This is a genomic window from Micromonospora sp. NPDC048835, from assembly GCF_040649995.1.
Lineage (GTDB): Bacteria > Actinomycetota > Actinomycetes > Mycobacteriales > Micromonosporaceae > Micromonospora.
The window spans coordinates 1-55,982 of record NZ_JBEZGM010000009.1 but is presented as its reverse complement, the minus strand read 5'-3'; the positions used below and the strand labels follow the sequence as shown (position 1 = coordinate 55,982).

Sequence of the window (55,982 nt, the reverse complement as noted above, 5' to 3'; positions counted from 1 at the left end):
TGGCCCACCGGGAAGCGCACGCCGGTGAGGTCCTCCGACACCGCCCAGAGACGTTGCTGCACGCTCACGTCGTAGGAGTCGGCGCTGGAGGTGACAAGCCTCGGGGAGCCGCGCAGCTCGCCGAGGCCGTCGGGGCCGTAGTACTGACCGCCGAGGACGGCCGGGTCGGTGGCGGCCCGCAGGGTGGGCAGCGCCCCCGCCGTCGCGGACTGGGTGATCAACGGGGCGAGCCAAGTGACCGGTTGGCGGACGAGCGCCGGGGAGTTGCGGACCAGTTCGGTGTTGGAGACGCCGGGGTGTGCGGCCACCGCGACGGTGGTGCCGTGCGCGGCGAGGCGGCGCTGCAACTCGTAGGTGAACATCAGGTTGGCGAGCTTGGACTGGCCGTAGGCGGCGACCCGGCTGTAGGAGCGCTGCCACTGCAGGTCGTCGAAGTGGATCGCGGCGCGGATGCGGTGGCCGGCGCTGCTGACCGTGACCACGCGTGAGCCGGACACCGGCAGCAGCAGGTCGAGCAGCAGGCCGGTGAGCGCGAAGTGGCCCAGGTGGTTGGTGCCGAACTGCATCTCGAAGCCGTCGCGGGTGGTCTGCCTCGGGGTGTACATCACGCCGGCGTTGTTGATCAGCAGGTCGATCTGCGGGTGCGCGGCGCGCAGGCCGGCCGCGGCGGCGCGCACCGATTCCAGCGAGGTCAGATCCAGTTCCTGTACGGAGACGTCGCCGCCGATCCGGGCGGCGGCCAGCTTGCCCTTCGCCGTGTCGCGTACGGCCAGCACCACCGACGCTCCGCGCTCGGCGAGCCGCCGGGCGGTCTCGAAGCCCAGCCCGGTGTTGGCGCCGGTGACCACGGCCACCCGGCCGTCCTGGCGCGGAATCTGCTGCTCGGTCCACTTCATCTCAGGCTCTCCCCTATGTACCGCCGGTAACTTATGCTCGAAACGGTAATGTACCGCCGGTACGCTGTCAAGGGACCGGCGGTACCTAAGCTAGGGTGGGCCTCATGACGTTCCAGCGGGCACGCAGCGAGGAGCAGCGTGCGGTCCGGCGCCAGGCCATCCTGGAGACGACCTCGGCGATGCTCGACGAGATGCCGGTGGCCGAGGTGACACTCAACGAGCTGAGCCGGCGCGTCGGCTTGGCCAAGACGGCCGTGCTGCGTTACTTCGAGTCCCGCGAGGCGGTGCTGCTCGACCTTCTGGACGACCGGACGGCAACCTGGCTGACCGGGCTGGAACAGGAGTTGGCCCAGGGTGTCGACCCGGGCCGGTCCGCGCTGGAGCGGGCGGAGCAGGTGGCCGACGTGATCAGCCTGTCGCTCTCCGCCCAGACGGTGCTCTGTGATCTCTTCGGCGCGCAGGGCGGGGTGCTGGAACACAACGTCTCGGTCGAGGTGGCCCGCCGCCACAAGCGGGCCGCACTGGCCAACCTCGCGGTGATGGCCGACCTCGTCCGGCGGCACCTGCCCGAGGTCGGCGACCAGGGCGAGCTGTTCTGCCTCCAGGTCCTGCTCATCAGCGGCTCGTTGTCCGCCTACAGCACACCGCCACCCAGCCTGCTCGCCGTCTACGAGTCCGAACCGGCGCTCGCGGTCTACCACATCGACCTGCGGACCGCCCTACGCATCGCAATCACCACGTCACTGGTGGGCATGCTGCCGCGCTCCTGAGTCGCCGCGCGGAATTTCGCTGGCCCTGACGCTGCTCGCGGTCTAGCGTGGCCTGCCGTGCTCTCACACGAACAGATAGTCGGACGGGCCCTGGATCGGATCGGGGCAGGCTACGTCTTTCCCGAGAAGGTCGCGGACATCGACGCCGCGATCCGGCGTCGTCTCGCGGCGGGCGAGTACGACGGCCTGCACGGGCCGGCGCTCTGCGAGACGGTCACCGCCCACCTTCAGCAGGTGTGCCCGGACAGGCACCTGCGGCTGTTGTGGTCGGACCAGCCGCAGTCGCTGGATCCAGCGGACGAGGACGGCGGGCGGGCCGCGTTCCTCGCGCTGCTCAGGGCGGAGAACCAGGGGATCCGCCGGGTCGAGCACCTGGACGGCAACGTCGGGTTCATCGACGTGCGCCGCATCGCGTACGCCGACGAGGGTGCCGCCGCGATCGGCGCGGCCCTGCAACTGGTCGCCCTCAGCTCCGCGCTCGTCCTGGACCTGCGCGCCTGCTCCGGCGGCACACCGGAGGGAGCCGCGATGTGGTGCAGCTACTTCTTCCGCGACGACCAGGTGCACCTCAACGACTTCTACGAGCGGTCCACCGGCGCGACCCGCCAGTTCTGGACGACCGCGCACCTTCCCGCGCCGCGTTACGCCGACCGTCCGGTGTACGTGCTGACCAGCGCGACGACGTTCTCCGGGGGCGAGGACGTGGCGTACACCCTGCAGGCGCACGGCCGGGCCGTCGTCGTCGGGGAGACGACGCGCGGCGGCGCGCATCCAACGGCCCGCTACCCGGTCACCGAACACATCCTCGTGACCGTGCCGACCGCCCGGACCATCAACAGCGTCACCGGCACCAACTGGGAAGGTGTCGGAGTGGTGCCCGACGTGCCCGTCCCGGCGGAGCAAGCACTCGACAGAGCGCTCAAGGCCATCTCAGCCGCATAGGCGCGACAGGCAGCTAACCAATGTCGACCGTTTCACGCTGCCGTACGGCGGCGCGTTGCCGCCGGACGGACCGTAGACCCACGTAGGCGACCGCGCCGGAGGCCAGGTACAGCAGGGCCTGCACGTTGAGCACGAGTACGACGCTGAGCACGTCGCCGAGCAGGCCGGCGGCCGCCATGCCCAACCCCTGCGACGCGTTGAAGATCGCGTAGTAGACGCCGAAGGCCCGACCCAACTCGGTGTCGGGCACGCTCTGTTGGATCTGCGCGAAAGCTCCGCTGGCGTACGCGATGCCCGGCGCGCCGACCAGGATGAACAACCCGATGTACCACTGCGGTTGACGGGTGACCGTCGGCCCGTTCCAGATGACCAGGCTGATCAGTGCGAAGGTGGTTGCTCCCAGGCTCATCAGCAGACGCGGACTGAACCGGGCGCCGAGCATGGCGACGACAAGCCCACCCGCCACCCCGCCGATCGCCTGGACGCCGCGCAGCACACCGGTGAGGGTGCCGTCGGCGTGCAGGGCGCGGCTGACGAAGACCACGAAGAGAACCACGAACAGGCCCTGCGCGATGCCACCCAGCGCCACACTGACGATCGTCACCCGCACGGCGCGGTTGCGCAGCACCGCCGTGAGGCCGTGTCGCCACGCGGTGAGGAACGATGACGTCCGGTCCAGGGTCGCCGGCTCCGCAGCGGCGTGGTGGGCGGCCCGGCGGGCGGCGGCGATCAGCGCTCCCGCGATCACGAAGGTCGCGGCGGCGCCGACGGCCAGGTAGCGGGTGCCGTCGCTGGTGATCGCGAACCCGCCCAGCGAACCTCCGACGAGACGTCCCACGCTGATGTTGAGCGCCACCACGCTGTTGGCCCGCACCAGGTGCGCGGGCTCGATGAGGCGTGGCAGCGCGGCGTTGCGGGCGGAGTCGAACGTCTGGGTCAGCACCGCCTGGCCGCCGGCCACCACCGAGATGATCCACAGATGGTGGCGGTCGGGTTGACCGAGCAGGGGGATCACCACCGCTGCCTGCAACACGGCGACGCAGCTCATCAACCGGAACCTGTCGAAACGATCGGCGAGAGCACCGGCGAACGATCCCAGCGTGATGCCGCACAGCAGCTCGACGAGGAAGACGGCGGAGGTGGTGAGCGCCGAGCCGGTCACCCCGAACACGTAGATCGGCAGCCCGGTGAGCAGCAGCCAGCTGGCCACGCTGGAGAACAGCCCGGCAACCCAGACGAGGGCGAAGCCGCGGTGTCGCAGCAGCGCCGCCATCTCAGATCAACTCCGGCGTGGGGTACGCCTGCAGGTTGAGACTGACCGGCCGGGCGCCGCTGGGGGGCGTGGTGCGCAACGGGCGCAGGTACGGCCGGATGACGGCGTCCAGCGTCAGCGTGAGGTGCCGCAGCTCCTCCGGGGTGAGCGCGAGCGTGTAGTTGTGGAAGGTGGCGCTCTCCTGCCACTCGTCGGTCAGCTTGTGTCGTTGCTGCTGGTAACGCTGCAACGACTGGAACATCTCGTCGACCCCCAGGGCGGTCAGCGCGTCGTTGATCTGCTGCCCCTCGGCATCGTCGGGGTCCGGGAGAAACTCGAACCCGGTCGCGGCTGCGCGCCACGGTCGGTCACGCTGGTTGGTCCCCTCGGCGGGAACTCGCTCGATGAGGCCGTGCCGGGCCAGTTGACGCAGGTGGTAGCTGCAGTTCGCGCCGGTGTCGTCCAGGGCCTCGGCGCACTGCGCGGCGGTTCTCGGGCCGGCGGCCAGTAGGTAGCGCAGCAGCCGCACGCGCAGCGGGTGCGCGAGCGCGCGCAGCTTGGTCGCGTCCTGGATGCGCACCCGGCGCTCCGGCTCGTTCGGCCCCATCAGCACTCCCTATCGAAAGACTCCTTTCGTTTATATCTCCCCTCAGTCATTTTCCGCAACAAGTCTTTCGGGTTTGCCCAGTCGCAAAGCAGCTCGGGGTTGGTCACCTGCCCCGCCGTGAGCGACACCCTGTGGCCGCGGCGGGACCGTGCCGGGTCCCGCCGCGGTGTCGTGCTCCCGCCCGCCGGGAACACCGCGTCAGGCAGTCGCCATCCCCCGGGTGGCCAGCTCACTGAGGGACGCGACGCCGTTGTCGCCGAGCGCCTTGCGCGCCACGGCGGGCTCGGCCAGCTCGAACACCTCGACGAGGAGGGTCGGCGATCCGGACCGGCGGCGAATCCCGTCGATCTCCTGCCGGTCCGGGTTGAACGGGAGCGCCGGCCACTGGCCCGCGGTCGCCTGCCAGTCGGACGAGACTGCCACGACCAGGCCGTCGAGCAGGGACGCGTAATCCTCCGAGCTGATCGCCCGACCCAGCCCGTACCGCTCCCGCAGGGCGAGAATCTCGGCCGGGACCTTCGCTCCGGAGTAGGTGTCGTTGATGCCGAGCCACCAGTGGGCAAAGTAGGTGCCCTGGTAGCCCTGGGCCAGGTAGCGCGACCCGTCGTGGTGCACCTCGATGACGAAGTTGTGCACCTGCGGGAACTGGCAGTCGAGCAGCAGGACGGTAGCGGCGCTGGCGGGCTCGGCGAGCAGCGCCTTCTTGAGCGCGTCGCCGCCGCCGGCCCCGTAGCTGTCGTGCGACAGTCGGACGGGCCTGCCGCCTGCGGCGCTCAACTGCTCACGGATCTGGAACGCCGCCAGTCCGCAGTTGGCCCACCTGCGGCTCTCGTCGCGCAACGCGATCTGCGGGTCACCGGTCTTGCCCGTGCTCCCCAGCGCCTCGTTGAGCTTCAGCAGGTCAGCGCCGTCAACGGCCTGGTCGCGATGCCGCTGGCTGTTGTCGATGGCAAGCGCGGCGTCGCGCTTCGCGTACCCGGTCGCGGCGGTGACGGCCTCGGCCCACGTGCCGAAGCTCTGATCGGGCTTGAGCGCGCTCTCCGACCAGTTGATCAACGCACCAACGACCTCGTCCCGCAGGCCGCTGGGCATGAGCGGTTCGATCCTGGTCAGGATGTCGACGCACGCCTTCTCGTCGGTCTCCAGGTTGGGAATCTGACCGTTCGGTGGGTAGGCGTCCTTCTCCTCCGCGATGATCAGCATCCGAACCTCCACAGTCCACTGTGTACCGGCCGCCCCCACGGCGAGCCGGCTTTCAGGTTGGACCCTGGATGAGGGAGTGGACACGCAACGTCGGACTTCCGTCCCGGGCCGCGGTGCGTAGCGCGAGGTCGGCACCACACGTGTCGGAGGTTTGACCGAAGCGAACGTCGACCCCCGGCCCGCCGCCTCTACCGGGCGGCCTTGCCAGAGAGGGATCGCGGGTACCGGAAGGCGCCCAGCAGGGCGGTGACCACGCCAGCCAGCAGCAGGATCCGCACCCCGTGGAACACCACGGCGTCACCCGTGGAATCCGGCGGGAAGACGTCCTTGACGAGCAGGCCGCCGCCCACTCCCAGCCCCAGGCAGACATGCATCGCGGCCCGCAGGCGTGGAAGGAACTGCGGGCGGCCGAAGATCCGGGGCGCGGCCACGCCCCCACGGCTCCGGACGAGCAACACGGCGGCCATGGCCAGGTTGGCCGCGGCGCACACGACGGCCAGGACCACGTCCGCGGGTTCCATGAGGCCAGACGCTAGCGCACCCAGGCCCGCGCCAACGGCCGCCAGCGCCGAGGCCGACCAACGGCGAGAGTTCGACTCAGGCTTCATGACGTCGGGGTGTCGACGGCGTCGGAACAGACCGACTTCCGTGAAGGCGAGTAGATCGTGCCCGTCGCGAGGGGCAAAGCATGCCTTCGCAACCCGGGACATTAACAAAATCAAGATCGCCCTCTTGAAAGTTAAGGAATTTCGGGCTTAAGCTTCAAGTATGACAGAGCAGGCGATGGACTGGCAGGAACTCACCAGCCTGACGCGGGGGCAGCCGTTCGTCGTCGAGCGGGTGCGCCTGGCGAGCAACGGCGTGGCGATCGAGGGCGAGTTCGGGTTACCGCAACTGGCTCAGCTCAACGTCGAGGACCAGGTCTTCGTGACGGCGTTCGTGCGCTGCCACGGCTCGATCAAGGAGATGGAACGCATCTTCGGGGTGAGCTACCCGACGATCAAGTCGCGGCTCAACCGGATCACGCAGATGCTCGACTTCGTCGAGACCGACCCCGCACCGTCACGGGCCGACATCATCGACCGGCTGCGTCGCGGTGAGATCACCGCACAGCAGGCGTTGGCCGAGTTGGACGGCCGATCGTGATGCCGCAGTTGGTGACCGTCAAGGTCGACCGCCCGGATCGCCGGCCCCTCCGCTTCTGGGTTCCGGTGCTCCCCGTGGCGCTCGTACTCCTGCCGGTCGTGGTTCTGGTCGTCCTCGCGGCGATCGTGGCCTGCCTCGTGTTCCGCATCCGTGTGGTGCGGGCTCTCGGCGCCGGTTGGCGCGTCATTTCCGCGCTGCCCGGCGCCCGCTTCGACATCGGCAGGGCCGCCTGGCCGTGCTCGTGGCCATCAGTTAGGAGAGGTTCGCATGACCGAACAACGCAGGGACATCCTCGACATGCTTGCCGCTGGCAAGATCACCGCGGATGAGGCGGAGCAGCTCATCGCCGCCCTCGAACGGGGCCAGGCGCCGGCGGTCGCAGGTCACGACCTCCGGCCGAAGGGCACGGTGAAGTATTTGCGGGTGATGGTGGACGCCACCGACAACCTCGAACCGTCACGGGTCAACGTGCGGGTGCCACTGCAACTGCTGCGGGCCGGCGTACGGCTGGCGGCCCTGGTGCCGCCGCAGGCCCTGGTCAAGGCCAACGCCTCGCTCAGCGAGTCGGGCGTGCCGATCGACCTGACGCAGCTCAAGCCCGAACAGTTGGAGGCGCTCGTGGAGCACCTCGACGACGTGACGGTGGAGGTGGACTCCCCCGATGCCACCGTGCGTGTCTTCTGCGAGTAGGTGCCGTCCGACGAAGACGGCCCCTCGAGAGGGTGCTGGAACACCCTCCCGAGGCTGCGCCCGCCGCAGCAGAGCACAGGTGAACTGCCAACCTGGAGTCTAGCCACGCCGGTACGTCAGCGGAGGGACCACTCGGACGGGTGGTCCCTCCGCTGCGTCCCGCCGACCGGTCCGCATCTCCTCACCGCCCGCGTCGTTCGCCTACCCCGGCGGCGAGTCGGTGCTCGACCGAGGGGACGCCCCCGTTCGTCACCCGCCGGAGCGCCCACTCCGCCGGCCCGTACCGGTGATGACGCAGCCACCACGCGCTCACCGCGAGCTGCGCCGCGAAGATCAGCAATGCCAGCCCGGTCGTCCCGACCGGCGACACGCTCCCGGCCAGGCCGAGCCCGATCCCGCTGAAGATGAGCAGCCCCAGCAGCGACTGCCCCAGATAGTTGGTGAGGGCGATCCGGCCCGCCGGCGCCAGGGCCGACCGCACGAACCCGAACCGCGGGCTGTGCATCATCCGCAGCAGCGTGGCCACGTACGCGGCCGTCAGCAGCGGGGCGGTCGCCGCGCTCACACCCACGGCCAGTGACTCGCCGTTGCCGCCGCCGAGCGCGTACGCCACGCCGCCCGCGACACCCACGGGGAAGCCGATGAGCTGGATCCGCCGCAGCACCGGCTCGTGACCGCTGACGCCGGCGAGGAGCCGCCGTCGGCCGGCGACCATGCCGAGCAGGAACATCGCCAGTGCCGTCGGCCCCTGGAACGTCGTGGACTGGAGCACCAGCAGGGGGAGCCCGGAGAGGTGGTGACCGATGACGTCGCCCCATCCGCCGAGCATCGCAGCGGTCGCCTTCTCGGCGTTTGCCAGCGCCTCGGCGTGGGTCGGCAGGAACGCGGACGAGTCCACGAAGAGCCCGCTGGCCAGCAGGCTCAGCAGCACGAGCCCATAGAGCACGCCGGCGACGCGCAGCGCCGTGCGGTCGCGGACCCGGCGCATCGCGAGCAGGGCCAGGCAGACCACCGCGTACGTCATCAGGATGTCGCCGCCGTACAGAAGCACGGTGTGTAGGGCGCCGAGGACGAAGAGGCCGGCGATCCGGCGCAGCATCCGCGGCGCGAACGCGGCACCCGCGCGCCCCGCCGCCTCCATTTGCAGGGTGAAGCTGTATCCGAACAGGAAGGAGAAGAGGATGTAGAACTTCATGTCGACGAACACCGCGGACAGGAACCGCGCCGCGTCGTCGAGGACCGACGAGAACGCCGGGTCCGTGATCAGGTTGCCCGGGTAACCGGAGGCCATGAAGGTGATGTTCACGACGAAGATCCCGAGCAGCGCGAAGCCCCGCAGCGCGTCGAGGTCGTGCAGGCGTTGCGCGGCGCTCGACCGGCTCGTCGTGGCGCCGATCGCGCCCGCTGACACGTCCATATGCTTCTTCTCCCCGTTCGGCCCGACGACAGCTTTAATTTACAGGAGATACTATCCATGGGACACAATGTGCCGTCAATGGCCGATGACGTGCCCGCGGACCTGGCGCGGCTCTGGCGACTGCCGACCTCCGCACGGCGCGGCCGGCCCGCCGAACTCGACGTCGAACGGGTCGTCGGCGCTGCGGTGGACCTGGCGGACCACGAAGGGCTGGACGGGGTGACCCTGCAGAAGGTCGCGCAGACACTCGGCTTCACCAAGATGTCGCTGTATCGGCACGTGGGCTCGAAGGAGGAACTCGTCGAGCTGATGACCGACCACGCCACCGGGCCCGCCCCCCGGCTGGACGCGGACGTGTGGCGTGACGGCGTGCAGCGCTGGGCAGCCGCGATCCGCGCCCGGTACGCCGAACACCCGTGGCTCGTGGAAGTTCCAATCGCCGGCCCACCCCGAGGACCGAATGCCGTCGGCTGGATGGACGCGTTCCTGCGGGCCCTGCACGACACCGGCCTGGACCCGAGGACGAAGGCAGGCGTACTCGTCGTCGTCAGCGGTTACGTGCGCAACGCGATCCTGCAGGGCCGGCAGATGGCGGCGGGCCGCAGCGGCACCGGGCTCAGCCAGGCCGACGTCGAGCAGAACTACGGCCGCGCCCTCGCCGCGCTCGTGCACCCGGAGCGCTTCCCCGAGGCCGCGCCGCTGTTCGCGGCGGGCGCATTCGAGAGCGAACCGGGCGAGGACCCGGAGGACCAGGATTTCACCTTCGGCCTCAACCTGATCCTCGACGGCGTCGAGGCCGCCATCGCGCGGCGCACCCGCTGAGGGGCGTCCCGCTGACGAGGATCCTTCAGCCGGGCCAGCACTGGCTGAGGCGATAGCCGATCCCGTGGCTCGTCAACGCCCCACCCATGTAACCGGCGAACAGTGGCTGGACCTGGGCGGGGACGATCGCATGCGTGGTCAGCAGCGCCTTGATCCGCTCGGCCGCGCCCTGCGCCGCCACCCCGGAGTCGATCTGCGCCTCCCGCCAGGTCACCGGCGTGCCATCGCGAAGACGCAGGGGCACCCCGATGGTCACGCCGACGACGATCTCGATCGGCGGCCCGAAGGACGAACCACCGTGGCGGAAGACCACCGCCCGCACACAGCCGGTCTCCTGCCAGTTCTCCCCGGTGGGACGAAAGATGAAGACGCTGGGATCGACCACGTCGGTGGTGGGCGTCTCCTCTTCCGATTCCTGGGGTTGCGGGTGGCTCACCGGCTCGGGACGTTTCTCCGGGACGGTCTGCTGCGGAATGGACACGTTCACGGGAACAGTCGCCGGCACGAACGGAACGATCTCCGGGTGATAGGTGCGATACACCGTCATCGTCTCCTCCTGGTCCGTCTCCAGGATGCCGGTCTCGGGGTTGTGGTGTGCGGTCCCGACGACCTCCCCGGCCGAGTTGACCAGCCACACCGTGTCGTGGGTGGGTGCCCCACCACCACCTGCGCCGCCGCCTCCGCCGCCTCCGCCAACGTGCCGGAGCCAACGCAGATCGTCGAAGATGGAACCACCGGATCGCTCGGGATTGGCCCGAGCCGTGACGGGATCGTTTCCGTGCTCACCATCGGCCATGTCTCACATTAGAAGCGGCGCGAGGCGAAATTCCATCGGACGGACGCCAAGGTGACACCGGTACGCGCCTGACGCCGCCGCCGATCAGGATTCGCGCTTGGCCTTGGTGCGACGGGTCCGCCGACGCGGGGTGTCGTCGCCGCCGGCCAGCCGGGTGAAGGTGAGCATGTTCGCCAGCGCCACGGCGACGATCGCGAGGCCGACCTGGATCGCGAGCACGACCCAGTCCCAGCGCAGCACCCAGACCTTCACGCCGGCGTCGTCGTCGATGTGCAACGCCCTGGCGACGACGGTGCCCAGCACCGCCGAGCCGACGCCGAGAACGAACGTGGCGAAGACGCCGATCCGCTGCCTCCCCGGCAGGATGAGTCGTCCGAGCAGGCCGACGAGTGCGCCGATGAGCACCGCGCCGAGATAACCGGTTACCAGCATTGCCGTCTCTCCCCTCCAGCAGTACCGGGATACATGCCCGGATCTCACGTTCCCGGAAACCCCATCTCGATCATGGCCCGGGAGATGTCACCCTGATCCACTAGCCTGGCGAGGCTTTCACCCCTGGACAAAGGACACTCATGGCCCGCCCCTACACACCCGGCCCGAAGCAGTTCGTCTTCGCTGCCGGCGACGGCAACGATCACCACGTCTCGGTGGGCGACCCGCAGGAGGCGTACGTGGCGTTCTCCGCGTTCTTCCGGGGCCGGGAGTCCGACACGTACACCATCACCGACCAGCCGGCGAAGCAGCGTCTGGTGCTCATGCCCCGCCTCGGGGTGATCTCCCGGGTCGCTGACGGGGACCAACCCCGGTCGGAGCACCTGAAGATCGACAGGCCCAACCGCTACCTGCCGAGCGCGATGCTGTTCTTCGAGAACGGATACTCCGGCCTCGACCACTTCGGCCAGTGGTTCGCCGACCTCGCCGACCTCGACGCGTCACCGGAGGCTCGGGGCGCCGCTCGCGCCGCGACGGTCACGACGGAGGCGGCGGCGATCGACGAGGTGGGCCGGATCTGGGCGGATTCCGGCTACGTCGACCCGACCGACAGCTACTACATCTTCTTCGACTCGAAGGACATCGACGACGACCGGGCCGACCGCGCCGAACTGCTCCAGTTGATCGATTTCCTCGGCCTGGAACGGGTCGACGCCCCGGCCGAGGCCGCCGGTGGCGAAGTCTGGGTGCGCTCCGACCCACGCCTCGACGCCGAATGCGAACAGTGGTCGTGACGGGCCATCTGCGCCCTTCTCTTTCACGGCCGGTTCGGGCACCGTGGGCGGGTGAGTGAGTACACCGCGGCGGACATCACCGTCCTGGAGTTCGACGAGTCGGTGCGCCGCCGACCAGGCATGTACTTCGGGGCCGACCCGCACCTGGCCACAAGCGTCCTGACCGCCGTCGTCATCGCGTCCCTCCACCCCGGCCCGAAGGTCGCACCCAGCGGCCCGCCCGAGGTCACCGTGGAGATCCTCGACGACCTCGCGTTCTCGACAACCGACAACTGGCCGACCGGTCCGGGCGGTTCGACCGACGGCTACCACGGGTCCGTGCTGACCTCCTACCGCTGGGTCCACGCCGCGGCGGCCGCGGTGAGCACCCAGACCACGATCGAGACCTGGCACGCGGGTCACGCCCTGCGTCAGCAACTCGCCGGCCTACGCCCCGCCGGACCTCCCCACCACGTCGACGCACCAGGTGGCACCGGCACCACACTGACGTTCCGGCTCGACCCGGCCCACTTCACCGCGTCCGCCCTCGACGCCCCCACCCGCGACCTGCACGCCGAGGGCTGCTGCGACATTCCCGGACGGTTCCGCCTCCGCGACGGTCGCCCGGGGTGAGGCTTACGACCCGGGCAGGGTGGCGCGTTCCGCTAGCGTCACCAGTTGTTGCGCGCTGGCTGGCACCACCGGCTACGGGTCCGACTCGGCCATCGCCTGGAAGGAGACATAGAGCGATGATGAGCGTGCTCTTCGACGGAGGTGGAGAGTGGTACATCAGGGGTGCCACGTTCGATCTCATTGTTGAGTCGGTGCCAGCCGGGATGATCACTGACGACGATCTGAACCTGCATCTACTTCCTGCCAGCGCGATGGGATATCTCAACATCGGCACCTTGGGGTCAGAACACGGCGGCAGAATACGCGCCGCCCTGTACGCCGGCGCAGAGCGGTGCATGAGTCAGGTCGGCAAGGATCGCCCCGACCTCATCACGTTCTACGAAGGGTTGCTGACGTCTGCCTCCGGGCCGAACAGTCCTCGGTAGCCCTCCGGTCCATCGCGGCCCGCCCGGGACCGATCCGGCGTGGTGATGAATTCCATCGTCGCGCCCCACGGCGACTGAGTCTCACCGGGTAAGGCCGACAAGCGTCGCCAGTCGCGCCACGCCGGCCGGCGCCGGCTGCGCGCGGGCGACATCGGCGATGAGGGTACGCGCCAGAGGCCGGCACCGAACCTCGGCCGGCGCGACACTGTCCGCGTCGACAAGCGCCCTCGCCGCCCCGCGCACGTCACCCACCTGGAGGTACGCCCGCGCGACATCGACCAGGTACGCACCCCGATACTCGGCCGGCAACCGCCCGCCGTACCACGCCTGAGTGTCAGCCGGCTTCCGAGCCTCGATCGGCAATGATGGGCGGCACCGCTCGGCAGATGAGATCGAGGACGTGCAACAACCCATCTGGAGAGGCAATGTGACTCAGCGCTCGCAGCACCAGAAGGGCCAGTGTCCCGTCTGTAAACGCACCGTGGCCCTCACCGCTGACGGAAGAGTTGCACGGCACAACGGCACCATTCGTGCCTACGCCCCGCCCGAGGAGTGCCCCGGAGGTGGACAGCGCGCGAAGGCCACCGGGTCATGAGCCCGGTCCTGGAGTTCCACGCGGGGGTCCGCCGCTGGCCGAGCCTGCCGGTAGATGGCGGCCTGCGGCTGGGCGACCATCCCGCCGATGTCATGTCCGTACACGGCGTTAGCCCTCCGTGACGGCGTTGATCTTTATGCCATTCACCGGCACCAGTTGCTGGGTGAACCCCTTCAAATGTTGGCGTTCGAACAGAGTTCGCGGCCAACGCTCAGGGCTGGTCGAAATCGGTGGCGATCGTGATGTCGCGCCAGGCGTCGATATCGCTGCTGTCGCCGCCACGAACCGTCAGTTCGGCCATGGTTGAGCGGTTCGATCGGCAGACTTACCCGAGAGGGCGAGTGCCTGGCCGTGGCTGACGGCGTAGCCGGCGAGCTGGTCGGCGTGGTTGACAAGGAGTTCCGACGTTGAGTGACACGGATCTTGGCGCCCGCAGCGACCGGGGCAGTGAGTACGCCGACCTTTCCCGCCTGGTCCGAAACGCGGGCCTCCTCGACCGACGACCCCGCCGCTACGCGGCGCGGGTGACGGCGGTGCTGGGTGGTCTCGTACTGCTGGGCGTGCTGTTCGTGCGGCTCGGGTCGTCGTGGTGGCAGACGGTCACTGCAGCCGGCGTCGCGGTGCTCCTCGCGCAGCTGGCGTTTCTCGGTCACGACGCCGGGCATCGGCAGATTTTCCGCTCTCGCCGGGCGAACGACGTGGTCGGCCTGGTGTGCGCCAACCTGGTGACCGGGATCAGTTTCGGCTGGTGGGTCGACAAGCACAACCGCCACCATGCACATCCGAACACCGAAGGCCGCGACCCCGACCTCATGGTGGCTCCGCTGTCCTTCACAGCGGGTCAGGCGGCGGCGCAGCGCGGCCTACGGGCGCTGTTCGTCCGGCACCAGGCGACGCTGTTCTTCCCTCTGCTGCTGGCGGAGGGTCTGCATCTGCACGGCGCCAGCATCCGGGCGGTCGTCCGTCGCGGCGGACTCAGGCGTCGACGAACCGAGGCCGGCCTGCTCGTCGTGCATTTCGCCGGCTACCTCGGGGCGGTGTTCCTGGTCCTGAGCGGGCCGCAGGCGATCGTGTTCATCCTGGTCAACCAGGCCGTGTTCGGCCTCTACCTGGGCAGCTCCTTCGCCCCGAACCACAAGGGCATGCCCATCCTGACCGAGGCCGACAACCTCGACTACCTACGCCGGCAGGTCCTCACCTCCCGCAACGTGCGCGGCGGCCCGCTCATCGACGCACTACTCGGTGGGCTCAACTACCAGATCGAACACCACCTCTTCCCCAGCATGCCCCGCCCCAACCTCCACCACGCTCAGCCGCTGATCCGTCAGTTCTGCGCGAAACACGACATCACCTATTGCGAAACGACCCTCATTCAGTCCTGGGCTCAAGGGCTGGCACACCTACGGGCAATGGGCGCCGGAGCGACCCGAGCGGGCAACCACTGAGACTGGTTGGCTACCGATCGTTGTGCTTGATCTTGCCGGGCCTGCTTAGCAGCGGGTCATCTGCCACGTCACCTTCGTCACGTTGACCGGTATATACAGGTCGCCCCCGGCCCCGCCAGCAGGAGCACAGGTCTTGAAGGGAATCGACGAGCCAAAAGCGAACCCGGATATCACGGCGTCGCGGCCTGTGCCGTTGTAGAAGTTGAATCCCTGGATGCTGCCGGTCCACTCGCTGTTGGTCGTCAGAGACGGCGTCTCCACGGGACCCTGCGGCGGGTGATTCCAGTTGGGCCAGATACAGAGCATGCCCTGCGGGCAGTTCCCGGACCCCCAGCTTTGTATCGACACTCCGGGCGCTGCCGCCGAGGCGGCGGGGGCGGGGGCAGCGGCCAGCATGCCTGCGACGGACGCGGCTATGGCGATGGATTTCAACAGCACGGTTTACCTACTTCATATCGATGCTCGTCTTTGTAGATTTAAACTACCTGCGGAAATTTGACAGGTCAAGCGACTGAACGAGATGCCGATCAAGGAGAGCCAGGCCGGCGTCGCTCTCACCCACAGGCCGGTCGGCGGGTCAGGCCGACCAACGTGGCCAGTCGCGCCACGCCGGCCGGCGCCGGGTTCGCGCGGGCGATCTCGGCGATCACCGTACGCACCAACGGCCGGCACCGAACCTCGGTTGGCGCGACGCTGTCCGCGTCATATGCACGATCCCGGGTCTTCGGCCGAGCCGATGATGACGTAGAGGGCCCGCCGCAGCCGTGCGACCTCGGCCGCCGGGATGGACCGGACCGCATCGGCCTCACGAGCTTCGGTGCCAGCAGCGATAGCCGCCCGCGCCTTGTCGCCCTTCGGGGTGATGGCGACGATGCGGACCCGCCGGTCTCGCGGGTTTATGCGCCGTGAGACGAGTTCCATGCGCTCGAGCCGGTCGATCTCCGCTGTCACAGTCGTCTTGTCCATGCCGAGGGCTTGCCCGAGTTCGACCTGGGTGAGATCGGCGCTCTTGTGCAGGGCGCTGAGGACGATGTGGTCGCGCAGCGACAGGCCGTGCCGTTCTGCTTCCGCGCCGACGAGTGCGTGCATCCGCTGGGCCGCCCGGTGCAGCAGCCACGTCAGCTCGGAATCGGGCCCCGGCCCCAGGGTCGGGCGCTGCGGTGCCTCGTCGTCGATCGTCGGATCGGTGCGGCTCGAGGCGGGTGAGGCAGGCATGGTCACAGTGTCACGCTGGGGAACCGGGACGGCAGGAGCGGGATGCTGTCGTAGGCGGCGACATCGTGGGCCGGAACGACCTGCATGACGCGACTGACGGCGATGCTGCGTTGCAGGCCGAGCCGGACGGTTTTGGCGTCGATATCGGCGACGCGACGCATCAACCAGGGGCGTTCCGCACCACGGGAAATACCGTCCATCTGCCAGGTGAGGTCGCCGATGAACGCGTACCGCTTCCCGGAGGGCAGCGTGACGAACACGACGACGGAACCCGAGGTGTGCCCGGCGGCGAGGGCCACGACCACGGAGCCGTCGCCATAGAAGTCGAAGCTCGCCGGAAAGCCGAGATACTCCGGGCCGTCGAAGGCGTACTCCCGGATCTCCAGGCCTTGCGACACCGCGCGGAACACCCTGCCGTGCGAGTCGTCGGCGCCGTAGCGGATCTCGGACTCGTTGATCCACACCGGCACTCGCAGGGAGTCCAGGCCGCTGACGTGATCCCAGTGCACGTGCGTGACGAGCACGCCCAGAAGCCGGGACCGGTCATAGCCGGCCGCGTCGAGTTGCTGCGCCGCGGTCCGGCTGAGCCGGTAGGGGGCACGCTCCATGCGCGCCAGCATCTTGATGTGCTCCGCCACGTGCTCGCCGAACCCGGCGTCGATGAGCAGGTCGCCCTTCGGGTGGGAGACGAGCACGGCGGTGGCCGCGAAATCACGCTTGTCCCGTACGGACCCTCCGGTCACGGCGAACACCGCTCGCGTCGTATAGGTGCCGGTGGGCAGACGGTACAGCGCCATGTCCGCCGGCGGAGTCGCCTCGGGCAGCCGGCCTGTCCAGTATGAGGACGGTGAGATGACCACGCCCGAACCGTACGATCCAGGAACGTCCGAGTCAAGACCGTCCGAGTCAAGAGGATTGGCCCGACTCGCAGAGATCGGCAGCCGGGAGAGCAACATGATTGCCCGTCAGGGTCGGCCGCTGGCGACTGAGTCTCACCGGGTCAGGCCGACCAACGTGGCCAGTCGCGCCACGCCGGCCGGCGCCGGCCGCGCGCGGGCGACATCGGCGATGAGGGTACGCACCAGAGGCCGGCACCGAACCTCAGCCGGCGCGACACTGTCCGCGTCGACCAGGGCGCGTGCCGCCCCGCGCACATCCCCCAGTTGCAGGTACGCCCGCGCGACGTCGACCAGGTACGCACCCCGATACTCGGCCGGCAACCGCCGCCACCCCTCCCGCCGCACAATCACCGCGTGCCGTCGTACCGCCTCGGCGGCGTCACCCCGTTGCATCGTCACCAGTACCCGGGCCAGCTCCACGGCGACCGGGCCGAAGCTGGTGCGGTGGCTGTCGTCGTACCCCCTCAGGCTGACGGCGACGCTCGCGGCCCGGTCGGTCAGCTCGTCGGCGCGGCGGTGCTCGCCGCACCCGGCGGCAGCCAACGCGGCCTGCACCAGCAACGTCCCACCCACCGCCCTCCCCCAGTGCCCGCCCTGCCCCTCCCCCTTCCCCCCGCCCCCGCTTCCACTGCCGCTCCCGCTCCCGCCCCCGCTCCCGTGATCAAGAGGTTTGGGGCAACTTTGATCTCCGAAAGCGCCCCAAACCTCTTGATCACCGTGGGAGGTCGCGAGTGGAAGGACGCGGTTGGCGGCGGGGAGCAGGGCGGTCAGGGCCAGGCGGTCGCGGTGCTGGGCGCGGAGGGCCTGTCCGACCGAGATGGTTGCTGTCGCCGCGAGGGGCCTGTCGTCGGCGGCGGTGGACATCGCGCGGTCGGCGGCCAGCCAGGCCAGGTCGGCCTCGCCGAGCTTGACCAGCAGCGACGAGGTGATCCGGTACGCGTGCACCAGCAGCTCGGGTTTCTGCGCAGCCTGGGCGGCGTCGAGCAGGCCCGGCACCACCCGCACCAACTGCCCGTAGTGCGCGTGCTGGTAGGTCAACCAGGCATGCCCGACCTGCCGCCTCAGCTCGTCCGTCTGCGGTGCAGCCTCCGGGCTGTCGTAGCGGGCGAGCGCGGCCCGGATGTCGTCCACCCCGTCCGGCGTGCCCGCCGGCGTGCTCCGCGGCTGGCCGAGCAGCACCTCCGGCTCCACCCGCAGGACGTGGGCCAGTTCCTGGATCACCGAGTACCGGTCCAGGGTGCGGGCACCCCGCTCGATCTTGTCCACCCAGCTCTTCGACCTGCGCAGCCGGTCGGCAAGCATCTGCTGCGTCATCGACCGCCGCACCCGCCAGCTCGCGACTCGGCGGCCGATGGGGAGGTCATCGCTGGTCACGCCGCCACCGCCGGTCCGGGACCGCTCGTGTCGTGTCGTCCACGGGTACGCGTTCCGCCTCGGCCTGAGCGAGGAGTCGCTGCTTGGCCGCCTCCCGCTCGGCCGCGTCACTGTTGTGCTCCGGAGCGTTGTCGTCCTGACCGCTCATCCCCGCCTCCTCCGGTGGAGGCCCAGCAGCTCAGAGATCGACCGTTGCCGCGCTGGGCCATCAGGACGTGCTCACGTCCCAAACCGGACACTAGGGCGGATCGGTGATGCGGTGATTACTGGCAGTTATGCCGCCAGGTTAATGCCGATACGGCCGGCGAGCAGGCGCAGGTCGTCGGGGATGGCTCGGCGCTGGGCACGCTGAGCGAGGGTAACCACGGCGTCCCGAGCGAGAGGATGAATGGCGAACGGGATCGGTGCGGCTCGCTCAGCCTGGACGAATGCAGCGAGGGCTTCCGGATCCCGCCGACCACCGTCCGCGAGCGCTCGCCCGATGTCGAGCCAGTAGGACAGTTGGCGATTCGACGCCTTCAGCACCTGTGGTCGGATCGTCTTGGACAGCTCGATCACCTTGCCGGACTCGCCCTGCTCAGCCGCGATGGACATCTTCCAGAGCCCGACGTTGGTCGGCCCGAAGCAGCAACCGTTGAAGCCGCCTCCATCGGCTGGATCGCCCAGACTCGCCGCCTCGCGGGAGGCTTCAACGAGGTGGTCACGCGCAACGTCCGGGCGAGCGTCCACGGCCGACGCCAGCGCGGCCATCAGGTGAAGTTGACCAAGCATTTGCCGCACCCGGACGTCGGACGCGTCTCCCTGAAGCTCCATCAGGGACCGGTCAGCGGCCTTAGCTGCGAGGCGTGCGGACTCGATCGGCAGACTTTGCGCGTAGATGAACTGGGATGCACCAATCCAAGCCGGGTCCTCGGCATCCTCAGCAGCGGCAACCGATATGCGGGCAGCATTGAGGGCCAAGTGGCGGTAGCCGAGGTGCCGAAGGCACGTGGAGGCCAGGTAGGCGACCTGGGCGAGCGTCGTCCCACCCATGGCGGCGGCTTCGAGCAGTAGGCCCGGAAGGAGACGGGCCAACGCCGGGTAGTTACATGCATTGCGGAGCTGGTCGGCGCGGGCGATCTCGGTGGCCAGTTGGTCCTCGGTGTAGGTCGACGGGCGACGCTCGCCGTCTTCGATCTCGATCAGGACCGACCAGATCGCCGGCACACACTCGGCGGCGCTATCACGGGCCGGATCGCCCGGCTCAGTCCCCTGTCCGAGTAGGTCGGCCACCGTGACCTGGAGTGCAGCGGCAAGAGCGACCAGAGTCGAACGGCGGTCGATGGTCTTTCGACCCGACTCGACCTGTGAGATGTAAGACTGGGTGACGCCGGCGAGCCCCGCGAGAACGGCTTGGGTCATACCACCGCGGCGCATACGCCAGTACCGGATTCTGGCACCGATGGTGTCCGGCTTCCTCACCATGCCTTCTCCAACCCGAAGTAGAGGACCACGACGGCGGCCACGCCCTGCCGTCATGCCCGTTCGGACGGTACACCGATAGAGGTTGCTCCTGACGACGGCCGGAGCCGGGAAGGCGTCGCAGGCCCAGTCACACCTGGCACACCGTCAGAGCTCACACGGTTCATCGGCGACATATAGGAGCCACACAAGCGCCCAGAAGTAGTGCGTGCATGGCTTCAGGGCTGCCGAGGTGAGTCGCTGGATGTCGGCGCTCGTTTGGCCAGAGGTACGTTGAGGGCACGGGGTGCCCGCCACCGCTGTGAGCGTCCACGGCATTGAGGCCCCCACAGGAGCCAGGAGATGCGATGCGACGGCCCCGGCTGTTAGTTGCGTCCGGTTCCCGACTCGCGCGGCGAATTGGAGTACACGGTTCAGTACTATCCGGTGATTCGAGCGGCCGATCCCGAATGCGGGAAGCCATAACCGCCGCCAGCAAAGGTACGCAATCCGGAGGAGGCCTCGTGGCAGCCGATCGGTAGCCGGCAGAACCCCGATCACGTGCCCATGTGCCTGATGCTGAAGCCGAGGACCGGACGGTGCCATAGCCCACACCGTGCACCAAGGAGCTTACATCATGATTAACCCCCCAGATCAGGCATCCTACGAGCAATCGCCACTTTGGCGTCGCACGCTCGGCGAGGTTCCAGGGGACCAATTGGCGGCTCATCGGGCGGGATTGCGCGCGGCGTATCGACAGTTCCGGTCGGCAGTGGCACCGCTCGCCAACGAGATCGTACTCTCGATGCCGATGTTCACTGACCACTCTATTTCCCACATTGATGCCCTGTGGGATACCGCCTCCATCGTCTGCGGAGAAGGCTTCCCCATCAATCCCGCCGAAGCTTTCGTCCTCGGCGGTGCGTTTCTGATGCACGACCTCGGGATGGGGCTGTGCGCCTATCCAGGCGGCCTAGACCAGGTAATCGCTGATCCTGCCTATCCTGGTCTCCTGACCATCGCGACGGAGCGACTGCAGAGCATGGAACCCGCTGCCGCTCCGGCGGCTGCTGCTGAGGTGGCGCAGAAACAGGCGCTCGTCGAGTTGTTGCGGCGACGCCACGCAGAGCGGGCTCAGCAGTTGCTGCGAACGCCATTCACAGGATCCGACGGTAGCGACAATTACCTTTTGTCCGACTTAAGCCTCCGACTCGATTACGGGAGCCTTATCGGCGAGATCGCCGAGAGCCACTGGTGGGATGTGGAACGCTTGCGGGATCTGGATCGGGTGCAAGGTTCCCGACCTGACCACCCACCAGCCTGGACCGTGGACCCGCTGAAGATCGCTTGCATCCTGCGTTTAGCTGACGCCGCTCACATCGACAGCCGCCGCGCTCCGAGCTATGTGCACGCGTTTCGGCGTCCGACTGGTATCGCTGAGGACCACTGGGTCTTCCAGGAGCGTTTGACTCGCCCACAGTTGGACGACGACCGGCTCGTTTATACGTCGACTCGACGCTTCGCTGGCGTAGAGGCACCCGCCTGGTGGCTGGCCTACGAGACGATCCAGATGATCGACGGCGAGTTGCGTCGTGTCGACGCATTGTGCGCCGACTTGAAGCGTCCGCGCTTTCGTGCTCGCTCGGTCGCTGGGGCCGACTCTCCCGATCGCCTTGCCAACCACCTGCAGACCGAAAGGTGGCGTCCGATCGATGCACGCGTCAGGGTCACCGACGTTAATAAGGTTGTAGGAAATCTCGGTGGTGAGAAGCTGTACGGGAATCGGCCGGATGTGGCGATGCGCGAACTGGTCGCGAATGCTTCTGACGCGACGCTAGCTCGCTCAGCCCGAGAAGGCACACCACCTGGCGCTGTGACCGTCATGCTCGCAAAAGAAGGCGATTCGTGGTGGTTGACGGTCGCCGATCAAGGAATCGGGATGCAACCGGACACCATGGTGTCGGCGCTGACAGACTTTGGATTCTCCCGTTGGCGGTCCGCCGACTCGTTGATTGAGCACCCAGAATTAAGCGGTTTCCAGCCCACTGGCCGCTTCGGCATCGGCTTCTTTTCAGTATTTATGATCGCCGATGAAGTGGTTGTTCGTAGCTTGGCGCTAGAAGAAGCCGCGCGCGACACTCATGTCCTCGAGTTCACCAACGGTCTATCGGTAAGGCCGCTACTGCGCGCAGCCGAACGCACCGAATGGCTCCGCCAGCCCGGAACCGTAATACGACTGCGACTTAGGCTTGACCCTCGTTCGACCAATGGCCTGTTTCGTAACACGAGCCAACGCCTAACTCATACGGAATATCTCCATGCGATGGTACTGCCGATGTGCGCCCTGGCCCGCGTACATATCGACGTACAGGGCCCTGATGACCCGGTTCCAGTTCGGTTGGTGCAAGCGGACGACTGGGTGACAATTTCAAACTCAGAGCTCTTCAAGCGCATCTATCACCGACCCGATGACACTTACGGGAGACGGCTCGGACTCGAGACCTACCGACAGCGTTTCCTGGACCGTGCGGAGGAGATCCATGACGAGCGGGGGCGCTTGATCGGCAGGGCCATGGTGACGTCGATGTGGGAGGGCATCAGTGGTCCGGGGCATTGGGTTGACTGCCGTTCGCACGTCTACGTGGGCGGCTTACAGTCCGATACTCTCCGGGAGACAATGGGCGTTTTTGTCGGCAACCCTCTCACCGCTGATCGACTTCGGTCGTTTCCGGAAGCCAACCCCCAACAGCTGACCCGGTGGGCGGAGTCGCAGGCCGAGAGGGTTCGGCTTAGCTCATCCATGGGCTCGGCACAGCGACAAATGATAGCGGACCTGGGTAGGGCTCTGGGGGCAGAGGCACCACAGCTGCCTTGCGCGCTGTCGAGTGACCGAGCGCTTGACGTAGCGGGCTTGCGCCTCTGGCTTGAAGGACGCAGTTGCGTCCTGCTTGTTGACGACCGATTCTACGTACATTACAGGCTGGATGACACCCCGTGGTTCATCTCGTATGGCGGGGGTGAGCTGCAGTTTTCCCAGGACTGTTTGGTCGTTAGCTTCTATTCCGACTGGCTCTACCCTGAAGAGGTGCTACCACGCCCCAAGGACAAACGCTTCGCCGACACGGAGCTCCAGGGACTGAAGTGGAACGCTCGTAGCTGGTGGTACGACACCGGCAATTTCGGAGCAGTCGGCATTGTGGTCCGTACCATCGCGGAGATGTGGCATCTTGATCTCGCTGAACTGCTCGATCTGATGGAACCAATGCACCTAGACGAGGATGGCGATGTGCGATGTCCTGTGCCGTTGGTTGGAGGCGGCGCCGAGCGGGTGGAGATGGTACGGCTGCAGCGCCCAGAGAGCGTGTCGTTGCCGACACCGGCGGTTGAAGCATGAACCGACCACTTCGTCTCGCAAGCTCCACGCGTCTACCAGCGGTTCGACGCTCGCGTCCGGTGGTTCGGCAGTCCGGTGGCCATCTACCTCCGGGCATGCTCTCTGATAGTAAGCTGGAAAGCGAAGCTGTTCAGGCCCAGTTCCACCTGGAGCGCTATCGGTACATATTGCAGCAGATCCAGGCAGCCAACGAGAACGTCCACCGATTCTTAAGCATTTACCAGACGCTCGCCACTGCACTCATCGGAGCGGCATTGGCAATCTTCGTCGGTTACAGCGACTGGGGCGTTACTGCGGGGACTGCTCGGGCGGGGATACTTGCTCTCATGTGGTTGGTGACCATCATCGCCGCGTTCACCATCCTGGTGGTGATCGTAGGCGTTTTGACCTGGCTTGACTACCGCAAGGAAGAATGCCAGCTATTGTCTGAAGTCCTGCACCCGGAGTTCCGGTCCCCGCCGAAGATTCGAAATTTTTACCGATGGTATGAAACGTATATCGTTGCCTTCATCGCGGTGACGATTGCCGCGATGTGGTGGTGCGCGACTAAATTAATCATCCCCTCCATTCAGCTATAGCAACATGACATTTTTCGTCGGCGAGAAGGAGGCTCCGCATTCATGCATGCGCGATTCAACCTCAATGTCAGAGCGCCACGATCGCCGCAGTCTCCGCAGGAAGCTCGATCCGGTCCCGCATCACGGTGACGCCCTCCCCCGTAGCCAGCAGCACCCGCCGAGCCACCCCAGGCAGCGACACCCCCTGCCCCCGCCCCGCAAAGTTCGCCACCACAAGCGTGTCCCCCCGCCGCATCACCAGGAACTGGTCCCCGTGCTGCACCGACACCTCATGCATCCGAGGATCCGACAGGTCCGAAGACGAGCGACGCAGAGCGATCAACCGCTGGTAGAACGACAGCATCGAGGCATGCTCGGGCTTATCCAGCTCCGCCCAGTCCAACCGCGACCGGACGAACGTCTCCGGGTCCTGCGGGTCCGGCACGTCCCCCTCAGCCCACCCGTGCGACGCAAACTCCCGCCGCCGCCCCAGCGCCACAGCGGTAGCCAACTCCGGCTCCGGATGCGACGTGAAGAACTGCCACGGCGTAGAGGCAGCCCACTCCTCCCCCATGAACAGCATCGGAGTGAACGGCGCGGTCAGCAGCAACACCGCCCCCACCCGCAAAAGCGCAGGTGACAGCGACGCCGAGATCCGATCCCCGGTAGCCCGGTTCCCGATCTGGTCATGGTTCTGCAAGTACGCGACCAGCCGGTGCCCCGGCACCCGCGAGTCCAACGGCCGCCCATGGTGACGGTTGCGGAAGCTCGACCAGGTCCCCGCGTGGAAGAACCCACCCGTCAGCACGTCCGACAGCGTTTCGAGGGAGCCGAAGTCCCCGTAGTACCCCTGCCGCTCCCCCGTCAGCAACGTGTGCAGCGCGTGGTGGGCGTCGTCGTTCCACTGGGCGTGCAGCCCGAACCCACCAGCTTCCCGAGGCGTGATCAGCCGCGGATCGTTCAGGTCGGACTCCGCGATCAACGACAACGGCCGCCCCACGTGCGTCGACAACGACTCGACGGAAACCGCCAGCTCTTCGAGCAGCGGCACCGCCCGCGAGTCGTGCAGTGCGTGCACGGCATCGAGCCGCAGCCCATCGACGTGGTAGTCGCGCAGCCACATGAGCACGCTGTCGATGATGTAGCGGCGTACCTCGTCGGAGTGCGGGCCGTCCAGGTTGACCGAGCGCCCCCAGGCGTTCGACTGCTCTGCCAGGTACGGGCCGAACTGCGGCGCGTAGGCCCCGGAGGGCCCGAAATGGTTGTAGACAACGTCGAGGATCACCCCCAGCCCGCGCGCATGAGCAGCGTCGACGAACCGTTTCAGGCCGTCGGGGCCGCCGTAGGGCTCGTGCGGGGCGTACCAGCAGACGCCGTCGTACCCCCAGTTGTGTTCGCCGTTGAAGGCGTTGACCGGGAGCAGCTCGATCAGGTCGACACCGAGGTTCACGAGGTGGTCGAGGCGGTCGATGGCCGCGTCGAAGGTGCCTTCCGGGGTGAAGGTGCCGATGTGCAGCTCGTAGAGGATGCTGCCGGGCAGTTGCCGGCCCGTCCAGGAGGAATCACTCCACTGGAACGCAAGGTGGTCGTAGCGGCGGCTGGGCCCGTGCACTCCCGCAGGTTGCCACGGTGAGCGGGGGTCGGGCAGTGGGGTTTCGTCGTCGTTCAGCAGAAAGGAGTAGTCGAGGCCGGCGTCGGGCACGTCGACCTGCCACCAGCCGTCGGTGGCGGCGTGCATCTCGTGGTCGGTGTCGCCATCCAGTCGCAGTCGCACCCGGGTGGCGTCCGGCGCCCAGACGGAGAATTCGGTCATGAAACGGCCTCCTCGGCAGCGGTGGGAGGAGCCAGCAGAGCGACGGGGTAGTCGGCCAGGAGATTGTCCAACGGCGTCTCCCCGCCACTGTAGACCCGGCCGGTGAACAGGTCCTTCATCTCGTGAACGGGAAGTGACAGGGCCGTGTCGCACCACCCGCCGGCGCGGGCCAGGCCCAGCGGCAGCCGGGTCGCCACGGCGATCACGCCGCCCCGGTCGAACGCCACCACGTGCCGGCTCACCCGCCCGTGCGCGGGCACCGGCCGGTAGGTGCTGAACAGCTCCGGGTGCGCCCGCCGCAGCCGCAGGGTCCGCGACACGACGAGCAGCTTCGCCGCTCCGTCGGTGTCGACCGGGGGACGCCAGCCGGCGTCGATGCGGGCCAGCATTTCTCGGCGTACGTCGAAGTCGACCGGGCGGCGGTTGTCCGGGTCGACCAGGGAGTTGTCCCACAGCTCGGTGCCCTGATAGGTGTCCGGCACTCCGGGCATGGTGAGTTGGATGAGCTTCTGCCCGAGCGAGTTGCACCAGCCGGCCGGGGCGATCGCGGCGGCGAGTTCGGTCAGCTCGTCGTGCAGGCTCGGGTCGTCGTACATGCGGTCGACCACGTCGTGCAGCGCCTGCTCGAAGACCGGGTCCGGGTCCGCCCAACTGGTCGAGGCCGCGGCCTCCCGGGCAGCCTTCTCGACGTACGCGTGCAGCCGCTCCCGTTCGATCGGCCACGCGCCGACGGCGGTCTGCCAGAGCAGGTGGGCGAACGCCGGGTCGGGCAGCGGCGCGTACTCCATCCAGCTCTTGACCTGCTCGGCCCAGCGGCCCGGCAGCTCGCTGAGCACGGCGAGGCGGGCGCGGACGTCCTCGCCGCGTTTGGTGTCGTGGGTGGCGAGGGTGGTCATGCCGTTGGGCCAGCGGACCTGTTGGGCGGTGGCGAAGCGGTGGAACTCCGCCGGTGGCACCCCGAAGCGGGACGGGCTGTCGCCGACCTCGTTGAGCGCCACGAACCGGGTCCAGCGGTAGAACGCGGTGTCCTCCACGCCCTTGGCCATCACCGCGCCGGTGAGCTGCGGGAACCGTAGGCCCAGCTCGTCGTCGGGGTCGCGCAGCCGCCTGGTGACCGCGTCCAGGGCGCCGGCCAGGTCCGGGCGGCGGCGACCCGCCTCGGAGCGGGCGGCGGCGAGGTGCCGGGCGCCGTGCGGCGGGTAGCCGCGATAGACGGCGAAGGCGGCGGCCAGCTCGGCGAGCGCCGTGCGGGCCTGCTCGGTGGGAACCTCGGGGGCGAGGGCGGCCAATCGGGTCAGTTCGGCGGCGAGCAACGTGGTGGCCGCGGCCATCTTGGTGGAGTGGGTCAGGTTCTCCCAGGAGATCTGCTTGCCGTTGAGGTGGGTGTCCAGCACGGTGAAGTCGCCCTCGGCGTCGATGTCGATGAAGAGACCACCGACCATGGCCAGGGCGTCGTAGCCGGTGGTGCCGTCCACCGGCCAGTCCGGCAGCTCCTCGCCGTACTCCAGGATCTTCTCCACCACGAGCCAGGCGTCCGGTGCGGCCTCCCGCAGCCGGGCCAGGTAGCCGGCGGGGTCGCGCAGGCCGTCCGGGTGGTCGACGCGGATGCCGTCGACCTCACCGGCGGCGGCCCAGCGCAGGATCAGCTCGTGGGTGGCGGCGAAGACCGCCGGGTCCTCCACCCGCAGACCGGCGAGGCCCGCGATGGCGAAGAACCGGCGGTACGTCAGCTCGGCGTCACCCCGACGCCAGGACACCAGCTCGTAGTGCTGCCGGTCGTGCACGGCGCGAGCGTCGCCGTCGCCGGTGCCGTCGGCGATCGGGAAACGGTGCTCGTGGTAGCGCAGCTCGCCGTCGACGACCTTCAGGTCGTCCAGGGCGGCCGGGTCGTCGGCGAGCACCGGCAGCAGCAGCCGGCCCCGGTCCCAGTCGATGTCGAACCAGTCGGCGTACGACGAGTCGCGTCCCCGGCGCAGCACGTCCCACCAGGCGGGGTTGGCGGCCGGGACGGCGACCCCGGCGTGGTTGGGCACGATGTCGACGACCAGGCCGAGCCCTCTGTCGCGCAGGGCGTGCAGCAGCCGCTGCCGGGCGGCCTCCCCGCCCAGCTCCGGGTTGACGGCCCGGTGGTCGACCACGTCGTAGCCGTGCTGCGAGCCCGGGGTGGCGGTCAGCAGCGGGGCGCTGTAGAGGTGGCTGACGCCGAGGTCGTCCAGATAGTCGACGATCGCGGCGGTGGCGTCCAGGTCGAAGCCGGGGCGGACCTGGATGCGGTAGGTGGTCTTCGGAGGGGTGGCCGGCATGTCAGATCGTCCTCTCCAACACGACCAGGGAACGGTCCGGCACCCGGATGGTGCCGCCCGCGCTGATCACCGTCGCGTCGTCCGGCTCGGGGTCGGCGGTGCTGATCACCCGTTCCCACTTCTGGCCGTACTCGCTGCCGGGCAGGATGAAGTCCAGTGGCGCGTCGTGGGCGTTGAAGCAGAGCAGGAACGAGGCGTCGTGGTGCCGCTGGCCGTACTGGCCGCGCTCGCGGATGCCCTCGCCGTTGACGAAGAGCGCCACCGAGCGGCCGAAGTCGTTGCCCCAGTCTTCCCCGGTCATCTCCCGCCCGTCCGGGGTGTGCCAGGCCAGGTCGGGCAGCGGCTCGTCGGTGCCGCGCCCGCCGACCGGCAGGCCGGTGAAGAAGCGGCGGCGGCGGAACACCTGGTGCCGCTTGCGGAAGTCGGTGAGCGTCCGGACGAACTCCAACAGTTGCTCGTCGACGTTGTCCCAGTCGACCCAGGACAACTCGCTGTCCTGGCAGTAGACGTTGTTGTTGCCGCGCTGGGTGCGGCCCAGCTCGTCGCCGTGACCGATCATCGGCACGCCCTGCGACAGCATCAGGGTGGCCAGGAAGTTGCGCCGCTGCTTGGCCCGCAGGGCGAGGACCCCCTCGTCGTCGGTGTCGCCCTCGACGCCGCAGTTCCAGGAGCGGTTGTGGCTCTCGCCGTCGCGATTTTCCTCGCCGTTGGCCTCGTTGTGCTTGTCGTTGTACGACACCAGGTCGTTGAGGGTGAACCCGTCGTGCACGGTGACGAAGTTGATGCTGTGGAACGGGCGGCGGCCGTCGTCCTGGTAGAGGTCGGCCGAACCGGAGATGCGCGACGCGAACTCGGCCAGGGTGGCCGGCTCACCGCGCCAGAAGTCGCGCACCGTGTCGCGGTACTTTCCGTTCCACTCCGTCCACAACGGCGGGAAGTTGCCCACCTGGTAGCCGCCGGGGCCGACGTCCCACGGTTCGGCGATCAGCTTCACCCGGCTCACCACCGGGTCCTGCTGCACCACCTCGAAGAACGTGGAGAGCCGGTCCACCTCGTAGAACTCCCGGGCCAGGGTGGCCGCCAGGTCGAACCGGAACCCGTCGACGTGCATCTCGGTCACCCAGTACCGCAACGAATCCATGATCAGTTGCAGGGAGTGCGGGCTGCGCACGTTGAGGCTGTTGCCGGTGCCGGTGTAGTCGACGAAGTAGCGGCGGTCCTCCTCGCTGAGCCGGTAGTAGCTCGGCGCGTCCACACCCTTGAAGCTCAACGTCGGGCCGAGGTGGTTGCCCTCGGCGGTGTGGTTGTAGACCACGTCGAGGATGACCTCGATGCCGGCCGCGTGCAGCGCCTTGACCATGCCCCGGAACTCCTGCACCTGCTGGCCGAGCCGGCCCAGCGCGGAGTAGCCGTGGTGCGGGGCGAAGAACCCGATGGTGTTGTAACCCCAGTAGTTGCGCAGCCCCAGGTCGTCGAGGCGGTTGTCGTGGATGAACTGGTGCACCGGCATCAGCTCGATCGCCGTCACCCCGAGCCGGGTCAGATAGTCGATCATCGGCGGGGAGGCGATGCCCGCGTACGTGCCGCGCAACTCCTCCGGGATGTCCGGGTGCCGCATGGTCAGCCCGCGCACGTGCGCCTCGTAGATCACCGAGTGGTGGTACGGGGTGCGCGGCGGCTTGTCGTTGCCCCAGTCGAAGTACGGGTTCACCACCACCGACTTCGGCATGAACGGCGCCGAGTCGGTCTCGTTCATCCGCTCCGGCTCGTTCATGTCGTAGTCGTAGACCGCCGGGTCCCACTGGACGTCACCGTCGATGGCCTTCGCGTACGGGTCGATCAGCAGCTTGTGCGGGTTGCAGCGCAACCCGTTCGCCGGGTCGTACGGGCCGTACACCCGGTAGCCGTAACGCTGCCCCGGCTCGATGCCCGGCAGGTACGCGTGCCACACGTACGCGTCCACCTCGCGCAGCTCGACGCGGCGCTCCGCCCCGGTGTCCCACTCGTCGAAGAGGCACAGCTCGATCCGCTCGGCGACCTCGGAGAAGATGGCGAAGTTGGTGCCCATCCCGTCGTAGGTGGCGCCCAACGGGTACCGCTCGCCCGGCCAGACCTGCATGTCGCTCCCTTGCCCATGGTGAAGTGCGCGCCGGCCGACGCTGCCCGCACGCAAGCGGGTAGTGCCCCCGGCCCGGCCGCGCCAATCCATCCTTTCAGGCGGTGACCGGAAACCACCCGTCTGATGTGCGGTAAACCCTCAGGTGTTGTCCGTCACGATGGCCGTTTTAGAGGTGCGTTCTTGGGCCCGATGGACTTTCCTTGATCGGGGACAAGCGTTCGTGCGCGTGCCCACCAGGCCCTCGGCCGCCCTTCACCTGTCACTCCGCCGCCACCGATGTCGGCGCGCATCACCCTGCCCTGGACGGAGATCGACGTGACCCTTCGGGTCGACGAGCAGACCGCTACCACCAAGGACCGGGCCCACCGGCCCACCCTCACCTCCCGGCCCCCGCTCTCGACTCCGCCGTCCGTGCAGCCCGGCGCGGTCGTGCCGGCGCAGCCCGGCCCCGGCGTGCCCCCGCAGACCCGTCGCATCCTCATGCTGTCCTGGGAGTACCCGCCGGTGCTCGTCGGCGGCCTCGGCCGCCACGTGCACGCCCTGTCGGTGGCCCTGGCCGCCGCCGGCCACGAGGTCACCGTCGTCACCAGGCACAGCGAGGGCGCACCCCTTGAGGAGTACGCCGACGGCGTGCGCATCCTGCGCGCCCCCGAGGACCCGGTGACCTTCCCGCTCGCCACCGACTCGTTGCTGGCCTGGACGATGGCGTTCAACCACACCCTCACCCGCACCGCCCTGCGCGCCACCCAGGCCGGCTCGTACGACGTCATCCACGCCCACGACTGGCTCGTCGCGCACACCGCGATGACGTTGCGCGACCACCTGGACATTCCGCTGGTCAGCACCATCCACGCCACCGAGGCCGGCCGGCACCAGGGCTGGCTGCCGGAGGAGATGAACCGCACCATCCACGGCGTCGAGCAGTGGCTCAGCAGCGAGTCCAACCGGGTGATCGTCTGCTCCGGCTACATGCGCGACGAGGTGAACGCGCTCTTCGGCGTACCGACCGGACGCGTCGACGTGGTCGCCAACGGCGTCGAGCCGCACCGCTGGCGCGTCCCCGCGCGAGCCGTGGCCGCCGCCCGCGCCCGCTTCGCCGCAGACGGCCCGCTGGTCACCTTCGCCGGCCGACTGGTCTACGAGAAGGGCGTGCAGCACCTGATCGCCGCGCTGCCCCGGCTGCGCGAGCGCCACCCGGGGCTGCGTGCCGTGATCGCCGGCGACGGCCCGTACCGCGCCGAACTGGAGGCCGAGGTGCACCGCCGCGGCCTCGGCGGCATGGTCGCCATGCCCGGCTTCCTCGGCGGCACCGACCTGCCGGCGCTGATGGCCGCGTCCGACTGCTTCGCCGTGCCGAGCATCTACGAGCCGTTCGGCATGGTCGCCCTGGAAGGCGCGGCGGCCGGCGCTCCCCTCGCCGTCGCCGCCACCGGCGGCCTCGGCGAGATCGTCGAGCCGGGCGACACCGGAATGACCTTCCGCCCCCACGACCCCGACGGCCTGGCCGACGCGGTGGACGCACTGCTGTCCGACCGCGACCGCGCCCGCGTCATGGCCCGCCGCGCCCGCCGGATGGTCCACGACCAGTACGGCTGGGCCGCCATCGCCCAGCGCACCGCCGCCAGCTACGCCGCCGCCATCCAGCACGACACCGCGTTCACCGCCGAACGCGCCGAACAGCGGATGGCCCAGGGGCGCGCGCTCCCGGCGCTCCCCGAGGGCAACCTGCTCGCCGCCGCCGGCCTGCGCTGACCCGTCGGCCTGGTCCCGGCCCGTCAACGCTTGATCAACTCGCGTTCCTTGAAGTCGGGGTGTCCCAGCGCCTTGGACACCCCGACTTCCTGAAAGCCGAGTCGACCTTGTCGTTACGGGCGCGTCTCACCGCCCGAACCGGACCGGGAAGCCGGCTCGACCTTGCCGGGTTGCACCCGTTCGGCACCGCCCGAACCGGCCCGGGAAGCCCGCTCGACCTTGCCGGGTTGCACCCGTTCTGCACCGCCCGGCGCCGACCCGGATCCGAGGTCGGTCTCGCCGTCGCACGGCGCCTCGCCGCTCGGCGCGGGTCGGTCGGGCCTGCCAGAGTGTGCGGATGTCTCGCCCTGTCGACGCCCTGGACGCCACCTTTCCGACCGCCGCCTCCATCGCGCTGGACCTGATCCGGCGTCCGGAGGTGGCCGAGCAGTGGTCGAGCCCGAGCGCGCTGCCGCACCTGTCAGTGGGTGGCCTGGCGTGCCACCTGGGCCGCCAGGCGGTACGCGCCGCGGAACTGCTGGCGATGCCGACCGACCTGCCGGTGTTGGAGTCGGCCGACAGCCACTACGCGCGGGCCGCCTGGGTCAGCGAGGGCACCCCGGACGACAAGTCGGTCGCCGAAGGCCCCGACGAGGCCGACGCCGTACGCGGGCCGGCCGACCTGGTGACCCGTTGCGCCAAGGCGCTGGACGAAGTGGTCGATCTGCTGTCGCGACGGGCCGCACATGAAGTCGTGCCGATCCCGTGGCAGGGCTGGGCTCTTGCCCGCAGCGAGTTCCTGCTGACCCGTCAGCTGGAGGTCGTGGTCCACTCCGACGACCTCGCGGTGAGCATCGGTGCACCCACGCCGGAGTTCCCCGCAGACGTCTTCGACCCCGTACGCGACCTGCTGGTCCGCCTGGCCGTACGTCGCAACGGCCAGTCCGCGCTGATCAGCGCACTGAGCCGCAGCGAGCGATCCCGGAACATCTCCGCCTTCTGACCGCCCACACCGTTCACCCCACCGGAGCGGCGCGAGCCGCGAGCCGCGAGCCGCGAGCCGCGAGGCGCGAGGCGCGAGGCGCGAGGCGCGAGGCGCGAGGCGCGAGGCGCGAGGCGCGAGGCGCGAGGCGCGAGGCGGCGGGCATGATCCACTCGGGTTCCTGCAAGGCGCGGTATCGCCGCACCGCCAACACCCCGACCTTCAGAAGCCCGAGTCGATCATGCGAGCTGGCGGGCCGGGGGCCCCAGGCCGCCGAGCCGCGGGCGCGGGGCGGCGGGTACGGAGCGCGCGACGCGGCGGGTACGGGGCGCGACGCGGCGGGTACGGGGCGCGACGCGGCGGGCATGATCCACTCGGGTTCCTGGAAGGCGCGGTATCGCCACACGGCCAACACCCCGACCTTCAGAAACCCGAGGTCGATCATGCGGCCGCCGGACCGCCGGGCCGCCGGACCGCCGGACCGCCGGACCGCCGACCCAGCAGACCACCAGACCACCGGGCCCCGGACCGCCGGACCACCGGACGCCGGACCACCGGACCACCGGGCGCCGGACCGCCGGGCGATCACGCCGCAAAGCGGCTGGCCGCCCACCCCTTTCGGGGTCGACGGCCAGCTGGTAAACCGAAAAGCGGAGGTCAGCGCTCGTTGAAGGGGACGTAGTCCCGCTCGGCGGCGCCGACGTAGACCTGCCGCGGACGGCCGATCTTGGTCTCCGGGTCGTTGATCATCTCGCGCCACTGGGCGATCCAGCCGGGGAGCCGGCCGAGCGCGAAGAGCACCGTGAACATCTTGGTCGGGAAACCCATGGCCTTGTAGATCAGGCCGGTGTAGAAGTCCACGTTCGGGTAGAGCCGACGGGAGACGAAGAAGTCGTCGGCGAGCGCGATCTCCTCCAGCTCCATGGCGATGTCCAGCAGCGGGTCGGGCTTGGCCATCCGGCCCAGCACGTCCTGCGCGGCCTTCTTGACGATCGCCGCCCGCGGGTCGTAGTTCTTGTAGACCCGGTGGCCGAAGCCCATCAGCTTGACGCCGTCCTGCTTGTCCTTGACCTTGCGGACGAAGGACCGGACGTCGTCGTCGCCGGCGTGGATCTGCTGGAGCATCTCCAGCACCGCCTGGTTCGCGCCACCGTGCAGCGGGCCGAACAGCGCGTTCACGCCGGCCGAGACCGAGGCGAACAGGTTGGCGTTGCTGGAGCCGACCAGGCGCACGGTCGACGTGGAGCAGTTCTGCTCGTGGTCGGCGTGCAGGACGAAGAGCATGTCCAGCACCTTCGACATCACCGGGTCGACCTCGTACGGCTCCGCCGGCACGCCGAACGTCATCCGCAGCAGGTTGTCCACGTACCCCAGGGAGTTGTCCGGGTACAGCAGCGGCTGACCGATGGACTTCTTGTACGCGTACGAGGCGATGGTGGGGACCTTCGCCATCAGCCGGACCGTGGAGATCTCCACGTGCTCGGAGTCGAACGGGTCCAGGCTGTCCTGGTAGAAGGTGGACAGGGCGCTCACTGCGGACGAGAGCACCGCCATCGGGTGGGCGTCCCGGGGGAAGCCGTCGAAGAAGCGCCGCATCTCCTCGTGCAGCAGCGAGTGCCGCCGGATCCACTCGGTGAACTCGGTCAGCTGCTGCTCGGTCGGCAGCTCACCGTAGATGAGCAGGTAGGAGACCTCCAGGAAGGAGGACTTCTCGGCCAACTGCTCGATCGGGTACCCCCGGTAACGCAGGATGCCCGCGTCGCCGTCGATGTAGGTGATCGCGGATGAGGCAGCGGCGGTGTTGACGAAACCGGGGTCGTACGTCGTCATCCCGGTTTCCTTCAGCAGCTTGCTCACCCCGATACCGGCGGGGCCCTCGACCGCAGGATGTACCGGCATCGAAAGCTGCCCACCGGGGTGATCGAGCTTGACTTCCGTCATGTGGTTCCTCGCTTCGCCGGCAGATCTACGTTGAATTGCCTTCGCTTCTACCGTAATTGCGGCTCGGGGGACAACGCCCGCCGTGGTTCGGCGGTGAGGTATGCGTCACCCTTCCCGACCGGACGGCCGGGAAACCCACCATCCCGCCAGCCGGGACCAGCCCCGAAAACCGGGCCGGACCGAACCGGAAACCAGGCCGGACCGGACCGGCAGCCGGGCCGGACCGAACGCGAGGCCACGTCAGGACAGAGCGAGGCGTCGCAGCGTACCGTCCGTCGCGACCTGGAAGACGTCGAGCCTGTTGGTGCCGGCGCGGAACAGCTTGTCGTCGGCGAGCAGCGCGGCGAACCGGCGTCCGCCGGGGTCGGCCGGCACCACCGGGACGACGGCGCCGACGCGGCCGTTGACGGCGACCGCGAGCAGGGTGCCGTCCGGGATCCGGTCCGGGACGTCTCCCCAGACGAGCGCCGGGAGGGTGCCGGTGTCCGGGTCGGTGGCGGTGAACGCGGCCAGGTCGGCGACGCGGGCGCTGCCGCCGGCCGGGCCGGCGCGCACCTCGGTGCCGACCAGGGGGTGCGGTGTGGGCAGGGGTGGCGGGGCGGGCACCCCGCCGGGGAAGGTGACCGGTTCGCCGGGTCGGTCGTAGAAGTGCTTCGTGCCGTCGGTGCGGGGGGCCTGCCGGGCGGAGCGCCCGTCGACAGGCCACGGCAGCCGGACGCCGGCCTCGTCGGCGACGGTGGGCAGCAGGTCGACGTGTTCCCAGTTGCGGTCGTCCACCCGGCCGGTCTGTTGCCGGGGTTCCTTGACGAACGTCGGCACCCAGGCGACCTCGCCGGCGGCGGCCTTGATGGCGTCCATGCCCCGGCCCTGCGCGCCGGGGCGGAAGCTGACCCCGTGGTCGGCGGTCACCACGACGAGCGCCTGGTCGTAGAGGCCGTTGGCGCGCAGTGTGCGCAGCGTCTCGCCGATCAGCCGGTCGGTGTAGCCGAGCTGGGCGAGGTGCCGCTGTCGGGCCAGGTCGACCCAGCCGGCACCGTCGTTGGGCAGGTCCTCGGGGGCGTCGTAGCGCGCCCCGGACGGCAGGTACGCCCACGGTGAGTGCGGCATCAGCAGGTGCAGGAAGTGCAGGGTGGGTCGGGACGTCGGCTTCAGCCCGGCCAGGAAGCTGGTGAACCGGGCCGGTTGGTTGTCGTCCAGGCTGTCCCAGCGGAACTTCGGGTCGGCCGGCACGGGTTCGGCGGCGTCCAGGCCGGCCTCGGCGCGGGTCTGCTCGCGGTAGGAGTCCTCCGGGTCGACGGCGCTCTCGGTCGGCCCGGCGATCCGGCCGAGCAGCTTGCCGGTCTCCCGGGCCAGCACGCCGAGCCCCTGCTCCGGGGTGACCGGCTGCTCGCAGCGGCTCGGTGGGCACAGCCGGGTGATGCTCTCCTCGGCCCTGATGTCGTACAGGCCGCCGAAGGCGGTGAAGATGTTGTCCGGGTACTGCGAGTAGTGCGGGGCGACCGACCGCGCCGGGTAGCGGCCGGTGAGCATCGCCGGCAGCGCGTTCGGCGTCCACCCGCTGACCCCGGTGGAGTTGCGGTACCAGGTGGAGCCGGCGGCCAGCTCGGCGAAGTGCGGGTACCGCCCGGCGTCGATCGTCGCGTCCGGGCCGAGCAGGCTGACCAGCGGCAGTTCGTCGAGGATCAACATGACCACCGGTGGGTGCACGGCCGCACCCTGCGCGGTGCCGGCCGCGCCGCCGTCACCGCGCGGCAGGACCACCGCCGAGGTGGGTGAGACCAGCAGGAACAGCGCCACGAAGGCCACCGGGCCGGCGGCGGCCAGTCGCAACACCAGACGCGGCGCCCGCCAGCGCCGGTGTGCGACCGCGCCAGCGGCCCCGGCCAGCAGGGCCACCAGCAGCAGGGGTACGCCCCGAAGCGGCGTCACGTGCCGGCCCACCTGCACGGCCAGGGCGGCGACCAGCAGCCCGACCAGACCGGTGTGGATGCGGGCGCGGGCGGTCCGGCCGGCCAGGCGGCTGAGCGCGCCGAGCAGCGCCACCACGGCCGTGGGGAGCACCGTCACCAGCGCGACGAGCAGCAGGATCTGGGCCGGGTCGGCGCGGTGGAAGAGGAAGAAGTCGGGGCTGCGCCCGAGCACGTCCAGCAGCGGTTGGGTGACCACCAGACCGACGAGCCCGGCGATCTCCAGCACCCGACCCAGTTCCCCGCGCCAGGCCCGTTCCTCCCGCCGTGACGTCAAGCCGGGCGAGCCGGCCGGACCAGCCGAGCCGGCCGAGGCCGGGCCGGGCTGGTCGGCGGCGGCCGGTTCAGCCACCGATCACCGTTCGGTAGAGCGTGCGGGTGCCCGAGGGCAGCTCCAGCCGGTCGGTGATCCGCCCCCGGGCGGCAAGCAGCGCCTCGAAGGTGTCACGTCGGTAGTCCGGGAAGAGACCGGCGGGCTTGTTGGCCAGCAGTCGGGTCGCCATCGGGTCCTGCGGGTGGACGAACTCCACCACCACCGCGCCGCCCGGCGCGGTCAGCCCGACCAGCCAGTCGACGACCTCCGGCAGCGGCACGTTGCGCCCGATCGCCAGGTGGTGCACCACGGCCAGGGCGAGCACCACGTCCGCGGACGCCCGCTCGGCGAAGCCGGCCCGCTCGACGCCCCGCCAGCCGCCACCGGGCGACGGGTCGGCCAGGTCCAGGACCAGCGGCAGGATGCGGCGCTGCCCCTCGGCGCGCAGTTGTCGGTACAGCTCGTCGACGACAGTGGGGTCCTGTTCGACGGCGACCACATAGTCGGCGTGCCCGGCCGCCAACCGGGAGTACCGGCCGTCGTTGGCGCCGAGGTCGAGCACCAGGCGGGGTCGGCCGCCGGCGGCCACCGCGACGGCCACGAACTGCTCCTTGGCCACCCGGTCGCGGGCCGAGTAGCCGCAGGTGCGCTGGTAGTCCGACCAGTGGCTCTCGGGCGGGCGGCGGTCCAGCTTGCGGACCAGCTTCTCGATGCCGCGTACGGTGGCGAGCAGCAGCTCCCGGGAGAAGCCGGCGGCCCGCAGTTGGTCGCGGACCTCGCTGGTGCTGGCGGCGGCGTTGCGCTGCTGCATGGCCCCGTGCAGGTGCAGGTGGGTCAGCACGCCGGGGCGTAACCGGCGGGCCCCGTTGAACAGTGGCCGAAGCTCGTCGGCCTCGATGCCGTCGACCCGGGCGCGCAGCCACGGTTGGAAGTCCACGCCCAGGTGGGCGGTGAGCATCAGCGGGTAGAGCACGGTCTGGCAGAACTGCCGGTAGCCGGCCCAGGGTTCGCCGTCGCGGACCGGCTCGAAGGAGCCGATGTCGATGAAGACCGGTTCCGCGCCGCGCCACTGGAGGTTGTAGGCCGAGCCGTCCTTGGTGGTGAACCCCTCGCCGAGCGCGGCGGTCAGGATCTCCAGGTGCAGCAGGGCGGCGTCGCGCAGCATGCCGAACGACCACTCGTACGGGTGGGAGACGAACGGGATGCGCTCGTGGCGCAGCACGGCGGCCCACGGCGCGCTGGTCGCGGCGGGCACCAGTGTCGGCGGGGCGTCCTCGGTGGCGCAGACCTTGCGCGCGGTCACGAGCGCCGGGAAGAACGTGCTGCCGGTCAGCGCCCGCCAGTGCGCGGCGGCCTGGGTGTCCAGCCCGCGCAGCACCTCGTCGCCGACGTGGAAGACCCGGTTGGCCGGGTCGCGGAAGGAGGCGGGCTCGGGCCGTACCTCGGTGGGTGAGATCGCCATCGTCGGTGCTGGCCTGCTCAGCGCTGGTCGGTGGGTTGCCGGCGGAACCTGTCGACGAGCCGTCGCCAGTAGAGCTTCGCGGCGACCGCGGCGCCAGCCACCCCGCCGACGACCGCCTGCACGATCAGGCTGCCGGATCCCGCGTCCAGGTAGGCCAGATGTTCCACCGATCGCTCCTTGCCCTCGCCGTCTCGACACCGGGGTCCCAGGCGTACACCGATGAGGCTTTTGACCCAGAAAGCCGGACTTGTCCCTCACCGTACGCCGGTCCTCGTCGCCGTCGCGGGCACATCGGCGTACTCCCAGCCTCGGCACAGAATGCGGCCGGGACGGCCGGCCGCGCCGTTACGCTGCGGACGTGCGCTGGATGATCGTGGACGCGCCGCTGGACTCCTCCGGCGCCGGGCGCGGCGAGGAGCGGGCCCCGGCCGCGCTGCGCCGCGTCGGCCTGCGCGAGGCCCTGGCCGCCGACGACGACGGGCAGATCGACGAGGCGCGGTTGCGCGACCCGACCCGTGACCCGGTGAGCGGGGTGATCGGCGCGGCGGGCCTGGTCCGGGCCGGCGGCGCCATCGCCGCCCGCATCGGCGCGCTCCTCGCGGACGGCCACCGGCCGCTGGTGCTCGGCGGGGACTGCGCGATCCTGCCCGGCATCTGCCGGGCCCTGCCCGCGGCCACCGACCTGTGGTTCGTCGACGCCCACCCGGACTTCCTCGACGGCACGACCTCGCCGACCGGCGAGGCCGCCGACATGGACCTCTCGGTGGTCACCGGGCACGGCCCCACCGCCGCCGTCGGCACCGAGGGTGCGTTGATCGCGCCGAACCGCGTCCACCTGATCGGGCACCGCCCGGCCACCGACGAGAGCAGCCGGGTCGAGGCGGCCCGGATCGACCCGGCGATCCACCAGGTCGACGCCGCCGAGCTGCGGCGTCGGGGGGCGGCGACGGTCGGCGCGGGCCTGGCCGCCGACGGCGACGGGCCGGCCTGGCTGCACCTCGACCTGGACGTGGTGGACCCGCGCGACCTGCCCGCGGTGACCTACCCGGAGCCGGACGGGCCGCGCTGGGCGGACCTGATCGCGCTCGTCACGCCGCTGGCCCGCGCCGAGCGGCTGCTCGGGATGAGCGTGACCGACCTGAACCCCGACGAGGACCCCGACGGGCGGCACACCCGCCGCGTCGCCGAGGTCCTCACCGAGGTGCTCGGCGGCTGACCCACCCCCACCCCGTCGATCTTGCACTTTCGGTGGTCATAACGCGCCTTTTGCACAGTCTTGTCGGGGCAGAAAGTGCAAGATCGATGAGGGCTGGGCGGCAAGGGCTGGCGCAACCCCGTGCGGCGACTACGCGTCAGGTGTGGGATTCGGCAGCCGGACGGTGAACGTGGTCCGACCCGGACGGCTCTGCACCCCGACCGTGCCGTGGTGGGCCTCCACCACCGCCGCGACGATCGCCAGGCCGAGCCCGGTGCTGCCGTGCGCCCGGGACCGGGAGCTGTCGCCCCGGGCGAACCGTTCGAACACCTCCGGTTGCAGCTGCGCCGGCACCCCGGGCCCGTCGTCCACGACGCTGAGCACGGCGTTGGCCTCGTCCACGGCCAGCATGGTGGTGACCGTGCTGCCCGGCGGGGTGTGCACCCGGGCGTTGGTGAGCAGGTTCGCCACCACCTGGTGCAGCCGGGCGGCGTCACCGGGCACCCGGATCGCCACGTCGGGCAGTTCGAGCCGCCAGCGGTGGTCGGGGCCGGCGACGTGCGCGTCACTGACCGCGTCCACGAGCAGGGCGGTCAGGTCGACCGGTTCGACCGCGAGCGGACGGCCGGTGTCGAGGCGGGCCAGCAGCAGCAGGTCGTCGACGAGGCTTGTCATCCGGGTGCTCTCCGACTCCACCCGGCGCAGCGCGTGCGCGACGTCGGCGGGCACCTCGTCACGGCCACGCCGGGCCACCTCGGCGTAGCCGCGGATCGCCGCCAGAGGCGTCCGCAACTCGTGGCTGGCGTCGGCGACGAACTGGCGTACCCGGGTCTCGCTTGCCTGCCGGGCGGACAGCGCGTCGGCGACGTGGCCCAGCATGCGGTTCAACGCCGCGCCGACCTGACCGACCTCGGTACGCGGGTCGGTGTCGGCGGCCGGGACCCGAACGGCGAGCGCCACCTCCCCACGGTCCAGGGGCAGCTCGGTGACGCGGGTGGCGGTGGCGGCCACCCGGTTGAGCGGTCGCAGGGTCGCCCGCACCGTCCACGCTCCCGCCACACCCGCGAGCAACAGCCCGAGCGCGGCCACGCCGGCCTGCGCGGCGACAAGCGCCCAGATGGTCTCCTGCACGCCGGAGAGGGGGATGGCGACGACGCGTACCCGGCCGTCCCAGTACTGCCGGGCCACCGCCCGGAAGTCACCGCGATCACCGAGGCCGACGGTGCGCGGCCTGGCGTCGACGGGCAGGTCCGCCAGCGCGGCGACCTCCCCCACCGCCACCGACTGCTCGTCGGGGAACGGGTCGGCGCTGGAGACGCTCCTGGTCAGGGTCCGGGCGCGCGTCACACGACCGTCGGTGACCTCGGCGACCACCACGCCGGAGGGCAACCCGGGCGGGATTGCCGGTCCGTTGCCGGGGAAGGCCGGACGTCCCGGACGGTCGCCCTGCATGGCCGTCGCGGGGGCCAACTGGGCGTCCAGTCGGTCGATCAGGAAGTGCCGCAGCGCCACAGTGGTCAGGCCCCCGATCGCGACGCTCACCAACGCGAGCAGCACGACCAGGGCAAACACCAGTCGGGTACGCAGGGAGCGCCCGGCCAGCCAGCCGCGCGCGGCCCGCAGGGGGTGACGCCTAGTCGGCGGGTTTGAGGACATAGCCCGCGCCGCGCAAGGTGTGGATCATCGGCGTCCGCCCGGCGTCGATCTTCTTGCGCAGGTACGAGATGTACAGCTCCACCACGTTGGCCTGGCCACCGAAGTCGTAGTTCCACACCCGGTCGAGGATCTGCGCCTTGCTGAGCACCCGGCGCGGGTTGCGCATCAGGTACCGCAACAACTCGAACTCGGTAGCGGTGAGGGTGACGAGCTGACCGGCCCGGCGGACCTCGTGGCTGTCCTCGTCGAGGCTGAGGTCCCCGACGATCAGCACCGCCTCCTCCTGCGCGGCGATCGCCAGCCCGGAACGGCGCAACAGTGCCCGCAACCGGGCGATCACCTCCTCCAGGCTGAACGGTTTGGTGACGTAGTCGTCGCCACCGACGGTCAACCCGGCGATGCGTTCCTCGACCGCGTCCCGGGCGGTCAGGAAGAGCACCGGCACGGTCGGGGCGTGCTCACGCAGCCGGCGCAGCACCTGGAAACCGTCCAGGTCAGGCAGCATCACGTCGAGCACCACGGCATCCGGCTGGAACTGCCGGGCGGCGCTCAACGCCGTCGCGCCGTTGCCGGCGGTACGGACCTGCCAGCCCTCGTAGCGCAGCGCCATCGACAGCAGGTCGGTGAGCGTCGGTTCGTCGTCGACCACCAGCACCCGGACGGGTTCGCCGTCGGGGCGACGCAGCTCGATCCGGCTCGGTGCCACCTGCCCGCTCATGACCATGGGCCCCATCGTGGCCGCGACACCTGTACCACGCCCCTGCGGAAGCTGTGGGCCAGCTGTGCGGGCGGGCCGACGCGACGTGCCGGCCGCGTCGTCGGGCCGGCGCGACGTCGGCGGCACCATCGGTCAGCCCCGCCCCGTGGTCACTCGGACACCCCGTACGCGTCCGTGCGCACGAACCGCATGCTCCAGCCGCCCGCCTCGTCCGGCCGGTCGCGTTCGTAGAGGTGGTCGGGGCCGGGCTGCACCGGGCCGGTGCCATCCGGGTGCCGCATGATCCACCGCTCGGGTGGGGCGCCGTCCGACCCCGCCGGCAGCAGCCGGACCAGGCCGTCCGCGGGCCCGCCGACGAAGCGTACGGTGACCTCACTCATCGCCGCTCCCCCTCGGTGACCATCCCGGCACAATCGGTGACGCCGGCTCTGGCTCGCAAGCTACCGCACCCGGGGCCCTGACGCAGCGAGGTGCGCGGGGTCGGCACGCCCACGCAGCAGGCGACGGTTTGCCCAGTTCGGAGGACGGGTACCGCGATCTCAGTACCCGGCCGTCGGCGGGGCGAGAACGAGGAGTGGTCGATGCGGACGCTGGACGGGCGGTACCGGCTCGAACAGCGCATCGGTGTGGGCGGGATGTCCGAGGTGTGGCGCGCGTACGACCAGGTGCTGGACCGGCCGGTCGCGGTGAAGCTCATCTCGCCCGGCAGCGAGGACCGCGACGGTCCGGTGGACCGCATCCGCGCGGAAGCCCGGTCGGCGGCCCGCCTGGAACACCCCAACGTGGCGAGCGTGCACGACTTCGGCACCTCCTCGACGTGGCCCGGGCGACCGGTGCCCTACATCGTCATGGAGTTGGCCGAGGGCGACACCCTCGCCGTGCACCTGCGCGCCGGGCCACTGGACTGGCAGATCGCGGTACGGGTCTGCGCCGAGGTCGCCGCCGCGCTCGCCGCCGCCCACGCCGAGGGCATCGTGCACCGCGACGTCAAACCCGCGAACGTCATCCTCACCCCGGCCGGAGTGAAGGTGCTCGACTTCGGCATCGCCATCGCCGCCGGGGCACCCGACCCGATGCCGACCGGGATGGTGCTCGGCACCCCGGCCTACCTGGCACCCGAACAGTTGGACGAGGCACCCGCGACCCCCGCCGCCGACATGTACGCCCTCGGGGTGCTGCTCTACTACAGCCTCACCGCCCGCCTGCCCTACCGCGCGGCCACCGCCGCCGAACTGCTGCACGTACGCCGCCGTCAACCACCGGAGCCGCTGCCCGACATCGCCGGCCTCCCGCCGGAGGTCGCCGAGCTGTGCCACTCCTGCCTCGCCGACGACCCCGAGCAGCGTCCGACCAGCCTGGTCGCCGCGCTGCTGCTGGCCGAGGCCGTCGACGCCCGGGTGTACGTGCCGATGACGCTCCCGACCACCCGACGCCCGGCCCCGACGTCAGCATGGACCGAACGGGCAGCCGCGGAGGCCACCGAGGCAGTGGCACTGGCGAACGAACCGAACCTCTCCCCCGGACGCTGACCACCCCACCACGCCTTCGGGCGCTTCGCAGGGCCGGGGCGGCGTTCTCGGCGCGACCCTTCGGGCCGGGGCGGCGGTTCACGGCCAGGGGCGGCGTCCGGACGCGACCCCTTCGCGAGCCCGCGCGGCTTCTAACGGCCCCGGGGCGGCATCTCACGGGCCCGCGCCGCTTCTCGCGGGCCGGCGGCATCTCACGGGCCCGCGCGGCTTCTCGCGGGCGGGGGCGGCGTTTCGGAGGGCGGCGGAGGGGTAGCCGGCCTGGTGAGCGACGGGAGAAACGCGATGCCGGATCAGAGTTCCTGGCTGCGTGAGGCCACAGCGACCGCCGAGGGTGGTCACGTACGCACCGACGATGGCGGGCTTTCCACCGCGCTGGCCTCACCGCTGGCGCCGCACTGCACCGGGCTGACGCCGGAACAGTTGCTGGCCGCGGCCTTCGCGTCCTGCCTGCACCACGCGGCCGTGGAGGTGGCCGGGGAGATCACCGACGAGGCGCACACCGTGCAGGTCCGGGCGGAGGCGAAGCTGGGCAGGGACAACGACGGCCGGTACCGGGCCGACGTGCACGCGGAGATCTCCTCAGCCGGGCTCAGTCGAGACCAACTGGCCGATCTGGTCGAGTACGCCGACCGGCTCTGGCCCTTCTCCAGCAGCGACGCCAGCCGACACCGGCTCACCGTAACCCCAGCCGAAAACGGCCGACACTGACCCCACACGTCAGCGCGACACCCAGCCCCCGCCCGAGCCGAGCCTCGCCGCCCTTGCAGAGCCTCGCCGCCCTTGCAGAGCCTCGCCGCCCTTGCAGGGCCTCGCCGCCCTTGCAGGGCCTCGTCGATCTTGCAGTTTCGGTTGTCGACATGAGGTGATACGCCCCTTGTGTCGCGACAGAAAGTGCAAGATCGCGGGACAGGGGCAGCCCTGGCGCGTCGATCATGGAGTTGTGGTGCCTGCTTTAGCGCCTTAGCGGGTGTTTTGTGACCCACCACAACTCCATGATCGACGGGGCGGTGTCGACGCGGCGGCATCAACGGTCAGCGGACAGACCCCTGCCTGACGTGGGGGCTGCAACGGCACTGCTGGTCGTCGCGGCCGCAGGGGTTGGGCACGATCTTGACGGGGCAATTCCCGCACTGACACTCCTCCGCACCACCTAGCGGGACGGTCGAGCCGCACACCTGCGGGACGGTCGGGCCAGGCACCGGCAGGACGATCGGGCCGGGCACCTGCGGGACGGTCGGGCCGGGCGCGTAGTGGGCCGTTTGGCGGGTGGGGCATCGGTCGAACGGTGGAGCGCTCGTGTCGGCTTCAAGCGGGGCCGACGAGGTTGCGGCGCGAGCGCTTTCACCCGTCGAATCGGGAATAACCGTCTGGCACCATCCACGAGGTTGATGAGCTTAGCTCAGCTTTTGCCCCCTACAGTCGACATAATCGGGGCAGATTGTGGCGCAGGCCACTGTACGGACCGATGGCATCGGGCATTTTGCTCTTTAGCCTCGTCAGGTGCATCCCGACGACCCCTCTGCCCAGAAGCTGACCGACGCGCGCCCGACCACCCTTTCGGGCGACGCCGCATCAACCGAACGGACGATCGGCCGCCACCGCGCTCCCGAGCCGTCCCGACGTACCCTGCTGGGCTCGACCCCCGTGCGGGTGGCGCTGGCCACCGGTGTCACCTGCTGCCTCAGCCTCGTGGCGGTCGCCACCGCGCGAGGCACCGACGACACTCCCCGTACCGTCGAACCGCTCGCCGAGGCGGTGGCCGACCGCGCCGCCATCGCCGACGAGCGCGCCTCCCGGTCGCTGGACCGGGACGTCGCCCCCGCGCGCATCCTGCCCAGCCCGACCGCCAAACCCACGCCGAGCCCCACGGTCGCGCGCAAGGCGCCCAAGAAGCCGGTCAAGCCGCGCCGCCCCCGACCGGTCGCCGGCCTCGACCAGGCACAGATGGACAACGCGAAGATCATCGTGGACGTCGGCCTGGAGATGAAGATGCCGCGCCGCGCTCTGGTGGTGGCGCTGGCGACCGCGATGCAGGAGAGCAACCTCTACAACCTGGCCAGCGATGTCCTGCCGGAGTCGGCGGAGTACCCGAACCAGGGCAGCGGCTCCGACCACGACTCGGTCGGGTTGTTCCAGCAGCGGCCCAGCAGCGGCTGGGGCACGGTGGCGCAGCTGATGCGCCCGTCGTATGCCGCGCGGGCCTTCTACACGGCCCTCAACGAGGTGCCCGGCTGGCAGGACATGAGCATCACCTACGCCGCCCAGTCGGTGCAGATCTCCGCCTACCCCGACGCGTACGCCCAGCACGAGGACCGGGCGACCACCGTCGCGGCGGCGCTCACCGCCTGAGCCGGGCGTCTCAGCGACGTCCGGGTGGCGGCTCCGCGCCCGCGTCCAGGCCGCCGACTCCGGCCCGAATCCCGGGTACGCCGGCAGCAGCGGTGGGAGTGTCGGCGGGCACCTGGTCGACCGAGACCTGATCGAGGATCTCGTCCACCCGCGCCTCGCGCCGTCGACGGGCGTCGAGCGCCGCCTCACAGTCCCGTCGGGCCTGCACGGCGTCCGCGTACGCCTGCTCCCGTACCCGCCGTGCCTCCTCGCGGGCCTCGTCGAGCTGGACGCGGGCCTGGGCCAGGAGTTCAGCGGCCTCGTGCCTCCCCGGGTCACCGGCGTGCCGGTTCAGGCTGGAGTCGCCCAGGTCCAGCCGTTGCAGCAGCCCGCTGAGCCCGATCGCCTCCTGGCGGATCTCGTCCCACTCCCGACCCGCCCCGGCCGCGCTCTCGGCCCGCGCGGCGAGCCGGGACAACCGGATGCCCAGCTCGTCCAGGCAGTGGTCCACCTGCCGCTGGTCGTAGCCGATCTCAACGACGGAGAATCTCATCCTGTCGCCCCCCAGGCAGCCGCTGTTACGTCCCCACCTGGATCCTCGGCCGCGACCGTTCGCGCCGAGGGGGTTCGGGGAAAATACTCAGCATGCGCGCAGGCGCGCCGGCGTCAGGTGCGCTTGGGCAGCACCACGACCCGCCCGAAGAACTCGTCGATGCGGCGGACCACGTCGTTGAAGTCGTCCAGGTCGATCGGCTTGGTGACGTACGCGTTGGCCTGCAACGTGTAGCTGCCGACGATGTCGGTGTCGGCGTTGGAGGTGGTCAGCACGACGATCGGGATGGTGCGCAGGTCCTCGTCCTGCTTGACGGCCCCGAGCACCTGCCGACCGTCCATCCGTGGCATGTTCAGGTCCAGCAGGATCACGTCCGGACGGCGGGCGTTCTCATGCCGGCCCTCGGCGCGGAGAAACTCCATCGCCTCCTGGCCGTCGCTGACCACGTCGATGACCTTCTCGACGTCGGAGTCCGCCAGCGCCTCCTCGATCATCAGCACGTCACCGGGGTCGTCGTCGACCACCAGGATGCGTACCGGCTGCGTGCTGTCTGCGCCCATCACTACCTGCCTCGGGGTCGGCGGGACGGGACCCTGACGGTCACCGCACTGGCGGGGAAAAGCTGGCGGGGAAATCTAGCCCATCAGGGAGCGGCCGGGGTGGCGGGGTCGACCGACTCGGCGTCGTAGCGCAACACGTCGGCCAGGCCGGTGACCCGCAGCACCCGTTCGACACTGCCGGTGGCGCCGGTGAGCCGGAGCCACCCCCCGTCGGCCGCCGTCTGGTTGTCGCCCCGGACGAACACGGCCATCCCGGTGGAGTCGCAGAACGTGAGGTCGGTGAGGTCGAGCAGCACCCTGGTCTCACCGGCGGCGGTGAGCCGTTCGATCGCGCTGCTCAGCTCGGGGGCGGTGCTCAGGTCCAGCTCGCCCGCGAGTCGCAGGCACGCGCCACCGCCGCCGCGCCCGACGTAGTCGACGCTGAACGACACCGTTCTCCCCCTCGCTCCACCCGAGGGTGGGACGTTTGCAGTCCGGCAAGTATACGCAGAGCTGGGCCGTCCACCGCCGCGCGGTGATCGACCCCGGCTGCCACCGAGGGAGCGGTCAGCGGGCGACCCCGGGCAGCGCGGCGCGCCCGAGCGCCAGCGCCCGCGCCGCCCGGGGAAAGTCCCGCAACACGGCGCCAAAGTGCTCCAGAGGAAGGGCGATCGCCCCGACGGGCACCCCACGACTTCCCAGGATCTCCACCAGCCACTGTACGAACTCGGTGAACATCGACGCGTCGTCGACGTAGACCGCTGCGGCCAGGAAATCCACGATGTGGCCCAGGTCGCTGACGGTCGCGTCCAGTTGCGCGGCCGTGTAGGCCCGAGCCGCCGGCACCCGCTCCCGCAGCTCGGCGAGCGCACCGTCGATCAGCTCGCTGCGGCGGCGCACCAGGCTTGCGTACTCGTCGTCGGCCAGGTGGGCCAGTTGCCCCGGCGGTACCCTCCGCAACGCCCGCTCGTCGGCGATCAACTCGGCCGCCGAGGGCGCGTCCGGCGCCCAGGCCACCCCGAGCCGGCGCGCCCACCGGCCGTCCGCGCCGAACCCGCGCCCACCGACCACCACCGGCACGTCCGAGCGCCGGCAGGCTTCGATCATCTGATGGGCGTACGGCAGGCGCATCGGCAGCGCACACGCCAGCGCGACCGCGTCCGCGTCGTAGCGGTGCAGGTACGACACCAGGTGCGCGGCGGGCACGCTGGCGCCCAGAAAGGTCACCTGCCACCCGCGTAACCGCAGCACCTCGGCCACCAGCCGGGGCGGCAGCGCGTGCCACTCCCCGTCCATGCAGGCGACCACGACCCGCCCGTTGGTCGGGTCAGGTCTGGCGTGCGCGGACACCGCCGCCACCACCTGCTCGCTGATGTGGGTGGCGGCGTGCTCCTGGGCCACGCTCCACTCGTTGCGCGCCCACCGCTCGCCCACCTCGGCCTGGGCCGGCGCGACCAGGTCGAGCAGCACCCGTTCCGCCGGGACGCCCGCGTCGAGCAGGCCGATCGCCAGGTCGGTGGCCGCGTACTCGTCGGCGTCGGCGAGGTGGTCCAGGTAGACGGTGTGGGCCTCGCCGAGGCCGGTGGGGGCTGTGGCGGCGGTCACGCGTCAGCTCCCGCTGCCGGGTCGAATTCGGCGGGCACCGAGTGCAGGTGCCGTGTGCCGCGCCCGCCCAGACCGGCCGCTCGCACCGCGAGCACGGCGATGTCGTCGTGGTCGCCCTGGCCCAGCCAGTCGCAGGTGACCTGCTCGACCCGTTCGGCCAGGGCCGGCGCGGGCATCCGCTGGCAGCCGGCCAACGCGCTGACCAGTCGATCCGGGCCGAACTGTTCGTCGCCGCGCCGGCCACCCCGGGCCTCGGTCACCCCGTCGCTGTAGAGCAGGCAGGTCTCGCCCGGTGCCAGCCGCACGGTCACCTCTCCGACCCGGGGGTCGGGGACCACCCCGATCAGCATGCCGCGCAACGGCACCGCCTCCACCGCACCGTTGGCGCGCAGCACCAGCGGTGGCAGGTGCCCGCCGCCGGCCATGGTGAGGGTCAGGCCACCGTCGCGCTCCGGGCGGGCCACGCCGAGCACGATCGTGGCGAAGCGGCCCTGGCCGTTCGCCTGGGTGGTTTCCAGCAGCGCGTCGTTGAGCAGCCGCAGCAACCGCGCGGGGTGCGACTCCAACCGGTGCAGCGCCTGGAGGCACTGGCGGAGCTGACCGGTGAAGACGGCGGCTTCGACGCCCTTGCCGGACACGTCCCCGAGGAAGAACACCGAGCCACCGTCGACGAGCCGGTGCGAGCCGTAGAAGTCACCGCCGATGCGCATCCCCGCCTGCGCGGGCCGGTACGCGGTGCCCCACTGCACACCGACGGCCTCGACCGGCTCGACCGGCAGCAGGCTGGCCTGGAGGGTGTCGGCCACCTCCGCCTGGTCGCGGTAGAGCAGCGCGGTGGTCAACGCCGCGCCGGCGCGGGCCGCGAAGGCGCGCAGCAACTGCACGTCGTCCTCGTCGTACCAACGGGACGCCCGACGGGCCACCAGCAGCACGCCCACCGGCGCGTCCCGGCCCGGCAACGGGACGACCCGGGCAGCGCTCTCGGTGCCGGCGAACCCCGGCAGCCAGCCGGCGTCGACCGCCTGCTCGACCAGCCAGTCCACCGCGTGCGGCTCGATCCCGGTCAACCCGTCGGCGATGGCGGCCGGCAGCTCGCCGCCGGCCAGCACGCCGCTGTCCACGGTTGCCGCGTCGTCGTCGGTGCGCGAAGCCCGCCACCAGCGGGCCCGCCCACCACGCGGGGCCAGCACCAGCACCGCCACCTCGGCCAGGGCCGGCACGGCGAGTCGAACGACCGCGGCGGCGGCCCGGTCAGGGTGCAGAGGGTTGCCGAGCTTGTCGCCGACCACGGCCAGGAACGCCGAGCGGGCCCGTTCGGCGAGCAGCGCGTCGGCGCGGCTGACGCTGTCGGTGATGTCCTCGACGTACCAGCAGCAGCGGGCACCCGAGAGCGGCACCTGGCGCGCGGTGAGCCGTCGCCCGCGATGGGTGAAGCCACCGGCGGCGCCGTCGCTCAGACCGGGCACGCCGGCCGCGCTGAGCAGCTCGCCGGGAGTCACCTCGGGCAGCAACCGCTCGGCCACCGGGCTGACGTGCCGCACGACACCATCGGCGTCGCAGACCACCAGGCCCTCACGGAAGTGCTCGACGACCTCGAACCAGTCGGGCGCGGTCCGACCACTGTCGGGGGTCAGCGGCGGAAGGGCGGCGGAAGGGCGGCGAACGTCGGCGGACCACGCCGAGGGTCGTGTCGTGCTCGGCGTGGAGAGCCGTCCGTCGCCCGGGTCCCAGTCCCTGACGTCGGAAGCAGTCACCAGCTGAGCCTCACTCCTTCTCGTTCACCGAACCCGTGCCGGAACCGGCGTCCACGGTCAAAACTCTCCAGCCCACCCTACGCCCGAACCCGAACAGCGGCATCTCACGGCAGGTGGCGAGAGGCGCGACGGGTGGGGGCGCCGGGCGGGAACCGTGGGTGCGCTTCGCCGCTCCCGCTTTGCGTTTCGACGCCCGGTAAGGAAAATGGTGGGGTGCCCGACCAGCTGTTGACCATCGAGACGACCCGGCTCGCCGCCGGGCACGTCCGACTCCGGCTGACCGGCGAGCTCGACTACGACAGCGCCCCCGAGTTGATCGCCGCGGCGGCCGAGCTGCGTGGCGACGGAGACACTCCGGTGCTCGTCGACCTGACCGGGGTGACCCTCTGCGACTCCTCCGGGCTGAGCGCGTTGCTTGTGGTGCACCGCGCCGCCGGGGCGATCCGACTGACCGGGGTGAGCCCACAGTTGCAGCGGATGCTGGACCGCACCGGCCTCAGTGAGTTGCTCGCCGTCGCACACTCCGACGACGACGCGCGCGCCACCGGCTGATCCGCGGGCCACCCCACGAGCAGACGGGGTGGCCCCCGACCCTGGGACCTGGGGTCGGGGGCCGGAGGAATGTCTAGGGTGCCGTCATCGGCTGGAGCCGGGGCCCGTCCGCACGCACGTCACCGACCGGGGTCGGGTCGACGTCCTCGGGCTCGCCCGAATCCGGCGTCCGGTACAGGTAGCGGACGAACTGCCCACCCGCCTCGTTGTCGTCCGCGCCGGGCCACTGACCGATGCAGTCCATCCCGATCACCTCGCGGCCGGTCCCGTCGGCCTCCTCCAGCAGCGCCCAGAGACTCACCGGGTAACACCTGGTGACCTCCGGTGTGAGCTGCCACCGGGCGTACCACCCGGGTCGGGCGGGGACGATCTCGACAACTTCCTTCATGACGACCTTCCTTCCGCGTACCTCGGAAGAACTCCGGTCCTGACCCGATCGTGCGGGCCGTGCGGGTGAGCACCCCTCACCCCGGCCGGATGAAGCGTGGCGACGGCTGCTCCGACCCGGCCAACGTGCCCCGTTTCCTTCTCTCCGACGGCGGGAAGGCGACTGGCGCAGCCACGATCCCCAGCGGAAGGGGTGCCACCATGCGTAAGCAGATGGAGGGCGACAACCAGCGGCGTCGGGCGTTGGCCCGGCAGGCCCGCGAACAGAGTCGCCAGCCCAGCGAGATCGGCGCCAGCCTGAGCGCGTCCAAGCAGCTCACCAGCCTCGACGCGGGTAAGCGTGCCGGCCCGCCAGCGGCCGGACCGCACAAACCCGACACCACGCGCGGCGGGCCGGCACCGCCGCCGGTCGGCAGCGCCGACAATCCGCGGCCGCAGCCGTCCCCGCCGAGCGGTGCGGCTGCCGGAGTACGCGGCATGGGCTACCACGATCTGGTCGACGAGGTCCGGCGTCGCGCCGGGGTCGACTTCAAGACGGCCAAGGTGGGCACCGAGGCGACAGTGCTGGTCCTCGCGTTCGCCCTGGAGGCCGCCGAGCGGCAGCGGCTGCTCGCCGCCGTGCCGGCATCGCTGCACGACGTGCTGCCGGTGGACGGCGTCGAGCGGCACCGGGAACTGCCCGGCTTCCTGGCCGAGGTGGGCCGGATCAGCGGCAACACCCCGGAGCAGGCCCGCTACCAGGCGGAGGCGACGATCGCCGCGCTCGCCGCGCAGGACGGCGACCTGGTCGAGTCGTTGCACGTACCCGACGGACTGCGTGACCTGCTGAACCCGCCGGAGGCCGGCGGGGGTCTCGTGGGCGCCTCCACCACCACACCCACCCTGGACGCCGACGAGATCAGAGCGGCGCTCGACGACCTGCCCTACTGGGCCGGCGACAGCCAGGGCCTCTACCGGGTGGTCGCGCTGCCGCCCGACAACCTGGACCGGGTGCTCGCCCGGCTCGACCGGCTGCGCCAGGACAACGGCCGCGGCCCGAGCATCGGACGCCCCGGCGACACCGCCGCGGTGCTGACCGTGCGCACCAACCAGGCCAACGGGGTGACCGCACTCGACGTGGACCTCGCCCGGCAGATCGACGACGCGATCGACGAGGTGGGGGCCGGGATGGCTGGCGGCTGACCGGCCACCGCGACACCGGCGGGCCGGCGGAGGGGGACGACCCCGCTCCGCCGGCCCGTCCGCCGTGCCGGATGCCCTGCCGGCTCGGCTACCGTGCCGGGTATGAACCGCGCCGCCGACCGGCTCGAACTGGTCGCCGACCCGGCCCGCCGGACCGGGCGGACACTGCTGTCCGCCGGGGTCGAGCAGTCGTACGTGGATGTCGAGGATCCGCGTCACCTGCACTTCGAGTACGTGCGGCGGATCGCCTCGGCGGTGGAACTGGCGGCGCCGGCCGGCGCCCCGCTCGGCGTCCTGCACCTGGGTGGCGGCGCGTTGACACTGCCCCGCTGGCTGGCGGCCACCCGGCCCGGTTCCGCGCAACGGGTCGTCGAGCGGGACGCGGCGGTGGTCGAGCTGGTGTCCCGGGAGTTGCCGCCGCTGCCGCCGGAGGTGCGGGTGGAGGTCGCCGACGCCCGGGACGCCCTGACCGCCACCCCGGACGACAGCTACGACGTGATGATCGCCGACATCTACCGCGCGGCCCAGATGCCCCGGCACGTCCGCACCCTCGAGTTCGCCGCGGAGGTGGCCCGCACCCTGCGCCCCGACGGGTCGTACCTCGTCAACGTCACCGACCTGCCGCCACTTGTCGCCACCCGGGTGCAGGTGGCCACCCTGCGGGCGGCCTTCGCCGACGTGTGCGTGCTCGGCGACCGCAGGATGCTCCGGGGCCGCAGGTACGGCAACGTGGTGCTGGCGGCGACGTCCCGCCCGGGCGGGCTGCCGGTGGCCCGGCTGGCGGTGGCCGCCCTGCGCGACCCGGTGCCCGGCGGGCTGCTGCACGCCGCCGCTCTGGACACGTTCGTCGCCGGCGCCCGCCCCGTCACCGACGCCGACGAGCGCTGAACACATCCGGGCCCGGTCGCTCGTCCACGTCACCACTGCGCGGACCTTCCACCGCTGTCCCCGATGCCGGGTTTCTGACGGCAAGTGCGGGGAAGTCGCGGCGAATGAGCAACGCCGACGATCGGGCGACCGCCCGCCGGACCCTGATCGTGATCGGTCTGGTGCTGGCGACCGTACTCGCCCTCGGCTTCGTCTACGCGACCCGGCGGGTGCTCGTCTGGGCGGTGGTCGCCGCGTTCTTCGCCGTCGCCCTCAAACCCCTCGTCGACCGTCTGCAACGCCGCTTCGTCCGGCGGCGGGCGCTTGCCACGTTGCTGGTGTTCCTCGCCGCGTTCGTGCTGCTGGCGATCCTGGCCGCGCTGATCCTGGTGCCGTTGGTCGGTGAGTTGGGCCGCTTCGCCGACCGGGCGCCCGATCTGGTGCGGGAGGCCCGCGCCGGACAGGGCCCGGTGGGGCAGGCGCTTGAACGCACGGGGGCGCGACGCTACGTCAGCGAGCACTCCGAGCAGCTACGCGACGTCGGCGGTCGACTGCGCCAACCCGCGTTCGGTGTGCTGCGCGGTGTCGTCGAGTCGGTCGCCGGGCTGGTCACGGTCATCGTGCTCGCGTACCTCATGGTGTTGGAGGCGCCGCGGATCACCCGCGGCCTGCTCGCGGCGGCCGGGAACGGTCAGGGCGAGCGGCTGGGCCGGGTGGGCCGGGAGGTGTCGCGCACCGTCACCGGCTACCTCACCGGAAACTTGCTGATCAGCGTGATCTGCGGGGCGTTGACCTTCGTGGTGCTGACCCTGACCGGCGTGCCGTTCGCCGCCGTGATCGCCCTGCTGGTGGCGGTCGCCGACCTGATACCGCTGGTCGGGGCGACCCTGGGCGCGGTGATCGCGGCCGGCGCCGGCTTCCTGCACTCCCCCACCGCCGGGGTGGTGGTCCTAGTGTTCTTCGTGGTCTACCAACAGGTGGAGAACCACCTGCTCCAACCGGTCATCCTGGCCCGCGCGGTCCGGCTGAACCCGCTGACCGTGCTGGTCAGCGTGTTGCTCGCGGCGGAGTTGGCCGGCCTGCTCGGCGCACTGCTGGCCATCCCCGCCGCAGGCATCATCCAGACCCTGCTGCGGGAGTACGGCCCGCGCCGGGTCCGGCCCGCACCGCCGGCCGGCCCCGCCGCGCGGTCCGGGCGACCCGGCGACCACACCGGCTGACCGTCGCGGCCGGCCCGCTCCGCGACGACCTACCTGGCCGGGCCCGCTCAGCGGGACCGGGTCGCGACCTCGGGTGAGGTGCTCTCCAACGGCACCGCGTTGGCCGGCACCAGCCCCAACTGGACCGCGGACCGGGTCAACGCGGCGTCCAACGCCCAGTCGGCGCTGACCCGTGTGCGGTTGCCCGGCATCGCCATCAGGTGGTACGCCCGGGTGACCGCCTTGGCCGGCAACCCGCCCAGGTTGACCTGCAACGGGTTCGCCGCCGCGTCCTTGCCACCCAGGTCGACGACCCAGCCCAGGTCGTGGTGCTTGTACGGCTTGCGCTTGCCGAACCCGTAGGACGCGGCGATGTTGTGCGCCACCCGCTTGCCCTGCCGCTGCGCGTGCTGGGCCGTCATGCCGCACACCTTGCCCGGGTTTACCAGGTCGGGCACCGCTGCGGCGTCGCCGATGGCGAACACCTCCGGGTAACCGGGGACGTTGAGGAACTCGTCGACCACCAGCCGACCCCGGTCGGTGCGCAGGCCCAGCTCGTTGACGAACGGGTCGGGGCGCACCCCCACACACCACACCAGCGTGCAGGTCGGCACGTACTCACCGTCGGTGAGCTTCACCCCGTCGCAGGTCGCCTCGACCACCGAGGTGCCCATCCGCACGTCCACGCCGCGCCGGTTGAGCACCTTGTGCGAGGTGTCCGACATCCGCTTGTCCAGCTCGGGCAGCACCCGGGACGCCACGTCGAGCAGCATCCACCGGGGCCGCACGGTGAGCCGGGGCCGCTGGGCATGCAGCGCGTCGGTGAACAACTGCCCGTGCGCGGCGACCTCGGTGCCGGTGTAGCCCGCCCCGACCACCACGAACGTGGACCGGGCCTGCTGCTCCGCCGGGTCCTCGGCCTGCTCGGCAAGCTCGATCTGCCGGATGATGTGGTCGTGCAGGTAGACCGCCTCGGGCAGACCGCGGAAGCCGTGCGCGTACTCGGTCACCCCCGGAATGGGCAGCAGCTTGTTGACGCTGCCCACGGCGAGCACCAGCCGGTCGTACGCCAGCCGGTTCTTCTCCCCCTCCGCCTGGGTGAAGCCGACCCAGCGGTTTTGCAGGTCGACGTGGTCCGCCTCACCGATCACCACCCGTACGCCCTTGAGCGTCCCGGTCAGCGGCACCGCGATCCGCCTCGGCTCGACCACCCCGGCCGCCACCTCGGGCAGCAGCGGCAGGTAGAGGAAGTAGTCGGTGGAGTTCAGCACCACGATCTCGGCCCGGTCCCGGGCGATCCGGCTCAACGTCTTCGCCGCGTGGTAACCGGCGAACCCGGCCCCCACGATCACCACACGAGGTTTCGTCATTGCGGGCCGTTTCCCGTCGAAGCCCCGGACAAACGTCCGAAGCGCCAACCGCGGATCAGGGCCGACGGGTGGAAGCGCCAAGATCCGCGCAACATCAGGGGGGTAGTTCCATCCTGAGTTGGCTGGTCGGGGGGTCTTGACGGTGTGGGGGTGGTGGGTGGGGGTGCAGGTCGTTGCGGGGGTGATCTTTGGGT

At 70.4% G+C, this 55,982-nt stretch carries 53 protein-coding genes (1 of these 53 running past the window's edge); 21 read left to right on the top strand and 32 right to left on the bottom strand.

Annotation, left to right across the window (positions count from 1 at the left end):
• A protein-coding gene (locus AB0C15_RS13155) for an SDR family NAD(P)-dependent oxidoreductase (protein WP_357351418.1) crosses the window boundary here: on the bottom strand, nt 1–896 show its 5' portion. It extends 19 nt beyond the left edge of the window; 896 of the gene's 915 nt are visible here — the first part of the coding sequence; its start codon is at nt 894–896; its stop codon lies beyond the left edge, outside the window.
• 104 nt (nt 897–1,000) lie between these two features.
• On the opposite strand from AB0C15_RS13155, the gene AB0C15_RS13150 reads away from it, so the two are divergent.
• Both AB0C15_RS13150 and AB0C15_RS13145 read left to right on the top strand, forming a co-directional pair.
• The gene (locus tag AB0C15_RS13150; RefSeq protein ID WP_357351417.1) at nt 1,001–1,666 is read left to right on the top strand and encodes a TetR family transcriptional regulator; all 666 of its coding nucleotides are present in this window, start codon (nt 1,001–1,003) and stop codon (nt 1,664–1,666) included.
• 57 nt (nt 1,667–1,723) lie between these two features.
• Nucleotides 1,724–2,608 (top strand): S41 family peptidase, encoded by an 885-nt coding sequence (locus AB0C15_RS13145; protein WP_357351416.1) that lies wholly within the window; start codon nt 1,724–1,726, stop codon nt 2,606–2,608.
• A 13-nt stretch (nt 2,609–2,621) separates the two neighbouring features.
• On the opposite strand, the gene AB0C15_RS13140 is transcribed toward AB0C15_RS13145, so the two are convergent.
• From AB0C15_RS13140 to AB0C15_RS13125, 4 genes are all read right to left on the bottom strand, one after another.
• Complete coding sequence (locus AB0C15_RS13140; protein ID WP_357351415.1) at nt 2,622–3,881, bottom strand: MFS transporter; 1,260 nt, start codon at nt 3,879–3,881, stop codon at nt 2,622–2,624.
• A gap of 1 nt (nt 3,882) precedes the next feature.
• On the bottom strand, nt 3,883–4,467 hold the full coding sequence (locus AB0C15_RS13135; RefSeq protein WP_357351414.1) for a helix-turn-helix domain-containing protein: 585 nt from the start codon (nt 4,465–4,467) through the stop codon (nt 3,883–3,885).
• Nucleotides 4,468–4,665: 198 nt separating this feature from the next.
• Nucleotides 4,666–5,670, bottom strand: a complete 1,005-nt coding sequence (locus AB0C15_RS13130; protein WP_357351413.1) for a hypothetical protein — start codon at nt 5,668–5,670, stop codon at nt 4,666–4,668.
• A gap of 188 nt (nt 5,671–5,858) precedes the next feature.
• Complete coding sequence (locus tag AB0C15_RS13125; protein ID WP_357351412.1) at nt 5,859–6,191, bottom strand: hypothetical protein; 333 nt, start codon at nt 6,189–6,191, stop codon at nt 5,859–5,861.
• 247 nt (nt 6,192–6,438) lie between these two features.
• Here AB0C15_RS13125 and AB0C15_RS13120 point away from each other — a divergent pair, with 247 nt between their 5' ends.
• Nucleotides 6,439–6,816, top strand: coding sequence for a DUF2089 domain-containing protein (locus AB0C15_RS13120; RefSeq protein WP_357351411.1), 378 nt, complete (start codon nt 6,439–6,441; stop codon nt 6,814–6,816).
• Between the two features lie 267 nt (nt 6,817–7,083).
• Entirely contained in the window at nt 7,084–7,506 is a 423-nt protein-coding gene (locus tag AB0C15_RS13115; RefSeq protein WP_357351410.1) for a hypothetical protein, read from the top strand.
• A gap of 181 nt (nt 7,507–7,687) precedes the next feature.
• Here the strand turns inward: AB0C15_RS13115 and AB0C15_RS13110 are convergent, their stop codons facing one another.
• A complete protein-coding gene (locus tag AB0C15_RS13110; protein WP_357351409.1) occupies nt 7,688–8,923 on the bottom strand; it encodes a DUF418 domain-containing protein in 1,236 nt (411 codons plus the stop codon).
• A 78-nt stretch (nt 8,924–9,001) separates the two neighbouring features.
• Here AB0C15_RS13110 and AB0C15_RS13105 point away from each other — a divergent pair, with 78 nt between their 5' ends.
• Nucleotides 9,002–9,745: a TetR/AcrR family transcriptional regulator C-terminal domain-containing protein gene (locus AB0C15_RS13105; protein WP_357351408.1), complete on the top strand. Its 744-nt coding sequence runs from the start codon at nt 9,002–9,004 to the stop codon at nt 9,743–9,745.
• A gap of 25 nt (nt 9,746–9,770) precedes the next feature.
• Here AB0C15_RS13105 and AB0C15_RS13100 read toward each other — a convergent pair whose 3' ends face one another.
• Together AB0C15_RS13100 and AB0C15_RS13095 are read right to left on the bottom strand one after the other, a co-directional pair.
• A complete protein-coding gene (locus AB0C15_RS13100) occupies nt 9,771–10,541 on the bottom strand; it encodes a hypothetical protein (protein WP_357351407.1) in 771 nt (256 codons plus the stop codon).
• Between the two features lie 84 nt (nt 10,542–10,625).
• A complete protein-coding gene (locus tag AB0C15_RS13095; RefSeq protein ID WP_357351406.1) occupies nt 10,626–10,973 on the bottom strand; it encodes a GlsB/YeaQ/YmgE family stress response membrane protein in 348 nt (115 codons plus the stop codon).
• 140 nt (nt 10,974–11,113) lie between these two features.
• On the opposite strand from AB0C15_RS13095, the gene AB0C15_RS13090 reads away from it, so the two are divergent.
• The 3 genes from AB0C15_RS13090 to AB0C15_RS13080 all read left to right on the top strand — a co-directional run bounded on the left by AB0C15_RS13090 (nt 11,114) and on the right by AB0C15_RS13080 (nt 12,804).
• Complete coding sequence (locus tag AB0C15_RS13090; RefSeq protein WP_357351405.1) at nt 11,114–11,767, top strand: hypothetical protein; 654 nt, start codon at nt 11,114–11,116, stop codon at nt 11,765–11,767.
• Between the two features lie 51 nt (nt 11,768–11,818).
• Nucleotides 11,819–12,379 (top strand): hypothetical protein, encoded by a 561-nt coding sequence (locus AB0C15_RS13085; RefSeq protein ID WP_357351404.1) that lies wholly within the window; start codon nt 11,819–11,821, stop codon nt 12,377–12,379.
• Between the two features lie 116 nt (nt 12,380–12,495).
• Complete coding sequence (locus AB0C15_RS13080) at nt 12,496–12,804, top strand: hypothetical protein (protein WP_357351403.1); 309 nt, start codon at nt 12,496–12,498, stop codon at nt 12,802–12,804.
• Nucleotides 12,805–12,885: 81 nt separating this feature from the next.
• Here the strand turns inward: AB0C15_RS13080 and AB0C15_RS13075 are convergent, their stop codons facing one another.
• The gene (locus tag AB0C15_RS13075; protein WP_357351402.1) at nt 12,886–13,113 is read right to left on the bottom strand and encodes a hypothetical protein; all 228 of its coding nucleotides are present in this window, start codon (nt 13,111–13,113) and stop codon (nt 12,886–12,888) included.
• Nucleotides 13,114–13,806: 693 nt separating this feature from the next.
• Between AB0C15_RS13075 and AB0C15_RS13070 the strand changes: the two genes are divergently transcribed.
• Complete coding sequence (locus AB0C15_RS13070) at nt 13,807–14,844, top strand: acyl-CoA desaturase (protein ID WP_357351401.1); 1,038 nt, start codon at nt 13,807–13,809, stop codon at nt 14,842–14,844.
• Between the two features lie 45 nt (nt 14,845–14,889).
• Here the strand turns inward: AB0C15_RS13070 and AB0C15_RS13065 are convergent, their stop codons facing one another.
• The 6 genes from AB0C15_RS13065 to AB0C15_RS13040 all read right to left on the bottom strand — a co-directional run bounded on the left by AB0C15_RS13065 (nt 14,890) and on the right by AB0C15_RS13040 (nt 19,796).
• Nucleotides 14,890–15,282, bottom strand: a complete 393-nt coding sequence (locus tag AB0C15_RS13065) for a hypothetical protein (RefSeq protein WP_357351400.1) — start codon at nt 15,280–15,282, stop codon at nt 14,890–14,892.
• Nucleotides 15,283–15,546: 264 nt separating this feature from the next.
• Complete coding sequence (locus tag AB0C15_RS13060) at nt 15,547–16,059, bottom strand: MarR family winged helix-turn-helix transcriptional regulator (RefSeq protein ID WP_357351717.1); 513 nt, start codon at nt 16,057–16,059, stop codon at nt 15,547–15,549.
• A gap of 2 nt (nt 16,060–16,061) precedes the next feature.
• Entirely contained in the window at nt 16,062–16,919 is an 858-nt protein-coding gene (locus tag AB0C15_RS13055) for an MBL fold metallo-hydrolase (RefSeq protein ID WP_357351399.1), read from the bottom strand.
• A gap of 132 nt (nt 16,920–17,051) precedes the next feature.
• Entirely contained in the window at nt 17,052–18,332 is a 1,281-nt protein-coding gene (locus AB0C15_RS13050; RefSeq protein WP_357351398.1) for a helix-turn-helix domain-containing protein, read from the bottom strand.
• The gene (locus tag AB0C15_RS13045; RefSeq protein WP_357351397.1) at nt 18,319–18,480 is read right to left on the bottom strand and encodes a hypothetical protein; all 162 of its coding nucleotides are present in this window, start codon (nt 18,478–18,480) and stop codon (nt 18,319–18,321) included. The genes AB0C15_RS13050 and AB0C15_RS13045 overlap by 14 nt, the downstream gene beginning before the upstream one ends.
• Nucleotides 18,481–18,605: 125 nt before the next feature.
• The gene (locus tag AB0C15_RS13040) at nt 18,606–19,796 is read right to left on the bottom strand and encodes a helix-turn-helix domain-containing protein (protein ID WP_357351396.1); all 1,191 of its coding nucleotides are present in this window, start codon (nt 19,794–19,796) and stop codon (nt 18,606–18,608) included.
• Nucleotides 19,797–20,577: 781 nt separating this feature from the next.
• Here AB0C15_RS13040 and AB0C15_RS13035 point away from each other — a divergent pair.
• Nucleotides 20,578–23,166 carry an ATP-binding protein gene (locus tag AB0C15_RS13035; protein ID WP_357351395.1) on the top strand — a complete coding sequence of 863 codons (2,589 nt, stop codon included), beginning with the start codon at nt 20,578–20,580 and terminating at the stop codon, nt 23,164–23,166.
• 59 nt (nt 23,167–23,225) lie between these two features.
• On the top strand, nt 23,226–23,744 hold the full coding sequence (locus AB0C15_RS13030; RefSeq protein WP_357351394.1) for a hypothetical protein: 519 nt from the start codon (nt 23,226–23,228) through the stop codon (nt 23,742–23,744).
• 67 nt (nt 23,745–23,811) lie between these two features.
• Here the strand turns inward: AB0C15_RS13030 and treZ are convergent, their stop codons facing one another.
• From treZ to glgX, 3 genes are read right to left on the bottom strand one after another with little or no spacing between them, the layout of a single operon-like run.
• Nucleotides 23,812–25,536: a malto-oligosyltrehalose trehalohydrolase gene (gene treZ, locus AB0C15_RS13025; RefSeq protein WP_357351393.1), complete on the bottom strand. Its 1,725-nt coding sequence runs from the start codon at nt 25,534–25,536 to the stop codon at nt 23,812–23,814.
• Complete coding sequence (treY, locus tag AB0C15_RS13020) at nt 25,533–27,839, bottom strand: malto-oligosyltrehalose synthase (RefSeq protein WP_357351392.1); 2,307 nt, start codon at nt 27,837–27,839, stop codon at nt 25,533–25,535. Before treY ends, treZ begins: the two co-directional genes overlap by 4 nt.
• 1 nt (nt 27,840) lies before the next feature.
• Nucleotides 27,841–29,958, bottom strand: a complete 2,118-nt coding sequence (glgX, locus tag AB0C15_RS13015) for a glycogen debranching protein GlgX (protein ID WP_357351391.1) — start codon at nt 29,956–29,958, stop codon at nt 27,841–27,843.
• 276 nt (nt 29,959–30,234) lie between these two features.
• Here glgX and AB0C15_RS13010 point away from each other — a divergent pair, with 276 nt between their 5' ends.
• Together AB0C15_RS13010 and AB0C15_RS13005 are read left to right on the top strand one after the other, a co-directional pair.
• The gene (locus AB0C15_RS13010; RefSeq protein ID WP_357351390.1) at nt 30,235–31,710 is read left to right on the top strand and encodes a glycosyltransferase family 4 protein; all 1,476 of its coding nucleotides are present in this window, start codon (nt 30,235–30,237) and stop codon (nt 31,708–31,710) included.
• Between the two features lie 337 nt (nt 31,711–32,047).
• Nucleotides 32,048–32,692 carry a maleylpyruvate isomerase N-terminal domain-containing protein gene (locus tag AB0C15_RS13005; protein ID WP_357351389.1) on the top strand — a complete coding sequence of 215 codons (645 nt, stop codon included), beginning with the start codon at nt 32,048–32,050 and terminating at the stop codon, nt 32,690–32,692.
• Between the two features lie 636 nt (nt 32,693–33,328).
• Here AB0C15_RS13005 and AB0C15_RS13000 read toward each other — a convergent pair.
• The 4 genes from AB0C15_RS13000 to AB0C15_RS12985 form a co-directional block, all read right to left on the bottom strand.
• Nucleotides 33,329–34,612 carry a citrate synthase gene (locus AB0C15_RS13000; RefSeq protein WP_357351388.1) on the bottom strand — a complete coding sequence of 428 codons (1,284 nt, stop codon included), beginning with the start codon at nt 34,610–34,612 and terminating at the stop codon, nt 33,329–33,331.
• A gap of 240 nt (nt 34,613–34,852) precedes the next feature.
• Entirely contained in the window at nt 34,853–36,856 is a 2,004-nt protein-coding gene (locus tag AB0C15_RS12995; RefSeq protein WP_357351715.1) for a sulfatase-like hydrolase/transferase, read from the bottom strand.
• Nucleotides 36,857–36,923: 67 nt separating this feature from the next.
• On the bottom strand, nt 36,924–38,354 hold the full coding sequence (locus tag AB0C15_RS12990; RefSeq protein ID WP_357351387.1) for a class I SAM-dependent methyltransferase: 1,431 nt from the start codon (nt 38,352–38,354) through the stop codon (nt 36,924–36,926).
• A gap of 17 nt (nt 38,355–38,371) precedes the next feature.
• Nucleotides 38,372–38,521 (bottom strand): hypothetical protein, encoded by a 150-nt coding sequence (locus AB0C15_RS12985; protein WP_165947858.1) that lies wholly within the window; start codon nt 38,519–38,521, stop codon nt 38,372–38,374.
• A 200-nt stretch (nt 38,522–38,721) separates the two neighbouring features.
• Between AB0C15_RS12985 and AB0C15_RS12980 the strand changes: the two genes are divergently transcribed.
• Nucleotides 38,722–39,570, top strand: a complete 849-nt coding sequence (locus tag AB0C15_RS12980; RefSeq protein WP_357351713.1) for an arginase family protein — start codon at nt 38,722–38,724, stop codon at nt 39,568–39,570.
• A gap of 129 nt (nt 39,571–39,699) precedes the next feature.
• Here the strand turns inward: AB0C15_RS12980 and AB0C15_RS12975 are convergent, their stop codons facing one another.
• From AB0C15_RS12975 to AB0C15_RS12965, 3 genes are all read right to left on the bottom strand, one after another.
• On the bottom strand, nt 39,700–41,205 hold the full coding sequence (locus AB0C15_RS12975) for a HAMP domain-containing sensor histidine kinase (RefSeq protein WP_357351386.1): 1,506 nt from the start codon (nt 41,203–41,205) through the stop codon (nt 39,700–39,702).
• A complete protein-coding gene (locus tag AB0C15_RS12970; RefSeq protein ID WP_357351385.1) occupies nt 41,183–41,929 on the bottom strand; it encodes a response regulator transcription factor in 747 nt (248 codons plus the stop codon). Before AB0C15_RS12970 ends, AB0C15_RS12975 begins: the two co-directional genes overlap by 23 nt.
• Nucleotides 41,930–42,072: 143 nt before the next feature.
• Nucleotides 42,073–42,303, bottom strand: coding sequence for a hypothetical protein (locus tag AB0C15_RS12965; RefSeq protein ID WP_357351384.1), 231 nt, complete (start codon nt 42,301–42,303; stop codon nt 42,073–42,075).
• Nucleotides 42,304–42,504: 201 nt separating this feature from the next.
• Here AB0C15_RS12965 and AB0C15_RS12960 point away from each other — a divergent pair, with 201 nt between their 5' ends.
• The 3 genes from AB0C15_RS12960 (at nt 42,505) to AB0C15_RS12950 (ending at nt 45,801) form a co-directional block, all read left to right on the top strand.
• A complete protein-coding gene (locus tag AB0C15_RS12960) occupies nt 42,505–43,452 on the top strand; it encodes a serine/threonine-protein kinase (RefSeq protein ID WP_357351383.1) in 948 nt (315 codons plus the stop codon).
• Between the two features lie 282 nt (nt 43,453–43,734).
• Complete coding sequence (locus AB0C15_RS12955) at nt 43,735–44,160, top strand: OsmC family protein (protein ID WP_124819422.1); 426 nt, start codon at nt 43,735–43,737, stop codon at nt 44,158–44,160.
• A gap of 792 nt (nt 44,161–44,952) precedes the next feature.
• The gene (locus tag AB0C15_RS12950; protein WP_357351382.1) at nt 44,953–45,801 is read left to right on the top strand and encodes a hypothetical protein; all 849 of its coding nucleotides are present in this window, start codon (nt 44,953–44,955) and stop codon (nt 45,799–45,801) included.
• A gap of 10 nt (nt 45,802–45,811) precedes the next feature.
• Here AB0C15_RS12950 and AB0C15_RS12945 read toward each other — a convergent pair whose 3' ends face one another.
• The 5 genes from AB0C15_RS12945 to AB0C15_RS12925 form a co-directional block, all read right to left on the bottom strand.
• Nucleotides 45,812–46,333 (bottom strand): ATPase, encoded by a 522-nt coding sequence (locus tag AB0C15_RS12945; protein ID WP_357351381.1) that lies wholly within the window; start codon nt 46,331–46,333, stop codon nt 45,812–45,814.
• A gap of 113 nt (nt 46,334–46,446) precedes the next feature.
• On the bottom strand, nt 46,447–46,893 hold the full coding sequence (locus AB0C15_RS12940) for a response regulator (protein ID WP_357351380.1): 447 nt from the start codon (nt 46,891–46,893) through the stop codon (nt 46,447–46,449).
• Between the two features lie 83 nt (nt 46,894–46,976).
• The gene (locus AB0C15_RS12935; RefSeq protein WP_357351379.1) at nt 46,977–47,324 is read right to left on the bottom strand and encodes an STAS domain-containing protein; all 348 of its coding nucleotides are present in this window, start codon (nt 47,322–47,324) and stop codon (nt 46,977–46,979) included.
• Between the two features lie 115 nt (nt 47,325–47,439).
• The gene (locus tag AB0C15_RS12930) at nt 47,440–48,477 is read right to left on the bottom strand and encodes a cobalamin-dependent protein (RefSeq protein ID WP_357351378.1); all 1,038 of its coding nucleotides are present in this window, start codon (nt 48,475–48,477) and stop codon (nt 47,440–47,442) included.
• Nucleotides 48,474–50,231 carry a PP2C family protein-serine/threonine phosphatase gene (locus AB0C15_RS12925; RefSeq protein WP_357351377.1) on the bottom strand — a complete coding sequence of 586 codons (1,758 nt, stop codon included), beginning with the start codon at nt 50,229–50,231 and terminating at the stop codon, nt 48,474–48,476. The genes AB0C15_RS12930 and AB0C15_RS12925 overlap by 4 nt, the downstream gene beginning before the upstream one ends.
• Before the next feature lie 213 nt (nt 50,232–50,444).
• On the opposite strand from AB0C15_RS12925, the gene AB0C15_RS12920 reads away from it, so the two are divergent.
• Nucleotides 50,445–50,783 carry an STAS domain-containing protein gene (locus tag AB0C15_RS12920; RefSeq protein ID WP_357351376.1) on the top strand — a complete coding sequence of 113 codons (339 nt, stop codon included), beginning with the start codon at nt 50,445–50,447 and terminating at the stop codon, nt 50,781–50,783.
• A 73-nt stretch (nt 50,784–50,856) separates the two neighbouring features.
• On the opposite strand, the gene AB0C15_RS12915 is transcribed toward AB0C15_RS12920, so the two are convergent.
• Complete coding sequence (locus AB0C15_RS12915) at nt 50,857–51,171, bottom strand: hypothetical protein (protein WP_357351375.1); 315 nt, start codon at nt 51,169–51,171, stop codon at nt 50,857–50,859.
• 200 nt (nt 51,172–51,371) lie between these two features.
• On the opposite strand from AB0C15_RS12915, the gene AB0C15_RS12910 reads away from it, so the two are divergent.
• The 3 genes from AB0C15_RS12910 to AB0C15_RS12900 all read left to right on the top strand — a co-directional run bounded on the left by AB0C15_RS12910 (nt 51,372) and on the right by AB0C15_RS12900 (nt 54,439).
• A complete protein-coding gene (locus tag AB0C15_RS12910) occupies nt 51,372–52,352 on the top strand; it encodes a DUF2267 domain-containing protein (RefSeq protein ID WP_357351711.1) in 981 nt (326 codons plus the stop codon).
• A 102-nt stretch (nt 52,353–52,454) separates the two neighbouring features.
• A complete protein-coding gene (locus AB0C15_RS12905) occupies nt 52,455–53,240 on the top strand; it encodes a fused MFS/spermidine synthase (RefSeq protein ID WP_357351374.1) in 786 nt (261 codons plus the stop codon).
• Nucleotides 53,241–53,344: 104 nt separating this feature from the next.
• Nucleotides 53,345–54,439 carry an AI-2E family transporter gene (locus AB0C15_RS12900; RefSeq protein ID WP_357351373.1) on the top strand — a complete coding sequence of 365 codons (1,095 nt, stop codon included), beginning with the start codon at nt 53,345–53,347 and terminating at the stop codon, nt 54,437–54,439.
• 47 nt (nt 54,440–54,486) lie between these two features.
• Here the strand turns inward: AB0C15_RS12900 and AB0C15_RS12895 are convergent, their stop codons facing one another.
• Complete coding sequence (locus AB0C15_RS12895; RefSeq protein ID WP_357351372.1) at nt 54,487–55,788, bottom strand: NAD(P)/FAD-dependent oxidoreductase; 1,302 nt, start codon at nt 55,786–55,788, stop codon at nt 54,487–54,489.
• Nucleotides 55,789–55,982 lie beyond the last annotated feature (194 nt).

What these genes read in the sequence shown, in the direction of transcription:
- AB0C15_RS12895 (WP_357351372.1), bottom strand. Translation starts at nt 55,788, where the DNA reads ATGACGAAACCTCGTGTGGTGATCGTGGGGGCCGGGTTCGCCGGTTAC.
- AB0C15_RS12940 (WP_357351380.1), bottom strand. Translation starts at nt 46,893, where the DNA reads ATGGGCGCAGACAGCACGCAGCCGGTACGCATCCTGGTGGTCGACGAC.
- AB0C15_RS13130 (WP_357351413.1), bottom strand. Translation starts at nt 5,670, where the DNA reads ATGCTGATCATCGCGGAGGAGAAGGACGCCTACCCACCGAACGGTCAG.
- AB0C15_RS13095 (WP_357351406.1), bottom strand. Translation starts at nt 10,973, where the DNA reads ATGCTGGTAACCGGTTATCTCGGCGCGGTGCTCATCGGCGCACTCGTC.
- AB0C15_RS13110 (WP_357351409.1), bottom strand. Translation starts at nt 8,923, where the DNA reads ATGGACGTGTCAGCGGGCGCGATCGGCGCCACGACGAGCCGGTCGAGC.
- treY (WP_357351392.1), bottom strand. Translation starts at nt 27,839, where the DNA reads ATGCCGGCCACCCCTCCGAAGACCACCTACCGCATCCAGGTCCGCCCC.
- AB0C15_RS12905 (WP_357351374.1), top strand. Translation starts at nt 52,455, where the DNA reads ATGAACCGCGCCGCCGACCGGCTCGAACTGGTCGCCGACCCGGCCCGC.
- AB0C15_RS12980 (WP_357351713.1), top strand. Translation starts at nt 38,722, where the DNA reads ATGATCGTGGACGCGCCGCTGGACTCCTCCGGCGCCGGGCGCGGCGAG.
- AB0C15_RS13045 (WP_357351397.1), bottom strand. Translation starts at nt 18,480, where the DNA reads ATGAGCGGTCAGGACGACAACGCTCCGGAGCACAACAGTGACGCGGCC.
- AB0C15_RS13140 (WP_357351415.1), bottom strand. Translation starts at nt 3,881, where the DNA reads ATGGCGGCGCTGCTGCGACACCGCGGCTTCGCCCTCGTCTGGGTTGCC.
- AB0C15_RS12990 (WP_357351387.1), bottom strand. Translation starts at nt 38,354, where the DNA reads ATGGCGATCTCACCCACCGAGGTACGGCCCGAGCCCGCCTCCTTCCGC.
- AB0C15_RS13135 (WP_357351414.1), bottom strand. Translation starts at nt 4,467, where the DNA reads ATGGGGCCGAACGAGCCGGAGCGCCGGGTGCGCATCCAGGACGCGACC.
- treZ (WP_357351393.1), bottom strand. Translation starts at nt 25,536, where the DNA reads ATGACCGAATTCTCCGTCTGGGCGCCGGACGCCACCCGGGTGCGACTG.
- AB0C15_RS13060 (WP_357351717.1), bottom strand. Translation starts at nt 16,059, where the DNA reads ATGCCTGCCTCACCCGCCTCGAGCCGCACCGATCCGACGATCGACGAC.
- AB0C15_RS13090 (WP_357351405.1), top strand. Translation starts at nt 11,114, where the DNA reads ATGGCCCGCCCCTACACACCCGGCCCGAAGCAGTTCGTCTTCGCTGCC.
- AB0C15_RS12910 (WP_357351711.1), top strand. Translation starts at nt 51,372, where the DNA reads ATGCGTAAGCAGATGGAGGGCGACAACCAGCGGCGTCGGGCGTTGGCC.
- AB0C15_RS13005 (WP_357351389.1), top strand. Translation starts at nt 32,048, where the DNA reads ATGTCTCGCCCTGTCGACGCCCTGGACGCCACCTTTCCGACCGCCGCC.
- AB0C15_RS13010 (WP_357351390.1), top strand. Translation starts at nt 30,235, where the DNA reads ATGTCGGCGCGCATCACCCTGCCCTGGACGGAGATCGACGTGACCCTT.
- AB0C15_RS13115 (WP_357351410.1), top strand. Translation starts at nt 7,084, where the DNA reads ATGACCGAACAACGCAGGGACATCCTCGACATGCTTGCCGCTGGCAAG.
- AB0C15_RS12955 (WP_124819422.1), top strand. Translation starts at nt 43,735, where the DNA reads ATGCCGGATCAGAGTTCCTGGCTGCGTGAGGCCACAGCGACCGCCGAG.
- AB0C15_RS13035 (WP_357351395.1), top strand. Translation starts at nt 20,578, where the DNA reads ATGCCGATGTTCACTGACCACTCTATTTCCCACATTGATGCCCTGTGG.
- AB0C15_RS13150 (WP_357351417.1), top strand. Translation starts at nt 1,001, where the DNA reads ATGACGTTCCAGCGGGCACGCAGCGAGGAGCAGCGTGCGGTCCGGCGC.
- AB0C15_RS12970 (WP_357351385.1), bottom strand. Translation starts at nt 41,929, where the DNA reads ATGGTCATGAGCGGGCAGGTGGCACCGAGCCGGATCGAGCTGCGTCGC.
- AB0C15_RS13125 (WP_357351412.1), bottom strand. Translation starts at nt 6,191, where the DNA reads ATGGAACCCGCGGACGTGGTCCTGGCCGTCGTGTGCGCCGCGGCCAAC.
- glgX (WP_357351391.1), bottom strand. Translation starts at nt 29,958, where the DNA reads ATGCAGGTCTGGCCGGGCGAGCGGTACCCGTTGGGCGCCACCTACGAC.
- AB0C15_RS12900 (WP_357351373.1), top strand. Translation starts at nt 53,345, where the DNA reads ATGAGCAACGCCGACGATCGGGCGACCGCCCGCCGGACCCTGATCGTG.
- AB0C15_RS12915 (WP_357351375.1), bottom strand. Translation starts at nt 51,171, where the DNA reads ATGAAGGAAGTTGTCGAGATCGTCCCCGCCCGACCCGGGTGGTACGCC.
- AB0C15_RS13000 (WP_357351388.1), bottom strand. Translation starts at nt 34,612, where the DNA reads ATGACGGAAGTCAAGCTCGATCACCCCGGTGGGCAGCTTTCGATGCCG.
- AB0C15_RS12975 (WP_357351386.1), bottom strand. Translation starts at nt 41,205, where the DNA reads ATGTCCTCAAACCCGCCGACTAGGCGTCACCCCCTGCGGGCCGCGCGC.
- AB0C15_RS13120 (WP_357351411.1), top strand. Translation starts at nt 6,439, where the DNA reads ATGACAGAGCAGGCGATGGACTGGCAGGAACTCACCAGCCTGACGCGG.
- AB0C15_RS12960 (WP_357351383.1), top strand. Translation starts at nt 42,505, where the DNA reads ATGCGGACGCTGGACGGGCGGTACCGGCTCGAACAGCGCATCGGTGTG.
- AB0C15_RS13100 (WP_357351407.1), bottom strand. Translation starts at nt 10,541, where the DNA reads ATGGCCGATGGTGAGCACGGAAACGATCCCGTCACGGCTCGGGCCAAT.
- AB0C15_RS13105 (WP_357351408.1), top strand. Translation starts at nt 9,002, where the DNA reads ATGGCCGATGACGTGCCCGCGGACCTGGCGCGGCTCTGGCGACTGCCG.
- AB0C15_RS12965 (WP_357351384.1), bottom strand. Translation starts at nt 42,303, where the DNA reads ATGAGTGAGGTCACCGTACGCTTCGTCGGCGGGCCCGCGGACGGCCTG.
- AB0C15_RS13040 (WP_357351396.1), bottom strand. Translation starts at nt 19,796, where the DNA reads ATGGTGAGGAAGCCGGACACCATCGGTGCCAGAATCCGGTACTGGCGT.
- AB0C15_RS13080 (WP_357351403.1), top strand. Translation starts at nt 12,496, where the DNA reads ATGATGAGCGTGCTCTTCGACGGAGGTGGAGAGTGGTACATCAGGGGT.
- AB0C15_RS12945 (WP_357351381.1), bottom strand. Translation starts at nt 46,333, where the DNA reads ATGAGATTCTCCGTCGTTGAGATCGGCTACGACCAGCGGCAGGTGGAC.